The sequence below is a fragment of the Methylobacterium sp. WSM2598 genome, assembly GCF_000379105.1.
Taxonomy (GTDB): domain Bacteria; phylum Pseudomonadota; class Alphaproteobacteria; order Rhizobiales; family Beijerinckiaceae; genus Methylobacterium.
This window is the reverse complement of record NZ_KB900609.1, coordinates 6,789,605-6,841,787: the sequence shown is the minus strand read 5'-3', so window position 1 is coordinate 6,841,787 and position 52,183 is coordinate 6,789,605. Positions and strand designations below refer to the sequence as shown.

General features: G+C 71.9%; 52 protein-coding genes, 1 tRNA gene and 4 pseudogenes. 16 read left to right on the top strand and 41 right to left on the bottom strand.

What is annotated here, in order from left to right:
* Together MET2598_RS41760 and MET2598_RS37770 are read left to right on the top strand one after the other, a co-directional pair.
* Positions 1-215 (top strand): annotated as a pseudogene (locus MET2598_RS41760) (IS701 family transposase); the annotation flags it as partial.
* Between the two features lie 307 nt (positions 216-522).
* A pseudogene (locus MET2598_RS37770) lies at positions 523-1,358 on the top strand (IS5 family transposase).
* Positions 1,359-1,862: 504 nt separating this feature from the next.
* Here the strand turns inward: MET2598_RS37770 and oxlT are convergent.
* The 3 genes from oxlT to MET2598_RS0131835 all read right to left on the bottom strand — a co-directional run bounded on the left by oxlT (position 1,863) and on the right by MET2598_RS0131835 (position 5,661).
* The gene (oxlT, locus tag MET2598_RS0131845; protein ID WP_026191045.1) at positions 1,863-3,176 is read right to left on the bottom strand and encodes an oxalate/formate MFS antiporter; all 1,314 of its coding nucleotides are present in this window, start codon (positions 3,174-3,176) and stop codon (positions 1,863-1,865) included.
* Positions 3,177-4,177: 1,001 nt separating this feature from the next.
* Positions 4,178-4,912: a sulfite exporter TauE/SafE family protein gene (locus tag MET2598_RS0131840; protein ID WP_012335794.1), complete on the bottom strand. Its 735-nt coding sequence runs from the start codon at positions 4,910-4,912 to the stop codon at positions 4,178-4,180.
* 302 nt (positions 4,913-5,214) lie between these two features.
* Positions 5,215-5,661, bottom strand: coding sequence for a DMT family transporter (locus MET2598_RS0131835; protein WP_012335795.1), 447 nt, complete (start codon positions 5,659-5,661; stop codon positions 5,215-5,217).
* A gap of 114 nt (positions 5,662-5,775) precedes the next feature.
* Between MET2598_RS0131835 and MET2598_RS0131830 the strand changes: the two genes are divergently transcribed.
* Entirely contained in the window at positions 5,776-6,684 is a 909-nt protein-coding gene (locus tag MET2598_RS0131830) for a LysR family transcriptional regulator (RefSeq protein ID WP_018263590.1), read from the top strand.
* Between the two features lie 323 nt (positions 6,685-7,007).
* Here the strand turns inward: MET2598_RS0131830 and MET2598_RS0131825 are convergent, their stop codons facing one another.
* From MET2598_RS0131825 to MET2598_RS0131735, 19 genes and pseudogenes are all read right to left on the bottom strand, one after another.
* Complete coding sequence (locus tag MET2598_RS0131825) at positions 7,008-7,904, bottom strand: amino acid ABC transporter substrate-binding protein (protein WP_012335797.1); 897 nt, start codon at positions 7,902-7,904, stop codon at positions 7,008-7,010.
* A 70-nt stretch (positions 7,905-7,974) separates the two neighbouring features.
* Complete coding sequence (locus MET2598_RS0131820) at positions 7,975-9,159, bottom strand: aminotransferase class V-fold PLP-dependent enzyme (protein ID WP_198293040.1); 1,185 nt, start codon at positions 9,157-9,159, stop codon at positions 7,975-7,977.
* A gap of 213 nt (positions 9,160-9,372) precedes the next feature.
* Positions 9,373-10,158, bottom strand: a complete 786-nt coding sequence (locus MET2598_RS0131815; protein ID WP_012335799.1) for an IclR family transcriptional regulator — start codon at positions 10,156-10,158, stop codon at positions 9,373-9,375.
* Between the two features lie 218 nt (positions 10,159-10,376).
* A pseudogene (locus tag MET2598_RS40140) lies at positions 10,377-10,836 on the bottom strand (helix-turn-helix domain-containing protein); the annotation flags it as partial.
* Positions 10,837-11,210: 374 nt separating this feature from the next.
* Positions 11,211-12,026: an alpha/beta hydrolase family protein gene (locus tag MET2598_RS0131800; protein ID WP_012335801.1), complete on the bottom strand. Its 816-nt coding sequence runs from the start codon at positions 12,024-12,026 to the stop codon at positions 11,211-11,213.
* Complete coding sequence (locus MET2598_RS0131795) at positions 12,013-13,173, bottom strand: DUF3182 family protein (protein ID WP_018263585.1); 1,161 nt, start codon at positions 13,171-13,173, stop codon at positions 12,013-12,015. The genes MET2598_RS0131800 and MET2598_RS0131795 overlap by 14 nt, the downstream gene beginning before the upstream one ends.
* 29 nt (positions 13,174-13,202) lie before the next feature.
* Positions 13,203-13,508 (bottom strand): DMT family transporter, encoded by a 306-nt coding sequence (locus MET2598_RS37765; protein ID WP_236728935.1) that lies wholly within the window; start codon positions 13,506-13,508, stop codon positions 13,203-13,205.
* A 164-nt stretch (positions 13,509-13,672) separates the two neighbouring features.
* On the bottom strand, positions 13,673-13,969 hold the full coding sequence (locus MET2598_RS0131785) for a hypothetical protein (protein WP_018263583.1): 297 nt from the start codon (positions 13,967-13,969) through the stop codon (positions 13,673-13,675).
* A gap of 13 nt (positions 13,970-13,982) precedes the next feature.
* Positions 13,983-15,041 carry a Cj0069 family protein gene (locus MET2598_RS0131780; protein ID WP_018263582.1) on the bottom strand — a complete coding sequence of 353 codons (1,059 nt, stop codon included), beginning with the start codon at positions 15,039-15,041 and terminating at the stop codon, positions 13,983-13,985.
* Between the two features lie 72 nt (positions 15,042-15,113).
* A complete protein-coding gene (locus MET2598_RS0131775) occupies positions 15,114-16,121 on the bottom strand; it encodes a hypothetical protein (RefSeq protein ID WP_026191042.1) in 1,008 nt (335 codons plus the stop codon).
* A gap of 28 nt (positions 16,122-16,149) precedes the next feature.
* The gene (locus MET2598_RS0131770) at positions 16,150-16,764 is read right to left on the bottom strand and encodes a superoxide dismutase (RefSeq protein ID WP_026191041.1); all 615 of its coding nucleotides are present in this window, start codon (positions 16,762-16,764) and stop codon (positions 16,150-16,152) included.
* A 106-nt stretch (positions 16,765-16,870) separates the two neighbouring features.
* A complete protein-coding gene (locus tag MET2598_RS0131765; protein WP_018263579.1) occupies positions 16,871-17,800 on the bottom strand; it encodes a DUF1259 domain-containing protein in 930 nt (309 codons plus the stop codon).
* A gap of 51 nt (positions 17,801-17,851) precedes the next feature.
* The gene (locus MET2598_RS0131760; protein ID WP_018263578.1) at positions 17,852-18,220 is read right to left on the bottom strand and encodes a hypothetical protein; all 369 of its coding nucleotides are present in this window, start codon (positions 18,218-18,220) and stop codon (positions 17,852-17,854) included.
* Positions 18,220-19,620 (bottom strand): chromate efflux transporter, encoded by a 1,401-nt coding sequence (chrA, locus tag MET2598_RS0131755; RefSeq protein WP_026191039.1) that lies wholly within the window; start codon positions 19,618-19,620, stop codon positions 18,220-18,222. Before chrA ends, MET2598_RS0131760 begins: the two co-directional genes overlap by 1 nt.
* 2 nt (positions 19,621-19,622) lie before the next feature.
* Positions 19,623-20,453, bottom strand: a complete 831-nt coding sequence (locus MET2598_RS0131750) for a chromate resistance protein ChrB domain-containing protein (RefSeq protein WP_026191038.1) — start codon at positions 20,451-20,453, stop codon at positions 19,623-19,625.
* Between the two features lie 1,204 nt (positions 20,454-21,657).
* Positions 21,658-22,182: a MucR family transcriptional regulator gene (locus MET2598_RS40130; protein ID WP_012335812.1), complete on the bottom strand. Its 525-nt coding sequence runs from the start codon at positions 22,180-22,182 to the stop codon at positions 21,658-21,660.
* 294 nt (positions 22,183-22,476) lie between these two features.
* Positions 22,477-23,224 (bottom strand): annotated as a pseudogene (locus MET2598_RS40125) (IS5 family transposase); the annotation flags it as partial.
* 621 nt (positions 23,225-23,845) lie between these two features.
* A tRNA-Gly gene (locus MET2598_RS0131740) sits at positions 23,846-23,919 on the bottom strand.
* A 42-nt stretch (positions 23,920-23,961) separates the two neighbouring features.
* Entirely contained in the window at positions 23,962-25,278 is a 1,317-nt protein-coding gene (locus MET2598_RS0131735) for a chloride channel protein (protein ID WP_012335813.1), read from the bottom strand.
* Between the two features lie 232 nt (positions 25,279-25,510).
* Between MET2598_RS0131735 and panE the strand changes: the two genes are divergently transcribed.
* Together panE and MET2598_RS0131725 are read left to right on the top strand one after the other, a co-directional pair.
* The gene (gene panE / locus MET2598_RS0131730) at positions 25,511-26,455 is read left to right on the top strand and encodes a 2-dehydropantoate 2-reductase (RefSeq protein ID WP_012335814.1); all 945 of its coding nucleotides are present in this window, start codon (positions 25,511-25,513) and stop codon (positions 26,453-26,455) included.
* A 472-nt stretch (positions 26,456-26,927) separates the two neighbouring features.
* Positions 26,928-27,443, top strand: coding sequence for a hypothetical protein (locus MET2598_RS0131725; protein WP_012335815.1), 516 nt, complete (start codon positions 26,928-26,930; stop codon positions 27,441-27,443).
* 423 nt (positions 27,444-27,866) lie between these two features.
* Here the strand turns inward: MET2598_RS0131725 and MET2598_RS0131720 are convergent, their stop codons facing one another.
* Positions 27,867-28,568 (bottom strand): SDR family oxidoreductase, encoded by a 702-nt coding sequence (locus MET2598_RS0131720; RefSeq protein ID WP_026191037.1) that lies wholly within the window; start codon positions 28,566-28,568, stop codon positions 27,867-27,869.
* Positions 28,569-28,691: 123 nt separating this feature from the next.
* Between MET2598_RS0131720 and MET2598_RS0131715 the strand changes: the two genes are divergently transcribed.
* Complete coding sequence (locus tag MET2598_RS0131715; protein ID WP_018263573.1) at positions 28,692-29,033, top strand: hypothetical protein; 342 nt, start codon at positions 28,692-28,694, stop codon at positions 29,031-29,033.
* A gap of 36 nt (positions 29,034-29,069) precedes the next feature.
* Positions 29,070-29,954, top strand: coding sequence for a dihydrodipicolinate synthase family protein (locus MET2598_RS0131710; RefSeq protein ID WP_012335818.1), 885 nt, complete (start codon positions 29,070-29,072; stop codon positions 29,952-29,954).
* An 88-nt stretch (positions 29,955-30,042) separates the two neighbouring features.
* Here MET2598_RS0131710 and MET2598_RS0131705 read toward each other — a convergent pair whose 3' ends face one another.
* The 3 genes from MET2598_RS0131705 to MET2598_RS0131695 form a co-directional block, all read right to left on the bottom strand.
* Complete coding sequence (locus tag MET2598_RS0131705; RefSeq protein ID WP_012335819.1) at positions 30,043-30,540, bottom strand: peptide deformylase; 498 nt, start codon at positions 30,538-30,540, stop codon at positions 30,043-30,045.
* Positions 30,541-30,548: 8 nt separating this feature from the next.
* Positions 30,549-30,719: a hypothetical protein gene (locus MET2598_RS42450; RefSeq protein WP_012335820.1), complete on the bottom strand. Its 171-nt coding sequence runs from the start codon at positions 30,717-30,719 to the stop codon at positions 30,549-30,551.
* 520 nt (positions 30,720-31,239) lie between these two features.
* Positions 31,240-31,758 carry a hypothetical protein gene (locus tag MET2598_RS0131695; RefSeq protein ID WP_012335821.1) on the bottom strand — a complete coding sequence of 173 codons (519 nt, stop codon included), beginning with the start codon at positions 31,756-31,758 and terminating at the stop codon, positions 31,240-31,242.
* Between the two features lie 243 nt (positions 31,759-32,001).
* Between MET2598_RS0131695 and MET2598_RS0131690 the strand changes: the two genes are divergently transcribed.
* Positions 32,002-32,682 carry a cell wall hydrolase gene (locus MET2598_RS0131690; protein ID WP_018263572.1) on the top strand — a complete coding sequence of 227 codons (681 nt, stop codon included), beginning with the start codon at positions 32,002-32,004 and terminating at the stop codon, positions 32,680-32,682.
* A gap of 82 nt (positions 32,683-32,764) precedes the next feature.
* On the opposite strand, the gene pyk is transcribed toward MET2598_RS0131690, so the two are convergent.
* Complete coding sequence (gene pyk / locus MET2598_RS0131685; protein WP_018263571.1) at positions 32,765-34,192, bottom strand: pyruvate kinase; 1,428 nt, start codon at positions 34,190-34,192, stop codon at positions 32,765-32,767.
* A 748-nt stretch (positions 34,193-34,940) separates the two neighbouring features.
* Between pyk and MET2598_RS0131680 the strand changes: the two genes are divergently transcribed.
* Positions 34,941-35,246: a hypothetical protein gene (locus MET2598_RS0131680; protein ID WP_236728851.1), complete on the top strand. Its 306-nt coding sequence runs from the start codon at positions 34,941-34,943 to the stop codon at positions 35,244-35,246.
* Positions 35,247-35,337: 91 nt separating this feature from the next.
* On the opposite strand, the gene MET2598_RS0131675 is transcribed toward MET2598_RS0131680, so the two are convergent.
* The 4 genes from MET2598_RS0131675 to MET2598_RS43160 form a co-directional block, all read right to left on the bottom strand.
* Complete coding sequence (locus tag MET2598_RS0131675) at positions 35,338-35,952, bottom strand: LysE family translocator (RefSeq protein WP_018263569.1); 615 nt, start codon at positions 35,950-35,952, stop codon at positions 35,338-35,340.
* Between the two features lie 320 nt (positions 35,953-36,272).
* On the bottom strand, positions 36,273-36,473 hold the full coding sequence (locus MET2598_RS43170; protein ID WP_018263568.1) for a hypothetical protein: 201 nt from the start codon (positions 36,471-36,473) through the stop codon (positions 36,273-36,275).
* A 207-nt stretch (positions 36,474-36,680) separates the two neighbouring features.
* The gene (locus MET2598_RS0131665) at positions 36,681-36,884 is read right to left on the bottom strand and encodes a hypothetical protein (RefSeq protein ID WP_018263567.1); all 204 of its coding nucleotides are present in this window, start codon (positions 36,882-36,884) and stop codon (positions 36,681-36,683) included.
* 451 nt (positions 36,885-37,335) lie between these two features.
* Positions 37,336-37,596, bottom strand: coding sequence for a hypothetical protein (locus tag MET2598_RS43160; protein ID WP_236728850.1), 261 nt, complete (start codon positions 37,594-37,596; stop codon positions 37,336-37,338).
* Positions 37,597-37,708: 112 nt separating this feature from the next.
* Here MET2598_RS43160 and MET2598_RS43155 point away from each other — a divergent pair, with 112 nt between their 5' ends.
* Entirely contained in the window at positions 37,709-38,077 is a 369-nt protein-coding gene (locus MET2598_RS43155; RefSeq protein WP_236728849.1) for a hypothetical protein, read from the top strand.
* 380 nt (positions 38,078-38,457) lie between these two features.
* On the opposite strand, the gene mtnA is transcribed toward MET2598_RS43155, so the two are convergent.
* The 6 genes from mtnA to serB form a co-directional block, all read right to left on the bottom strand.
* Entirely contained in the window at positions 38,458-39,555 is a 1,098-nt protein-coding gene (gene mtnA / locus MET2598_RS0131645) for an S-methyl-5-thioribose-1-phosphate isomerase (protein ID WP_018263563.1), read from the bottom strand.
* A gap of 83 nt (positions 39,556-39,638) precedes the next feature.
* Complete coding sequence (locus tag MET2598_RS0131640; protein ID WP_012335830.1) at positions 39,639-39,851, bottom strand: hypothetical protein; 213 nt, start codon at positions 39,849-39,851, stop codon at positions 39,639-39,641.
* A gap of 206 nt (positions 39,852-40,057) precedes the next feature.
* Positions 40,058-40,570, bottom strand: coding sequence for a tyrosine phosphatase family protein (locus tag MET2598_RS0131635; RefSeq protein ID WP_012335831.1), 513 nt, complete (start codon positions 40,568-40,570; stop codon positions 40,058-40,060).
* 4 nt (positions 40,571-40,574) lie between these two features.
* Positions 40,575-41,222, bottom strand: coding sequence for an HD family hydrolase (locus tag MET2598_RS0131630; RefSeq protein WP_018263562.1), 648 nt, complete (start codon positions 41,220-41,222; stop codon positions 40,575-40,577).
* Positions 41,223-41,248: 26 nt separating this feature from the next.
* Positions 41,249-41,878: a DNA-3-methyladenine glycosylase I gene (locus MET2598_RS0131625; protein ID WP_012335833.1), complete on the bottom strand. Its 630-nt coding sequence runs from the start codon at positions 41,876-41,878 to the stop codon at positions 41,249-41,251.
* Between the two features lie 28 nt (positions 41,879-41,906).
* Positions 41,907-42,803 (bottom strand): phosphoserine phosphatase SerB, encoded by an 897-nt coding sequence (serB, locus tag MET2598_RS0131620; protein ID WP_018263561.1) that lies wholly within the window; start codon positions 42,801-42,803, stop codon positions 41,907-41,909.
* A 28-nt stretch (positions 42,804-42,831) separates the two neighbouring features.
* Between serB and miaA the strand changes: the two genes are divergently transcribed.
* Positions 42,832-43,752, top strand: a complete 921-nt coding sequence (gene miaA, locus MET2598_RS0131615) for a tRNA (adenosine(37)-N6)-dimethylallyltransferase MiaA (protein ID WP_012335835.1) — start codon at positions 42,832-42,834, stop codon at positions 43,750-43,752.
* Between the two features lie 125 nt (positions 43,753-43,877).
* Here the strand turns inward: miaA and MET2598_RS0131610 are convergent, their stop codons facing one another.
* Positions 43,878-44,744, bottom strand: coding sequence for an NAD(P)-dependent oxidoreductase (locus MET2598_RS0131610; RefSeq protein ID WP_012335836.1), 867 nt, complete (start codon positions 44,742-44,744; stop codon positions 43,878-43,880).
* 64 nt (positions 44,745-44,808) lie between these two features.
* Positions 44,809-45,597, bottom strand: coding sequence for a transporter substrate-binding domain-containing protein (locus MET2598_RS0131605; RefSeq protein WP_018263560.1), 789 nt, complete (start codon positions 45,595-45,597; stop codon positions 44,809-44,811).
* 157 nt (positions 45,598-45,754) lie between these two features.
* Here MET2598_RS0131605 and MET2598_RS0131600 point away from each other — a divergent pair, with 157 nt between their 5' ends.
* A complete protein-coding gene (locus MET2598_RS0131600; RefSeq protein WP_018263559.1) occupies positions 45,755-47,476 on the top strand; it encodes a methyl-accepting chemotaxis protein in 1,722 nt (573 codons plus the stop codon).
* Between the two features lie 46 nt (positions 47,477-47,522).
* On the opposite strand, the gene MET2598_RS0131595 is transcribed toward MET2598_RS0131600, so the two are convergent.
* The gene (locus tag MET2598_RS0131595; protein WP_012335839.1) at positions 47,523-48,389 is read right to left on the bottom strand and encodes a LysR family transcriptional regulator; all 867 of its coding nucleotides are present in this window, start codon (positions 48,387-48,389) and stop codon (positions 47,523-47,525) included.
* A gap of 123 nt (positions 48,390-48,512) precedes the next feature.
* On the opposite strand from MET2598_RS0131595, the gene MET2598_RS0131590 reads away from it, so the two are divergent.
* Complete coding sequence (locus tag MET2598_RS0131590; RefSeq protein WP_018263558.1) at positions 48,513-49,481, top strand: quinone oxidoreductase family protein; 969 nt, start codon at positions 48,513-48,515, stop codon at positions 49,479-49,481.
* Between the two features lie 4 nt (positions 49,482-49,485).
* Here the strand turns inward: MET2598_RS0131590 and moaA are convergent, their stop codons facing one another.
* Positions 49,486-50,526, bottom strand: a complete 1,041-nt coding sequence (gene moaA / locus MET2598_RS0131585) for a GTP 3',8-cyclase MoaA (RefSeq protein WP_018263557.1) — start codon at positions 50,524-50,526, stop codon at positions 49,486-49,488.
* A 151-nt stretch (positions 50,527-50,677) separates the two neighbouring features.
* Between moaA and MET2598_RS0131580 the strand changes: the two genes are divergently transcribed.
* The 3 genes from MET2598_RS0131580 (at position 50,678) to MET2598_RS0131570 (ending at position 51,850) form a co-directional block, all read left to right on the top strand.
* Positions 50,678-51,052, top strand: a complete 375-nt coding sequence (locus tag MET2598_RS0131580; protein ID WP_012335842.1) for a gamma-butyrobetaine hydroxylase-like domain-containing protein — start codon at positions 50,678-50,680, stop codon at positions 51,050-51,052.
* A gap of 162 nt (positions 51,053-51,214) precedes the next feature.
* Positions 51,215-51,487, top strand: a complete 273-nt coding sequence (locus MET2598_RS0131575) for a hypothetical protein (protein WP_012335843.1) — start codon at positions 51,215-51,217, stop codon at positions 51,485-51,487.
* Between the two features lie 168 nt (positions 51,488-51,655).
* Complete coding sequence (locus MET2598_RS0131570; protein WP_012335844.1) at positions 51,656-51,850, top strand: hypothetical protein; 195 nt, start codon at positions 51,656-51,658, stop codon at positions 51,848-51,850.
* The last annotated feature ends 333 nt before the right edge of the window (positions 51,851-52,183 follow it).

Genomic DNA, 52,183 nt, shown 5'->3' with positions numbered 1-52,183 from the left:
CCCGCCGCCCTCACACGAAATTCCTGACAGTCCCCGCGTTCGAGACGGCCAAGACCGACCTCGGGCTGACACACAATGAGACCCGCTCTTGGCACGGCTGGCATCGGCACGTCAGCCTGGTGATGATGGCCTTCGCCCTGCTGACGGTGATCCGCCATCACGCCAACGCGCCGCCCCCAAAAAGCCGAGCCCGGCCGAGACCGCGCGCCCGCTGATCCGCTGGTCGGTCCAGGAGATCCGCCGCATCGCGGTGCGGATGGCACAGCGGCGCATTCAACCCGCTCACGTCATCGCNTGGTCGCTCTGGCGACGGGCGCATCAGGCGGCCGCCCGCCAGGCACATCTCAAACAGCGCGCGTCAGACGCCAAACGGCGGCGGCAGCGCCGGACGCCAAGCCGGGCCAGCCGTCAGCCAGCACGCACAAAAACGCAACTGTAATGCTAGGATGTGAACCGAACCAAGGTGTTGCAGGGCCTATAGTTTTGTGATTCAGGGCCGCCGCTTGCCGCATGCAGGCGGCGATGGCGGACCTGTTCTGGCTCTCGGACGAGCAGTGGGCGGTGATCGCACCGTCCATGCCCACAAACCAGCCCGGCCCCGAGCGCGAGGACGATCGCCGGATCATCGCCGGCATCCTGCACGTGCTCACTTCCGGATGCGCTGGCGCGATGGCCCGGCCGCGTATGGACACCCCACCACGGTCTACAACCGCTTCACCAGGTTGTCGCGGCGCGGCTTCTGGACGGCGATGCTGGCGGCCCTGGCCAAAGCCGGGTGGTCGGGCGAGGCCGCCGCCCTCGATGCGACCTCCGTCAAAGCCCAGCGCTCGGCTCACGGGGGCAAAGGGGAGCGACAGCGCAGGCCATCGGCCCTTCGCGGGGTGGTCAGACGACCAAGATCCACGCGCTCGTCGACGTGCTCGGCCGCCCCGGTGTCCTCCTGCTGACGCCGGGCGACGCCAGCGACGGGCGGACCGCCCCGGCGGTGCTGGTCGAGGCCCCCGGCCGGATCCGCCGCCTGATCGCCGACAAGGGCTGCGACGCCGATCGGCTGCGGGCTGATCTGCGGGAGAAGAGCATCACCCCAGTCATCCCCGGCACCCGCCCGGCACCCGCCCGGCACCCGCGCCCGCACGCGCGCGCTTCGCCACGACAAGCGCCGCTCCCGTGACCGCTGGCGCATCGAGGCCGCCTTCTGCCGTCTCAAGGACTTCCGCCGGATCGCCACCCGCGACGACGAGCTCGCCCGCAACTTCGCTTCCGCGCTCGCCCTCGCGGCTGTCGTCGCGTTCTGGTGCCGATTGAGTCCTGACCCTGGCACAGCTTGCATGAGACGCGGGCCTGACCGGCAGCCCTGATCACGCTCGACCGGGCAGGGAGAAACCCGGGCCCGCGCCTCACCACTTGATCACGAGCCCGCCCATGCCGGCCGCGCTGCCGATCATCTACGCCTTCCTGCAGGACGGGCCGTCCCGCGCCTGGGCACTGCGCGACGTGGCGGGATAGACCGCGATCACGCCAAGCTGTCGAGATCGACCCGGGCTTGCTTTCGGGAAGCCAGGGCACCTCTAAACCATTCTGGCATCGGCAGAGTCTTGCGCTCGGCAGCCCATATTTCCTTAATGGCTTCCTGAACACGATTAAGGTCTTTTGAGAAAAACTCGAGAGACTGAGGCCCGGGAATTGCCTCTCGCGCAGTAAAAATCCCATTCTCTTGCCGAATGTAGTGTGCGCAGTAGATTGAATCTCGCTTCATTCCTTAATTCTCCCGCCACATTGGCACCGGCGCTCAACGAGAAAGGGTCTGGACGTGTCCAGGCCCTTCCCGTTGCTTGCTCGTGCCTACGATTGCCCGGAGGCTGTCAGGCGACCGCGACCTTGGTGCCGGCCGGCAACTCCGCATCGGTCTGCGCATTGGTGACGACGCGCTTGCGCCAAGGCTTCAGCACCGCGATGGCGAGGATCGAAGCCAGGATGTTGGCTCCGGCCGCCGCGAGAAATACGCCGTCCCAATTGCCCGTGCTCTGCTGCAGGTAGTTGGCGAACGGCACGAGCAGCGCCGCAGTCCCCTTTGCCGTGTAGAGCAGCCCGGCGTTCGTCGCCGCGAACTTGGAGCCGAACGTGTCGGTGCAGGTCGAGGGGAATAGCGAGTAGATTTCACCCCAGGCAAAGAACACGAAGCCCGACAGGAGGACGAACCACAGCGGATCATGTCCCCACAGGTACAGCATGTAGATGCCAAACCCCTCCATGGCGAAGGCGATGAACATCGTGTTCTCGCGACCGATCTTGTCCGAGACCCAGCCGAAGAAGGGACGGGTCAGACCGTTGAGCACGCGGTCGATCGTCGCCGCAAAGGTGATGGCCACCATCGTAACACCGAGGATCGTCACCGGCACCTTGTCGACGTGGATATCGGCCGCGATTGGCTTCAGGTTCGCGGTGATCATGAGGCCGCCTGCGCCGACGATGACGAACATGAAGTACATCAGCCAGAAAATCGGCTGACGAACCACTTCACTGGGCGTGTAGTTGCGCCGAGATTGGAGATTGGCGGTGCTCGTCACCTCCGGAACTTGGCCCTTGCGCGGAGCCGCCAGGAAGAAGGCGAGGGCGGCAACGATCACGCCCTGACCAATGCCGAAGTTGAGGAAGGCAGCTTGGAAGCCCTTGTCGGCAATCATCCACTGAATAGGCGCCACCGTGAGCGCCGAGCCGGCGCCGAAGCCTGCTGCGGTGATACCGGCGGCCAGACCACGCTTGTCCGGGAACCACTTCAGGGCATTGCCCACGCAGGTTCCGTAGACGGCGCCAGCTCCCAGACCCGCGATGACCTGACCAACGTAGAACATGTTGAGGCCTGTCGCGTAAGCGTTGATCACCCAGCCGACGCCGCAGAGCACGCCACCGAACAGGACCACGATCTTCGGGCCGTACTTGTCGACGAACCAGCCCTCGACGGGCACGAGCCAGGTCTCGAACAGGACAAAAAGGGTGAAAGCCCATTGGATCGCGGCGCGATCGAAGCCGAATGTTTTCTGGATTTCGGGTACGAAGAAAGTCCAGCCGTACTGCAGGTTGGCGATCATGACCATGCAGACGACGCCAAGCACCAGCTGCATCCAGCGATAGCTGTCAGATACTCTGTTGGTAGTTATGGGTGTAGAGGTCGGCATTGTTGTTTCCTCGATTGTTGCGATGTCTTTTATTGTTGTTGCTTGACAGATTCGGGGGAGACAAGCCCCACAGGTGGGCGGCAGACCTGGACAGTGTTCAGCCAGACCGGCTGTTGGTGGTGGCTGCCGAGACAAGGGCGAAGTTGCTTGCCGACTATCGCGTTCGATCGGGTCGGCTTGGTCAAGTGAGGTGTCGCAAGCGACGGTCAGGCCGAGCTGGCAACGGCCCGTAGCTTCAGCCTGCTTCTGATATATTGTATACCAGCATCGCTGCGAATCCGGCGCTCGTCAAGAGCATGCTGCATTTTTTTGCTCCTGCACCGGTAAGCCGCTCGCCGGAGAATGCACGATGGTGCAGCCACGCTGGTGCAGCAAAGCGGTATCCTCGGTCGCGCGCAGGGCGTGGGGCTGCCGCGAGAATGTCGACACGGGCGACGTCGCCCAGCCTTCTCGCGATCGACGTGGCCGTGCGATCCCGTCCGTGCCCGTCGCGCAAGTCCAGCACGGGCGTCCCGCAGGCGGGGCGACCTGCATGATACGGAAGGGCACAGTGGGGGGACGGGTCGGGCCGTCAGCCTCGTCATGTCCGCTGTCATCCGACATCCGGTTGATTGCTTCGCAATGCGGATGTCGGCGTCGCTCAGGCGCCGCGCGGGCTTGTGATCCGGTTGATGGCTTCGCCGTCTCCCATTTCGGCCATGCGGATGTCGGCTTCGCTCAGGCGCCGCGCTCAGGCGCCGCGCCTGAGCGAAGCCCCAATCCGCCATCCCGAAGGGATCGAGCGGATTTGGTATGACGCCTGCTTGAGACCCTCCTCGGCCATGGGGAGGTCCACGCGCAGGCAAACTCATCGACTTGAACGACCGGGTCCGGCTCATGTGGGACGACGACGTACAGGGGCGACGGCCGGAATGAGGACCGTTGCCTATCGCGTCCTCAATTGATCCCCTGCGCGGGCAGCGCTGGCACCGGTAACCCAGCGCGACGGTCTGGCTGCGGCGTCACAGTGACACGATTGTGCTGGCGGCCAGGTAGATGCCGAGCACGAGCAGCGCGATCAGGAACCACCGTCGGAACCCCTCCGGGTCCAGCCGCTGGCGGACCACTTGGCCCACGAACATGCCCGCGAAGGCAGTTCCCATGGCGACAAGCCCGGGCAGGGCGGTCGAGGCGTTGAGAAGGCCCACGCTCGTGAGATTGAACGCCTGCGCGAAGGTTGCCACCGTGAAGAATACGCCGAGCGCCTGCACCAGCTCGTCTTTCTCCAGGCCGATCGACTGCAAGTACGGCATCGACGGAATGACCTGAATGCCGGTGGCGGCTGAGATCACACCCGTGAGAAGGCCGACAATGCCGCCGACCCATTTCTCATTCCGGGGTGCTGTCCGGATCTGCAGTCGCGTCAGCCCGAGCCCAGCATAGATCACCAGCAGGAGCCCTAGCACGATCGTAGCGTAGCGCGCGTAGGGGCCCGCCATCAACGCGCCGGCTCCCCAGATCGCGACGCCGGTCCCGAGGAGCAGCGGCCACAGCCTGCGCAGAATGCTGCCCAGGTACGGCCCGGCGAAGGTCTGCCAGATGTTGGTGACGATGGCGGGCACGATAACGATGGTCAGGGCCTGCAGCGGCGTCATTGCGACAGCGAGTAGGCCCATCGACACTGTCGGCAGCCCGAGGCCGATTACGCCCTTCACGAAGCCGGCAATGCCGAATACGGCGGCGATGAGGAAGAGCATGGTGGAGAGCCCGGCTGAAGGTCCTGACGCGCGACCCAAATTCCACGTCATAGCGCGGGGCGCCGTAGATTGATGCAGCGAACGACCATGATCCTGGCAGGCTCATGGACGGTCGGCTGCAGCAGAGCATGGCCGATTGCGGCCCGTCCGCTTCGGGGTCCCTGGCCAGGGTAAGCGGACGTTCGAGGCGGCTCCGGCGAAGGCCTCGGAGTGACCCTTCGCGGACATTTGGCTTGCCGCCTCCGAAGGTCCGGATGGGGTGGGAAGCGGCTGCTCCCTGATAGTGCGCGGAGGGTCCGAGCTCACCGCCGGATCAGGATGACGCCGCCGATCAAGAGAGCGATCCCAATCAACCGCGGTGGGTCGATCGCACGCTGGGCGAGGCCCATCCATCCGAAGTGGTCCGCCGTCACCGAGGCGAGCATCTGGCCGGTGACGAGGAGCGCGATGAATGTCGCGGCCCCGAGTTGCGGCACAAGGAAGATCGCGAGGCCGATGAAGATCGCCCCGAACAGGCCACCGCTCCATGTCCACCACGGGATGCGGGTCGCGACGCCCGCCGCGGGGACCGGATCGCGCAGGGCAAGGGCGAGCAATGCCATGCAAGCCACTCCGACCGCGTAGCTCGCGAAACCGGACCACGCGGCCGAGTTGAGAGACGCGCGCAGGTTCGCGTTTAGCACCTGCTGGACGACGATGCTGACCCCCGCTGCGATGGCAAGGGCCGAGGGGAGTAGGACGTGGAGCATGATCTTCAGACAGTCTCAGGCGCGACTTCGGCGCACCGCGGGTGGGCACATTGACAACCACCATTCACCCATGCCGTCAAATGCCCTGATCTGACTTCTCGATGCACGCAGGGCATGATGAACCCAGCCCATCTCGACCTCTTCCGCGCCGTGCTGCGTCACGGCGGGATGACGAGGGCGGCTGCCGCCCTCGGCGTCGGCCAACCGCACGTGAGCCGCGCCATCGCGCAGCTTGAGGCCGACCTCGGCTTCGCTCTCTTCGTCCGCGGTCATGGCAGCGCGTCGCCGACCCCGGAGGGAGAAGCCTTCGCGCGTGAGGTCGAGCGCACCTGCGCCGGGCTCGAACACCTGCACCACGCCGCGCGCCAGATCCGGGACCTCGGCACCGGGCCGCTGCGCGTGGCCTGTCAGCCCTCCCTGGCGGCCCGCCTGCTGCCGCGTGCCATCCGGCGGTTGAGCGCCGAGCATCCAGGTGCGCGGGTCGCGCTCCACGTGCCGAGCCCCGACACGATCTGGTCCTGGGCCTCCTCGGGGCAGTGTGACATCGGCCTCGTTCGGCCCCGTCCAGGCTACGCGGGGGTGACGGGCGAGCCCTTCCTGACGGTCGAGGCAGTCTGCGCGCTGCGGCGGGACCACGCCCTGAGCCGCAAGCGGGTGATCACGGCGCACGACCTCGCGGGCGAACCCATGGTGGCGGGCGGTCCCGGTATGTTCCAGCAGGCCATCGAAGACACCTTCGCGCGGGCGGGCATCGAACTGCGTTCGGTCTTGATGGCTCAATACACCGCTGCGCGGTGCGGCCTCGTGGCGGAAGGTCTGGGCGTCGCCATCGTCGATCCGATCCCTGCACGTGATCTCGTCGGCCTACCGATCGTGTTGCGGCCGTTTCGGCCGCGCGTGCTCATTGAGACGCTACTGATCCGACCGGCCGGACGACCGCCGGGTCACCTCGTTGAACGTCTCATCGGCTTTCTGCACTCGGAGCGGGATGCGCTCGCTTTCCGAGCAGCAACATCCGAGTAGGACCTGATGCACAGCGGGGCAGGGTCCGCAAAGGGTCGAGGCTGTGTGGAAACGCAAAGGCGGCAGGAGGATCTTCCCTCGATAACCCTGGGCAGCGCCGGAATAGGCACCCAGTTGGCATCTCGGCCGCCATCCAGGATGCTCGGATAACGGCTGTGTAGAAGATTATTCTCCGATTTCGGAGCGCGCCTGAGTTTTCACACGGCCTCGACCCCAAGCGGACGTTGAAGCCGCTACCGACGAAGGTTTGCTTGGGGGTGGCCAGCGGAAGTTCGATGTCTGGAGGCAAGGTCAGCCGATACCGTGCCGAACCCGGACCCGAGTCAGAACTCGACTGAGTCACTCGGGTGCGCGACCCGCTGTTTCAGAGCATCGGACATTGGGAAGTTCAGGTTCTCGTTGCGGGGCGGGATCGGGCTCTCGAACCACTTGGCGTAGAGCCTGGTGAACGCTCCTGAGGCCATCATGTCCTTCAGGACGCCATCCGCAAGCGCCTTGAGTTCCACGTCGTCCCTGGGCAACATCAGACCGTACGGCACCAAGGTGTAGGTTTCGGGCAGGAAGGCGAAGGCGGCGGGATCGGGTGTGCGAGCCTTCAGGCTGGCGAGCAAGATGTCATCCTCCATGAAAGCCGCGGCACGCCCACTCTGAAGCGTCAGCATGGACTCGCCGTGATCCTTGGCCTGGATGACGTTGAAAGTGCCGCCCTTGGCCTTGATGCCAAACGCGAAGCCGACCGCGTTCGAGCCCTGCGTGGCGACGACGGTTTTGCCGTCGAGATCCTTCACATCGTGTATGCCGGATGAGACCTTGGTCAACCACCGGGCCGATGACACGAAGATCGCGACCGTGAAGGCGACCTGCTTGAGCCGGGCGACGCTGCTGGACGTGGCGCCGCACTCCATGTCGATGGTCCCGTTCTGGATGAGCGGGATGCGATTGGTGGAGTCGACCGGCTGGAGCTTGACCGCAAGGGTGTCGAGCTTGAGGTCACTTTTGATCTTGGCCACGACCTGAGCGCACAGGTCGAGGGAGAAGCCGACCGGCTTCTGGTCCGTACCGAGATACGAGAACGGGATCGAAGCCTCGCGATAGCCGAGTGTCACGCTGCCGTTGCTTTTGATCTTCGTCAGCGTCGGGCTCTCCGCGGAGGCCACGGTCGTGGCGAAGCTGAGGACGAGCGCGCAGGACACTCGTCTGAAAACGCGACCTGGGACCATGGCCATTCTCCTCTCGATGAGTGCAGCCCCCTTCCGGGCGCCGTGCTGGGGGTGGAGACGCTCTGGCGGGCTACCCGAGCTTCGACAGGACGGCCGTGCGGACCTGTGGCGTCGCCGGCGCGCTCCTGGCGCGGATGGCCTCGACCAGCCGGTCGATGTCCGCCGTGGTGTTGAACATGCCGAAGGACACTCGGATGCCGTCCCGCTCGGGCGAGACCCGGATGCCGGTGCGTGTGAAGTAGTCGAGCCAGTCCGCTGCCGGCAGCGCGATGACGTAGATGTGCGGTGCGCGATGCTGCCGCTCGCGCGGGCCGACCAAGCCGACGCCGAGCCCGTCGAGACGCTCGATCAGGTAGTCGCCGAGGTCGAAGCAATGGTTCTGGATGTTCTCGATCCCGACTTGGCCGATGAGATCGAGCGCCGCGCCGAGCCCCTGGATGGCTGGCAGGTTGAAGTTGCCGAGTTCGAACCGCCCGGCGGTCGCCGGCAGGGCCATGTTGTCGGCGCGTGCGATGAAATCCGCCGGCGGGCTGGCGAGGCTCGCTGCCGCCAGATAGGCCGGCTCCAGCTCGATCCGGGTCGCGTCCCAGTAGAGCAGGCCGAGCCCCTGCGGCACGAGAAGGCCCTTATGCGTGCCCGAGCCGACGAAGGTGGCCTTCATCGCCTTGGCGTCGATCGGTACGACGCCGATGCCCTGCATCACGTCCACGACGAAGTAGAGGTCGCGCTGCGCACAGAGTTCGCCGACGCTTTCCACGTCGAACCGGTGTCCGGCGTGGAAGGTGACATGCGACATGGAAATCGCCCGCGTCCGGTCGTCGAGATGCGGCCGAAAGCTCTCCGCGTTCACCACCTCGCTCATCGGAATGAAGACGACCTCCACGCCCTTCCGCTGCAGGTTGAGGAAGGCGTAGGCGTTGTTGGGATGATCCCCCTCGATCATCAGAACCTTGTCGCCGGCCCGCAGCGGAAGCGCGTTGGCGGCGATGTTCATGCTTTCCGAGGTGTTCTTGGTGAAGGCGATTTCGTCCGGCCTGGCGCCCAGGAGGGATGCGACCTTGGCACGGGTCTCCTCCAGCCGGTTGAGCCAGACCTGCTTCGGACCGGCCGTCTCGAAGCCCTCCTGCAGGAAGCGCTCGTAAGCCTCCTTCACCGGGCGAGAGAGAGGGGTCTGGAAGCCGCTGTCGAGGTAGACCACGTGCTCGGCGGCCGGGAATGCCTGACGGACGGCGGCAACGTCATAGTGCTGGCTCATGATCACCTCCGGCGACGCGGACATGGCGAAGCACCCGCGCCGGACAGAGCCGGCGGCCTTCTTCATCCAGTCTCGGTGCTTTCGTGACGCAGGACCGCGCATCCCGCTTAGGATTTGGTCACATCAGCTGCGTGCCCTGAGAATACACAACACGCGCACTGCGTCGAGGATCTGCATCGAAAAGTGAGAGCTTTAATTCCGAAAATTGAGAATTCAGATATCCTCGTTGTCCTGCAGGATTGTCTCTGAGAGGAGGGCCGCCGCCTCCTGCAGAGGACCGATGAAGGTATCGAGGCCTGCAAAGCCGACGCGCGCCACCGGCACCGACACGCCCAGGCAGGCGATGAGATCGCCCTCCGGTGAGACGATCGGCACGGCGCAGCCCACGACACCGCGAACGAACTCCTCGTTCGTCTTGGCCCAGCCCCTGCGCCGAGTTTCCTCAAGACTGGCCAGCAGCTCGTCGGGGTCGACGATCGTAGTAGGCGTGTAGCGGACAAGGTTCATCGAATGGGCCAGGCGGTGCCTCATTTTGGCAGGCAGCCGGCTCATGTAAATCTTGCCTGTCGAAGTGCAGTGCAGAGGTGCGGAGTCGCTGGGATTGAACTGCAAGCTCTGCTGTTCCTTTGACCGTACGCTGTCGACATAGACCACAGCATGGTCGCGCACGACACCGATCTCGCATTGTTCGCCGATCCGATCGGCCACGGCGCTCAAGACAGCCTGCCGGCGTACGGTGCGGAACGCTGCCCCGATTGTCTTGGCCGAGAGCGTGACGAGCCTGCTGCCGACGACGTAGCGCTTCGTGCCGAGGGCCTTCTGGATCAGGCCCCGATGTTCGAGGTTGCCGATGAGGCGGTGGGCCGTCGGCAGCGGCAGCGCGAGCCCAGCGGCAATCTCGGCAGCCGAGAGGGCCTTCTTCTGCTCGGCGATGAACGTCAGGATCGCGATGGCCCGGTCCAACGGCCCAGCCGGTGAGCTGTCGTGTTCGTCGGCCACGATACATCCCTTTGCGTGAGTGCGGCTTCGCTGCGTCCTACTATTATGGGACCGAACATCTAGGTGGGTGAGACAGCTTGACCGCCGAGGAGCCACTACGAGCTCGACAGCGGCTGCCCGCCCACACCACCTCAACGCTGGGACATTGTTGGCGACGTCGATGGCTACGCCAATCGCTGAGTTGGCGAGAAGTGCGACCGCCAGCTTCGGAAGGTCCGCAGGCGGGTCCAGGCCCGGCTGGGCCGAGAGGGTCGGTCGGCCAGGGCCTCGGGTCCCCCTCGCTGGTAGGCGTCGTACCAGCGGCAGAAGGTGGCGCGCGGGATGCCGAGTTTCTCCAGGCTGGCGCGCACCGGCAGGCGGGATTGCTCGACCAGCCGGATGATCTCCAGCTTCTCAGGAGCCGGGTACCTCATGCCTCGTCGCCCCCAGCCCCGCTCATGCTTTTTTGAGCGGGCGGTTCTCCAGGGTGAGATCGGCCACGACCTCCTTGAGCGCGCTGGCCTCGCGGCGCAGGTCCTTGACCTCGTCCGAGGTGGCGGCGCGGGCCGTGTCGCCGCGAAGGCCCTCGAGCACGATGCGGATCTTCTCCTCGGCCGTGAACTGCCGGCGGGTGGCGCGGCGGATGTTCTTGATCACCATCTCTGCCGGCTTCCGCAACGGCCCGGATGTCTGCTTCATTCTCGCTCCTGGGGCTACGATGAACCAGCCATCTTCCGTTCGTGAAGGGCCTTAATCTGTCTCACGGGCGCTGACGGCGGACAATGCGCGACCTGATGAGCGGTAGTCGATTGGCAGCTCGACTCCGAGTGCCGGACCCTGCTTGGCCCGCTCCAGCGCGCAAGCACCAAACAAGCCGAAAGGGACGAGCGCCTCCCCCGCGGAGACCCGGTCCAGCATAGTGTGGGTCGCGATGTAGAGCTTCCCACCAACCTGCCCTGAGGCATAGACGATGTCCCAGGTTCGGGCTGCCTCCTGGAGGCTCTGCGCGAGGGAGAGGAAACCTCGCTGGGCTCCAGAGGTCGTCCGGGGACGGACTCACCGGAGCGCGCCTTTCAGGCCGGGGCCGGTGGCCCGCGCTGTGGCGCCGGCGCGAGATGCGTTTGCGCCGCTGCCGCGGCGGTGCCGCCCTCGCGCGCGCCGAGCACCATCTCCCGCGCCCAGTTGAGGAGAAGCGAGGTGTAGGCCTGCTGCCAGGGCTCCTCGGACAGGCCGTGGTCGGCGCCCTCGATCACCCGGTAGGTCAGCGAGCGCGTCCGCTCGAAGGCCGCCATGTAGTTCGCGATCACCGGCGGCGGGACGGTGTCGTCGCGCTCGGACTGCACAATCAGCACGTCGCCCTGGAACGCCGCGCACGCGCCCAGCGCCCGGTTGTCATCAGGCGAAACTTGGCCTCGCCGGTAGGCCATCAGCGCTTCGCGGTCGAGCCGCGCCTTCGGCACATCCCAGTCCTCGTCCCTGTAGAGCGCGGGTACGCGCAGGGCGAGCCAGCGCACCGCGCGCAGCGAGCTGAGGATCGTGGCCAGGTAGGCCCCGTAGCTGCTGCCGACCACGGCGACGGCGGCGGGATCGACCCCGGGCCGGCCAGTGAGCGCGTCGTAGGCGGCGAGGACGTCGCGCAGGTTCTCCTCGCGGGTCACCGTCTCGTGCCGCGGGTCGCCCCTCGCCACCCCGCGCGGCTCGAAGGTCAGGCACACGCAGCCGAGCGCCGCGATCTCACCCGCCCGCGCGAGGTACTGCTCCCGGGTGCTGCCCCAGCCCTGCAGGAACAAGAAGCCAGGCACCAGGGGCCCCGGCGAGACCAGGGTGCCCGGGAGCCGCTCCTCGCTGCCGTCCACCGCGACGGTGATGGCCTCCTCACGGACTGCCATGCGGCCCCGCAAAGGCGTACTTCGTCATGGGACCGACCCGCTCGTCCTCGCCGCGGAAGTACACCACCGCGCCCGGCGGCGGCGCGTGGTGCTGGCCATAGATCTCGACGGTGGAGGCGCGCACGACCCGCAGCCCCGGGTCGGCCCGGAAGGCTTCGAGGGCCGCGACCTCGGCGCCGCTGGCGCCACCCGCGCGCCAGGACTGCTCCAGCACGCCCGAGCGCCTGCGCCCGGCCGCGTCCACACCCTGCGCGACGTCGTAGTTGCGTCGCGACGCGAACAGTCCCGGGAAGCACTCCATCGCGGCGGCATCGTAGGTGCGCGCCTGCGCCACCGCAAGGCGGGCCCCTTCGGGGAGATCGAGCGCGAGCAGCGCCTCGAAGTCACCCCGGGCGACGAGGAGATCCGACCCGCCGTACACTTGCGCGCCGCCGTTGTCCGGCGTCAGGCGCTGGGTGCCGCAGTAGCTCGCCACGAGGTCGGCCACGCGCACCTGGCCGACGCTGTAGGTCGTGACCTCGGCGAGGTCCTCCTCAAGCACGAGGCCGTGGCCGGACAGCTCGGCCGCGTCCGCCGCGGCGAGCGCCGCCTCCAGCTCGGCGGCGCCGCAGACCGCGATCTGGCCTCGCCCGGCGGTCGCCCGCACGGCCTTCAGGCGCACCGGCCCGTGCCCGAGCAGGCGCAAGCCGGCGCGGCGCGCATCCTCGGGCGCGAACGCGGAAAAGCCGCGCAGGACGACGTCGCGCACCCGGTGCCCGAACTCGCGGGACCAGCCGGTCGGGGCGAAGGCGTCCGGCTCGACCAGCGGGTGGGTGATCGCCTTCGTGGCCACGCACGCGTGCGGAGCGACGCCGCCGAACAGGTCGTGCTCGCCGCGCACGCCGAACGCCGCGGCCTCGGCCCCGACGAGCGTGTCGGCCGGCACGAGGTAGACCGGGCCGCGGTGAGGAAACGGTGGGTCGAGCTCGCCTGCGAAGTCGAAGGCTTTGAGGGCAGCCAGGCGCCTCGCGAGCTCGGCGCGGGTGGCCCGCTCGTGGCGGGACGCGAAACCGGTGCCGGGCATGGGTACCACCACGACGCCGCGGCACGCCCGGGTGGTCTGCTCCACGACGCTCGAAGGCGTCGCCGCCGTCTGGATCATGGCCATGTCTCCTCCTGGGTCCGTCCCTCCCGTGCTCAGAACCGGGCCACCAGCACCATCCCGATGATCATCAGCAGGGCTCCGAGCAGGCGCCAGACGTTGGCCGCGTGCACCTCGAAACCAAGCCAGCCGAAATGGTCGAGCAGCACGGAGGCAATCACCTGTCCGGTGACAACAGAGGCCATCAGGGTCGCGGCACCCAAGCGGTAGGCCAGCAGGATTGCGGCCAAGCCGTAGGCTGCACCCGCCACCCCCCCGATCCAGGCCCACCAGGGCACGCCCGAGAGCTTGTCGAAGTCCGGCCAGGACTGGCGGCTGACAAGGTTGGCGAGAACGACGATGCTGATCCCGAGCCCGTAGTTGATCAGCAGAGCTGGCAGGGGTTCGCCCAGGCTCTTTCAGCGCCGCATTGCTGCCCGCCTGGAGCGTCGTCAGAGCGCCCGCGAGCACCGCGAAGGGAACCATCATCCAAGACAGCATGCCGGTCGTATGTCCACCAAACCGCCTAGCTCTTGGGCACTTTCAGGTGCTCGATCGTGTAGTCGGCGTTGCAGAGGCCGCCCTTGTCGCCACCATCGCCGAAGGCCGTCAGCGTGTCGGCCACGCCGATCAGGTAGGCACCGCACCACCCGGACGCCGCGCCCTGCTCGGCGCGGCACACCGCTTCGAGACTGCGTGTCGTCCGGTCGCGCATGTCCACAATGTGCGCTCCCTGACCGGCGCCTGAGGGTTGCACGTCGGTGGCCACCGTGGTCAGCCCGCCAGCAAGGACGGCCATCGGAACAGCGACCCGGGCAAGCATGCGGGCCTCCAACTTACCGCCTCGCGGGGTGCCTGCACGCCGTCACGTGTGATCTCAGCCGCTTCAGCGCCGTCTTGGCCAGTCCTTCCGGGGCCTCCTCCGGGACCGGAAACACCGAGCTGACGTTGATCTCGCACAGCACGTAGGTGTCCTCCCCCGCGGGCGTCGGCGGACCCAGCAGGAAATCGGCGTCCCAGATCACCGGCAGGGCGTCCAGGTCGATCCCCAGCAGGTGAGCCATCTGCGGCACCCACTCGTGTTCCAGCAAGTCCCGCAGGTGCTGGAACCGGGGATCGTCCGGCCCGGAGTAGAGGCGCGGCCCGGCCGGCCCGATCTCAGGCGGCGCCAGGGCGCGGACCAGCTGATGGCCGAACCCCACCACCTGGTCACCGGAGAAGTAGCCGCGGACCATGCCCTCCAGGTGCCGTGCCTGGAACGGCTGATCCACCAGCGTGCCGGCATGGGTGAAGTCGACCAGCCGTTCCGCCATGAACGCGTCGAGGGGGACGGTGCGCACGCGGCGGTCGCCCCAGGCCTCCTGCACGATGACGTCCGCACCGGCGGCCCGTTCGACCTTCCAGACCCCTTGCCCGCCGTTGCCGCGGTTCCGCTTCAGCACCCGCGGACCCGCGGCCACCCGCGCGGGAAACGCCGCTCTGAACGAGGCGGGCTCCGGATAGACGTACGTGTCCGTGCCCCAACCCAGCTCTCGGGTTCGGAACAGCACCTCCTTGGTGCCCATCTTGGCGATGACGTCCGGATGGGCGCTGACGAAGATGCCGGCCGCGGCCACCTCCCGCAGCAGGTCGTCCAGCCGCCCCCGACCATCGCCGTCCGGGGTCGTGATCGGGTTTACCCAGACCAGCACGCCATCCACGCCCATCAGCTGAGCGCGAACCTCATCGCTGAGCGCGTCCGACCAGACGGCCGGTTCCGCGGCAATCCCCTGCTGCGCCAGTGCGGCGAAGATCGCACTGAGGCGGCCTGTGTCCGGCCGTGCCTCGGCACGCGCCTGCGCATCGCCGTGGGAAACAACGGCAACCTTGAAGCGGCGTTGAGGAGCACCGGTCATGACCACCTCAGACAATGCCCAGCAGCCCTGCCCCTGGCGCAGTCCGGCTGAGTTCGTGACATCTGCCCACCCCTAATCGACGGGTCGAAACACCAAGACGGCCGCGCCCGCTGTGCCAGTGTCGGGCGCCGCCACGAGCAGACGGTCGAGCGCGGGCAGGAACAGGGAGGTCCGCGCCCCTGGTCGGGTCGGGATGCGCGCGAGGGCGCGATAGGAGCGCCCGTCCTCCTGCAGGACGTCGACCACACCTTGTCCGCAGCTGACGTAGACCCGCCGGCGCTTGGGATCGAGGGAGATGTCGTCCGCGTCGCCACAGGTCGGCACCCGGGCAAGCACGCTCCCGTCCTGCACGGCGAAGGCGGCCAGGAGGGCAGGAGACCGATAGACGACGAGGAGCCGCGCGCCGGCTTCGTCCAACGCCATCGGGAAGTTGCCGCCCGCAGAGGGCAGGCTCCAGCGCGCGATCTGGCGGCCGTTGTCGCGATCGAGCACCGCGATCTCGTGCGCATCAGGCACATTGACGTAGATCTGGCGTCCCTGAGCGTCGAGCTGGAACGCCTCGGGATGTCCGGCGAGCGGGACCTCCGCCAGCTTGGTGCCGTCCGACCCAAGAACCGCGATCGCGCCTTGCCCGTAGCCGATGACGACCTGCTTCGCACCCGGATCGATCCGAAGGTTATCGGCGTCCTCACCCAGCCTCACGGCGCCGAGCGGCGCGTAATCCGAGCCGCTGTAGCGGCGCACGGTGCCGTCACCTGCGCTCGCCACGAACACGGTGTCGTTGTCGGCCAGGTAGGCGATGCCCTGCGGCGCACGGAGGCCCGCGATGCGATGCACGAGCCGACCGTCGCCGACGTCGATGACGCCGATGCTGCCATTGCCGAGCTCGGCGACGAGCAGCCGGTGCCGGGCAGCATCGAAGGCAAGGTGGTCGATGCGGCCGCGCACGTCGCCGAGCGGGATCGTTCGGTCAAGCAGCAACGGTGTGGTGCCGGCGGCCGCTCCTGGCGCGGGTTGGGCGGCAAGCAGCAGGCCGGCCGCCACCTGAGCAAGAACGGATCCGAAGAACTTCGACGACATGGGCCTGTCACTTTTGGAGAGAGTCGACTTACCCCGGGGTTTCTGTGTAGCCATCATGACCCAAGGCTAAGAATAGTCTCGTCGCGTTCTCCCAGCGGATCGCCTGCATGAAGGTGTCGACGTAGGTCGCGGCCTTGGCGCCGTAGTCGACGTGGTAGGAATGCTCGTACATGTCGAGCGCCAGGATCGGCACGCCTCCCGCCAGCGTATGCGCGTGGTCGGCAGCCCACTGGTTGACCAGCTTGCCGTCCCGCGGCGACCAGGACAGGAGCACCCACCCGGAACCGCCGGCCAGGGCCTTGCCCATGGCGACGAACTCCGAGCGCCAGCGCCGGACCGAACCAAAGCTGCGGGCGAGGGCGTGACGCGGTGCCGGCCCCGGTTCGCTCTCCCCGCCGAGCCCATCGAAGAAGAGTTCATGCAGGATCATGGAGTTCATCGCGATCAACTGCTCTCGCTTGAGCCCGTTGATCATGAAGCCGGAGGCGGTCTCGTAGTCCAACCCGGAGAGCTGTTCCTCGATGAGATTCAGGCGCTTCACGGCGCCCCCGTAGTTGTTCTCGCAATGGCTGACGATCAGCCGTTCCGGCATGCCTTTGATCCGGGCGGGGCCGCAACCGAGCGGTTTTATGGCGTAGGTCATCCCGACCTCCCCTGATCGCGTGCAGGCCTGATCACCCCGGGGCCAGCCGGTCCCCTCATTGCGTGCTGCTCGCGACGAGCGGCCTGGCTGGCCTGTGCGCGTGGCCTTAGCCGCCCGGCGCGACGTTGATGTGCTTGAGGGCCTCGTTCAGCCCATTCGCGAGCGTGCCGGCATTGTCATTGGCCCAGAAGTGCATGAAGAACAGCCGCGGCTCATCGTCGAGCATGTGGTTGTGCAGGGCAGTCACCTCGATGCCATTCTGGCGCAGGGCCGCGAGTACCGGATTGACCTCCTTGGCGGTCAACACGAAGTCACCCGTAATGGCCGCCTTGCCGCTCCCGGTCGGCTGGAAGTTGATGGCAATGGCCGAACCCATCGCCTCCGGCACCTCCATGCCGTGGTCCTTCGGCGTCTCCGCGCGCGGCACGCTGACGGCATAGACGCCGCCGTTGAGCTTGCCCTTGCGTCCGAGCGCTGCGTCGATGGCCGCAGTGTCGAGGTTTGGGGTCTGGTCCGCCGGCGTCGCCTGCGCAGGGGCCGGGCTTGGATTGCCGGCCGGAGGCGTGCCCGCGGCGGTCTCGGCGCCGAACGGCGTCCGGCTGGCGCCGAGCGCGCCCATCAGCGTGGTGGCGAGCTTCCCGGGCTCCCCGTGCCCGGAGACGTGCATGTAGAGGGTGCTGGGCGAGGAGCGCAGCAGGTGGTTGTGCAGGGCCGTGATCTCCACCCCGCCCTCGAGCAGGCGGGCCATCACCGGGTTCACCTCGTCCTCAGTGAGCACGAGATCGCCCATCACCATCGCTTGGTTCTCACCGACCTTCCTGAAGGCGAGCCAGGACCCCAGGGCGAAGGTCGGCTTGAGGGTCACGCCGTCGAGCGTGACCTTCAGATCGGTCCGCGGCAGCCCGACCCGGTAGACCCCACCCGGCATTTCCGTGCCGGCCTTGCCGAGGCCGCTGGCGATCGCCTGCTGCCAGGGCTCGGCAGCCTGCGCGGACGGCGCAAGCACCACCAGCCCGAGAGCGAGAACGGGAGTCATCCACGAACGCATGGTCATCTCCTTCGTCATCAGCGGTGGGTGAGGCCGGCGTCAGCGGCGCCGGACCGGAGCTTGCAGCACACCCTCCTCGGGCAGAGCGCGGTCACGGCGCAGTTCGACGCGGCTGCCGGCCATCCAGACCTGGACACACGGGTCGTCATCCAGGCACAGCGTGTCGCCCTTGAGCCGCCAGGTGCCGGTCCGCGGCCGCCCCATGGACACGGCCTGCAGCCGGCCACCCGGCGCGAACTGGTAGGCCCAGTGCACCTCGTCGGTGACCTCCTTGCCGACCAGGCGGGCGCGGATCTGCGGCCCGGTGAGCTGCTGAAAGACCCCCGCAGCCGGTGCCGGCTGCGCCGGCACCAAGCCGGTCAGCAGGGCGGCGGCACCCAGCCCGCGCGTGCGACAGGAAGCGCGCATCAGACGATCCCCACGAGATACAGGGCCAGCCCCACTGCTGAGCAGGCGGCCAGGGTCACGATCATGCCGACCTGGAAGCGGAACACTGCGACGATCGCGGCCAGCGCCAGCAGTAGCGCCGGGACGTTCACGCTGGAGAGGACCGGCACCTCCAGCCGGAGTGGCCCAAGCGCGACCGGCTGCACCTGGGTGAACACCGTGTGGAGGGCGAACCAGACCGCGAGGTTGAGGATCACCCCCACCACGGCCGCGGTGATGGCCGAGAGGGCGCCGGCCAGGGCCGGGTTGCCGCGTAAGCGCTCGATGTAAGGGGCGCCGACGAAGATCCACAGGAAGCAGGGCGCGAAGGTCACCCAGGTGGTCAGCAGCCCGCCCAGCGTGCCGGCGACGAGCGGCGGCAGCGCGCCGGGCGCCCGGAAGGCGGCCATGAAGCCCACGAACTGCGTGACCATGATGAGGGGGCCGGGCGTGGTCTCGGCCATGCCGAGACCGTCGAGCATCTCGCCGGGCTTGAGCCAGCCGTAATGCTCCACCGCCTGCTGGGCGACGTAGGCCAGCACCGCGTAGGCGCCCCCGAACGTCACCATCGCCATCTTGGAGAAGAACACCGCGACGTGGCTGAACACGTCGTTCGGCCCGAGGGCGAGCAGGATGGCGGCGACCGGCAGCAGCCAAATGGCCGCCCAGACGCCCAGCACGCGGACGGTGTCCCGGGGCGCGGCATGCTCCTGCGGGAGTTCGTCGTCGCCGAGCAGGAAGGGGCCTTCAGCGACCGTGCTGCCGCTGCCGTGGCCGCCCCCGGCCCGGAACTCCGGCCGGCCGGCGCGGCCGCCCAAATAGCCGATCACGCCGGCCGCCAGCACGATCAGCGGGAACGGCACATCAAAGAAGAAGATCGCCGCGAAGGCCGCGGCCGCCAGCGCGACCATCACCCGGCTCTTGAGCGCCCGCCGGCCGATGCGCTGGACGGCCTGCAGCACGATGGCGAGCACCGCCGCCTTGAGGCCGAAGAACAGGCCGGCCACCAAGCCGACCTGGCCATACAGCGCGTAGATCCAGCTGAGCGCCATGATCGCCAGGATGCCCGGGACGACGAACAGCCCGCCGGCCACCAGGCCGCCGCGGCTGCCGTGCATCAGCCAGCCGACGTAAGTGGCGAGTTGCTGCGCTTCCGGCCCGGGCAGCAGCGTGCAGAAGTTCAAGGCGTGCAGGAAGCGGTTCTCGGAGATCCAGCGCTTCTCCTCGACCAGGATGCGGTGCATCACCGCGATCTGGCCGGCCGGGCCGCCGAACGAGAGGCCGGCCACGCGCAGCCAGACCGGCAGGGCCTGCGCCAGGGTGACCGGAACGGGGTCGGCGGCCACCATGCCCGGCGTGGTGGAGCTCACCGTGCTGCTCATCGTCAGACCCCCGGCTTGGGCTTGTTGGTCGGCCAGTTGTGGGTCTCATTGGTGGCGTCGCGGCACCAGCGGTAGAAGGCGTCGTAGAGCAGCATGCCGGCATCGAGCTGCTCCAGGTCGTCGGCGTACATCCGCGACAGCCCGAGCGAGGCGGCGAGCAGGCCCGCGGCCTCGGGCGCGAGGTCGAGCCGGGCGGTGTCGGCGCCACGGACGATCGCAGCCAGTTGGCGCAGGGGCGCGGTGCCGAGGTTCAGCTCCTCGACCAAGACATCGAAGGTGCACAGCTCGCCGCGGTGGCTCCAGACCACCTCCGGGTCGTCGATGTCGAACGCGGCGCCGCCGAAGCGCGCGGCCACCGCCTCAACCTCAGGGGACGGCACGAACAGGAACACGGCAGAGGGATCGACGAAGCGGCGGATCAGCCACGGGCAGGCGATGCGGTCGATCTTCGGCCGCGCGCGGGTGACCCAGACCGTCCGGCCCCGGGCGTCGCGGGTTGGCAGCTTGGCGTCCGGCACCGTCGGCAGCTCGGCGGCGCGCCACGCCTCGGTGCCGCCCTCCAGGCTTTCGGCCGGCACGCCTTCCTGGCGCAGCCAGGCGGCCACGCCGTGACTGAGTTTCTGGCCGCGCTGGCAGATTACGATGGCGGAGCGGCCAGCGAGGGCGCCGGCCCACGAGGATACCTCGGCCCAGGGGCGGCGCACGGCGCTCGGGATTAAGCACGGGTCCGCGGCGAAATCTTCCTCCGTGCGCACATCGAGGAGCACAGGGCAGCCGGGGGTGCCGATCAGGCGAACGAGCTTATCGACAGGGATGGCGTTGGGCGTAGGCATGGCGCGTCCTTGCAAGAGATGCAGGCTGGACGCGATTCTTCAGCCGGAGCCTCGTCGGGAGATCGCTTCCCGAAGGCGGAACAGAAGACCTCCGCAGCGCGCGTGTCAAGCGCCCGACCAACGGTTCGGTTTGCGGTATCCCCTTAGAGTGAAGCGCGGGTCGGGTCGGCCGCCTCCGGCTCCCGCTTCACCTGCTCCAACCCGCGCGGCAGCTCACGCGGGAGCGTGGGGCGCCGGTAGGGCGCGAGCTTGCGCCACGCCCTGATCTCCGGACCGTTCGGCCGGCAGCCCAGGCACCAGCCGGTGCGACCGCCCCAGTCACACCCCGATGCAGCCACACTGCATCCGTGGTGCCACTCACCGCCCAGCACTCATGAAGCGTGAGGAGGCCGCCGCCGACTTCGAATGGCCGCTGTCGGGTGTCGAGCGGCCATTCCGGCGGCATCGGTCGAAGGTCTGGAACGGGCGCATTCCGGCCCCGATCTGTCCTGAGCCTGGACTGTCGCGGCGAACTTATTCAAGCCCGCTGTGATCGGGACATAAGCCGCAGACGCCGCGAGTCACTGCGTCGGCCGGTGATCCGATTGCCAAGTCGATCATGAACCTGATGCGCCACCACACGGCGGTCGTCGCGGCCTCCACCCCTCCCGGGTGGAGGCCGCGTGCAGGCTCCCGGGCGATGAGGAGGGCACCCGCGTGAACCTGCCGCCGATCGGACCAGCGAACCGAACTGGACGGTCTGGCAACGGCAGAGGGCGTGAGGTGCGATCTGGCCGCCCTCTGGGCTCAACTGCGAGCCTGCCCGGGCTGGTCGGGCGCAGAACCGGGCTGCTTCGAGAAGGTGCCCGCGCGCTCAATTTGGCCGTCCGGGCTATCCTCCAACGGTATCCCGCATCAAAGCGCATGCAGGGAGCCTTACGCTGCTGCAGTATTGTATTTCTCGATTCTGAGCTGCCGCCCAAGCAAGATGGCAACTCGCTCAAGGTTACGTTGCGCGAGACTACGATCCAACTCGCGCAGCACTCGACACTTGATCAGCGCTCTGGCAGACCGCTTCATGATAGCCCCTTGTGCGCCAGCCTGGCCGCGAAAGCATCGCTACTGGCATTCTTGAAAGCGATTTTACAGCAGGCTTACAGCCGCGGCCACATACCCGAATGGTGCAGAGTGACACAGGCTGGCCACTCTGACGTCGCTCATTGCCTCACTCGGTCGCCTTAGCTCTCCGTGGGCGGCCCGGCCCCCTCTTTGGCGTGGCCGGTGCCGTCACCTTGGGGTCAGGACTGGCGCGCTTCTCGGCTGGCGACCGATGGCGACGCTGGCCAAGCCCGCTGGTCTTGGCGAGTTCCGATCGGTGGGCCGCGTAGTTCGACGCTACCATTGGATAGTCGGACGGCAGACCGAACTTCTTCCGGTACTCGTCCGGGGTCAGGCCCTGCGTGGTGAGGTGCCGCTTGAGCGTCTTGTAGGGCTTTCCGTCGATGAGGCTGATCAGGGCATCCGGCGTGATCGACTTCCTGATCTGGGCGGCAGTCGCCTTGGGCGTCTCCTCTGCCGGTGGCGTGGCGGGCTTCCCAAGGCCCTGAAGGGCAGTGTGAAGCGAAGCGATGAGGCTTGGCAACTCACCTGCTGACACCCGGTTGCTCGAGACATAGGCCGAAACAATATCGGCCACTTGTTCGATCAGTGCACCCTCTTGCGTGGGAGCTTTGCTTTCAAACTCAGGCATTCGGCGGTCTCCTTACGCTGTTAACATATGTTTTAGAGTGACTGCATGCAGCTTATACCGGGAATGCCGCCGCCGAGCAGAAGATCCACCCCATCCACAGAATTTGCGCCCCCTGAGCGTAGAGGCCGAAGATGTCTGACGCGAACCCTCTCCTTGCAAAGTCTGCGATCGCTTTGGAAAAACGGTGGCCGAGCTGAAGAAGCAGCTCGATGCGATCCAGAAGAGCGATGCGAAGAAGATCGGAGACCGGTAGGCGGACACGGCCAAGTGTATCCTAGGGTCCAGACTCAATCGGCACCAGAACGCGACGACAGCCGCGAGGGCGAGCGCGGAAGCGAAGTTGCGGGCGAGCTCGTCGTCGCGGGTGGCGATGCGCCGGAAGTCCTTCAGGCGGCAGAAGACCGCCTCGATGCGCCAGCGGTCACGGGAGCGTTGCTTGTCCAGCCGGATCTTGCGTGTGCGGGCGCGGGTAGCGGGGTGACCGCGCTGATGCCCTGCTCCCGCAGGTTCCGCCGCAGCCAGTCGGCATCGTAGCCCTTGTCGGCGATCAACCGATGCACCCGGCCGGGCGCCTGGGCCAGCCCGGCGGGCGCGGTCTTCACGTCGCTGGCGTTGCCGGGCGTGAGGTGGATGACCCCCGGTCGGCCGATCACGTCGGTGAGGACGTGGATCTTGGTCGTCGCGCCAGCGCGCGAGGGACCGATCTCCTGTGCGCGGGCCCCCCTTTCCCCCGTGGGCCCTCCGCTGGGCTTTGACGCAGGTCGCCTCGAGGGCGGCGGCCTCGCCGGACCACCCGGCTTTGGCCAGGGCGGCCAGCATGGCGGTCCGGAAGCCGCGGCGCGACCACCTGGTGAAGCGGTTGTAGACGGTGGTCGCGGGCCCGTACTCAGGAGGACAGTCCTGCCAGCGGCCGCTCTTGAGGACGAAGGATGCCCGAGAGGACCGTGCGGTCATCCTCGCGGCGAGCGCCGGGCCGGTTGGTGGGCATGAACGGCGCGATCGTTTGCCACGGCTCGTCCGACAGCCAGAACAGCTCTGCCATAGCCTCCGCCATCTGGGAGGCGTCTGGAATCACGTTATGCTCATGATCGCAATACGTTGAGTGGGTTTAGACCCTGAACTCCAGGCGGTTGCATTCCAACCCCGCCACGCCCGTCCAGACGCTTGCGGCCGCCACAGTAGGCGGCAGATGATCACGAGCCCGCGCGGCGCCTGAGCGCGGCGCCTGCGCGAAGCCGACATCCGCATGGCCGAAAGGGGAGATGGCGAAGCCGTCAACCGGATGGCGGATGAGAGGCCGATATACAGCCCCCCGACTTGCGCCCTGGCCGGACCGGCTCAGAGGTCTTCTGGAGGCTGTCCGTGGGTTCCGTAATCCGCACCATGCTACGCCTTTGCGAATTCGTGGTCCTGACGCGCGCGAGGGCGGGCACAATCTTAACCCGTCGAGGAGCACCTCGTGGGGTATCCCCGTTGCTTGGCTGGATCTACAGAGCCGGCTCACACCACGGGAGGGATTGGGGCGGGCCGATCGGCTGATGGTGCTCAAGGCTCCACGTGAGCGGCACGATTCGGTGCCGCTCGCTGTTACCCGTCGTGTTGCCCGGAAAACGAAACCGCCCTCTCGGGCGGCTCGGACTGGCAGCTAAGTGCTTGAAGTCCTTGGAGCGGGTGAAGGGAATCGAACCCTCGTATTCAGCTTGGAAGGCTGCTGCTCTACCATTGAGCTACACCCGCGCGGGGACCCCGATAGCACGGGGCTCCGGCGATGAGAAGCGGTCAGGCGGGGCCGCGCGAGGGCGCGAGGCGCGCGATGATCGGCGCCGCGAGGGCGTGGTAGAGCCCCTCGGGGCAGATCAGCTTCGAGGTCGCGTCGGCGAGCAGGGCGGCGATCATCAGGGGGATCACCAGGGCGTGGGCCTCGGTCATCTCGGAGACGATCACGAAGGAGGTGATCGGCGCCTGCAGCACGCCGGCGAGGTAGGCCACCATGGCGATCAGCACCAGGGCGCCGGCCGGGGCCGCCGGGAGCAGCGGGGCGAGGTGCGCGCCCAGCCCCGCCCCCACCGCGAGCGAGGGCGCGAACAGCCCGCCCGGAATGCCGCTGATCGAGGAGAGCGTGGTGGCGGCGAATTTCGCCGGGCCGAACCAGGGCGCGGGCGCGGCCTCGCCGTGCAGCAGCGCCCTCGCCTCCGCGTAGCCGGTGCCGTGGACGTGGCCGCCGGTGGCGAGCCCGCACAGGGCGACGCCGAGGCCGCACAGCATCGCGAAGGCGATCGGATGCGCCCGCATCAGCGCCCCCGGCCGCCCCGGCAGCCCGCGGGCGGCCGCGATCACGATGCGGCTGAACAGCCCGCCGCAGACCCCGCCGAGGAGGCCGAACAGCGGCACCGCGAGCCAGGCCGGCCCGAAGGGCAGGCTCGCCGCCGTCGTGCCGAAATACGCGTAGTTGCCGACGAGGGCGAGGGAAGTCAGGCCCGCGGCGATCACGGTGCCGAGCACGAGGCCGCTCGTCCTGGCCTCGAACGAGCGGCTGAGCTCCTCGATCCCGAACACGATGCCGGCGAGCGGCGTGTTGAAGGCCGCCGCCACCCCGGCCGCCCCGCCCGCGAGCAGGAGGCCGCGCTGGTGCTCCGGCGCCCGGCGGCCGGCCGCCGCCATCAGGGCGGCGCCCACCTGCACGGTCGGCCCCTCGCGCCCCGTCGAGGCGCCGCAGAGGAGGCCGAGCGTCATCACCACGATCTTGCCGAAGGCGACCCGCAGCGAGACCAGGCCCGCGCGCCGGGCCGGATCGGCGATGTGGCGCGCGGCGATCACCTGCGGGATGCCGCTCCCCTCGGAATTCGGGAAGATGGTGCGGGCGAGGAGCGCCGCGAGGCCGAAGCCGAGGGGCGTCACCGCCAGCGCGAGGAGGGGCGAGACGCCGAGCATCGCCTGGAGCGCCGCCTGGGCGGCGTCGGCGAGCTGCGCCATCAGCACCGCCGCCGCTCCGACGCAGAGGCCCCCGACCAGGAAGAGGGCGCGGCGCGTCCCGGGATCGATGATCCGGCGGCGCAGGGGGCCCGAGACGCGCGGCCACGATCCGACCCTGCGCATGCCGCGCCATCCTCCATGAACCGCCCGCGCTCCCGACCCGGGCGCTCCCACCTTGGACGAAAGGGCAGGGGATGCGAAGCTGTTCCGGCCGCGGGCGTGCCATACCCTGTGGGCGGCCCCGAGCGGGATCCGGCCACGCGGCGATCGGATCCCGCTCGCGGTCATCGACGAGGCCGCCTCGTCCGACGAACCGGTCGCGGCCTCGTCGGGCAAGGCTCCAGGGAGAGGCGCGATGCGGGTTCTGGTGGTCGGGGCGGGCGCGACGGGCGGCTATTTCGGGGCGCGGCTCGCCGAGGCCGGGCGGGACGTGACCTTCCTGGTGCGGCCCGCGCGCGCCGCGCGCCTCGCCGCCCGGGGCCTCACCGTGAAGAGCCCGGTGCGCGACGCGCACCTGGCGGCCCCGGCGACCGTCACGGCCGGCGCGATTCCCGGCCCCTACGACCTCGTGCTCCTGAGCTGCAAGGCCTACGACCTCGCCGGCGCGATCGAGGACCTCGCCCCGGCGGTCGGGCCCGGGACCGCGATCCTGCCAATCCTCAACGGCATGGCCCATCTCGACGCCCTCGACGCCCGCTTCGGGCCCGCGCGCGTGCTCGGCGGCTCCTGCGCCATCGCGGCGACGCTCGGCCCGGAGGGCGAGATCGTGCAGATGAGCGACCTGCACAGCCTCACCTTCGGCGAGCGGGACGGGACGCGCTCGGCCCGGGTCGAGGCGGTCGCGGCGCTGATGCGGGACGCCACCTTCACGGCCCGGCTCACCGACAAGGTGCTGCTGGAGATGTGGGAGAAGTGGGTCTTCCTCGCGACGCTCGCGGGCGGGACCTGCCTGATGCGGGGCACGGTCGGGGACATCGTCGGGGCGCCGGGGGGGCGGGCGCTGATGCTCGGCCTCCTCGACGAGTGCCGCCGCATCGCCGCGCAGGCCGGCTACGCCCCGCGCGAGAAGTTCCTGGAGACCAGCCGCGGCACCCTCACGGCCGAGGGCTCCGCCTTCACCGCCTCGATGCTGCGCGACATCGAGAAGGGGGCCGCCATCGAGGCCGACCACATCGTCGGCGACCTGCTGCGGCGCGGCCGCGCCGGGGCGCCCGAGGCGCCCTTCCCGCATCTCGACACGGTGCTCACCCATCTCAAGACCTACGAGCGGCGGCGCGCCCGTCAGGAGGCCCGCGCCTGATACGCCATCCGGTTGATGGCTTCGCCATCTCCGATTTCGGCCATGCGGATGTCGGCGTCGCTCAGGCGCCGCGCTCAGGCGCCGCGCGGGCTGGTGATCCGGGATCCGCTTCGATCAAGCGGATCCCGTATGACACGAACGGTCATCTCTCATGACCATCGGTTCCGTTCTCCAAGCAAAGTTGCATGGGGCCATCCTGCTTGGTCTGTTGGTGTCGCATCATGTTTCGCTGACGCGGTGCTTCGGTTCGCCGCCGAACCGGTGGCCACGTCGGCACCGGCCGGTCCCGGCCGGCGGAATGATGCGCAGGGGTCGCCAAGCCTCCGGCTCGGGGTCGACCCGTCGAGAGGGCCGACGGCCGGATGCGTCGGCACCCTGGGCCGTCGACATGACTGCCGCGGTCGCTTGCCGCAGCGCGCATCCGAACTAAGCTCCGCGGCGTTTGGGCCGGTTGGGATCTGGGAGAGTCGCGATGGCCGAGAGCGAGCCCCGCGTCGAGGCCGCCACCCCGTCGCCCTGCTGCGCGCCGGCGGTGCTGTCGGATTTCGCGTCCTTCTTCGAGGAGCAGCGCCGCAAGCGCCACGCCGCCGAGGAGCCGGCCGCGGCGCCCGCCCCCGCCGCGCCGCTCTCGCCCGAGGACCTGCGGCGCGTCGCCCTGCTGAAGGGCATCGCCGCCGAGGTGCTCGAAGCCGCCGCCGCCCAGCTCGCCCCCTGCGGCGTCCTCGTCGAGCGCGGGCCCTCCCTGCGCGGCCGCCCGGATTTCGAGCAGGCCTACACGCAGTTCATGCTCATCAACCGCGGCAGCGGCCGCGCCTCGCCGGTCTACGTGATGAGCATCACGGATGCCGGCTACTTCCTCGCCAGCGCCTGCGACCCGGCCCTCGACCACGACCGCGACGACCGCCAGGTCACCCACGCGGCCGCGAGCGAGCTCACCTGCGAAATCGTCGCCCGCGTGGTGAAGGACGCCATCCTGCACGTGGTGTGATGCACGGCCCAGGATGCCGACGGACCGGGCCGTCGCGCCTCTCGAAGGGGCGACCCCGGGCCGGAGGCGTGGCGAGAAATGCGAGGGCGGAACCGGCGGTCATGAGCCATCAGCGCCGGTGTGAGCCGGCTCACTGGCCGCTTGACCCGCGCCCCCGAACGGGCGCAGCATGACCGGGTCGAAGTCGACGAGAGGAGGTCAGCGATGTGCGCTCACGGCCATCACCCTCAGGCGACCCGCACGGCCGAAAGCGGCGAGGACACGCCGCCGGACCAGATCCGACAGGGATAGTGGCTCCAGGGCGGTCAGATCCGGCGCGGGCCGAGACGGCATCCTAACCGCGCCGACCCCAAGATACCGGCAACCCTGGGGCGTGGCCCCTGCCCACAAGGCCCGTCGGTCGCCCCGGCGGGCCTCTTCGCGTCACACGGCGCGGGTCAGCCCGCCGTCGACCCGGATGTTCTGCCCGGTGATGTAGCCGCCCCGCGTGGTGGCGAGGAGCGCGACGACCTCGGCCACCTCCGCCACGGTGCCGTAGCGGCCGAGCGGGATGCTGGCGCGCCGCTCCGGCCTCTCCGGCAGGCTGTCGATGAAGCCCGGCAGGACGTTGTTCATGCGGATGTTCTCCGGGGCGTAGCGGTCCGCGAACAGCTTGGCGAAGGCGGCGAGCCCGGCCCGGAAGACGCCCGAGGTCGGGAAGGCCGGATCGGGCTCGAAGGCCGCGAAGGTCGAGATGTTGACGATCGCGCCGCCGCCCTGGCGCTGCATGATCGGCGTGACGAGGCGGGTCGGGCGCACCACGTTGAGGAAATACACCTCCATGCCGCGGTGCCACTCCTCGTCGGAGAGGTCGAGGATCGGGGCGCGCGGCCCGTGCCCGGCGCTGTTGACCAGGACGTCGATCCGCCCGAACCGCGCCATCGCGAGGTCGACGAGGCGCGCGAGGTCGTCGTTGGACTGGTTGGAGCCGGTCACGCCGACCCCTCCGAGTTCCGCCGCCAGCGCCTCGCCGCGGCCGGACGAGGACAGGATCGCGAGGCGGAACCCCTCCTCGGCGAGCCGCCGCGCGGCCCCCGCCCCCATCCCGCTGCCTCCGGCGGTCACCACGGCGACTCTCTCGGTCATCGACTCGCTCCCGTTCGGGCCGGCGCCCGGGCGCGGCCCCGCCCCACCCTGGAGCGGGGGCGGCGCTGGGTCAAAGCCGGCCGGCGCTCCCGCGGCGCCGCGCCCTGCCGTAGAATGGGCGCCATGACGCGCCGTCTCGCCCTCCCGCTCGCCGCCCTCCCGCTCGCCACCCTGGCGATCTCCGTCGCGCAGCCGGCCGCCGCCCAGGGCGCGCTGGTGACGAACCCCTTCGCCTCGAACCTGCCCTCGGTGCCGGTGCCGCCGCCCGCGGCACCCGCCGCCTTGCGCTTCCCCGCCGCCGTGGCGCCGGCCTACGCGGACCGCTCGCCCGGCATCGCCCGGCGCCTGACCTGCCTCGACCAGTACCGCGCCAACCGGGCGGCCGGGCGGGGCAATGGCGGCCTGCGCTGGACCGCCCGGGGCGGGGGCTACTATTCCGCCTGCAACCGGCAGCTCGGCGGCTGATCCCGATCCCGTCCCTCCCGCCCCGGACCCGAGCCGATGCGCGACCTCCACGGCGTCTTCCCCTACCTCGTCTCGCCCCTCGACGCGGAGGGCCGGGTGATGCGCCCGGTGCTGGCCGACCTCGTCGAGCACCTGATCGCGGCCGGCGTGCACGGCCTCACGCCCCTCGGCTCGACCGGCGAGTTCGCCTACCTCACCCCCGCGCAGAAGCTCGCCGTGGTCGAGACCGTGGTCGAGGCGGCGGCGGGGCGGGTGCCGGTGATCGCGGGCGTGGCCGCGACCGCGACGGCCGAGGCGGTCTCCCTCGCCCGCGCCGTGATGGAGCGCGGGGCGGACGGCGTCATGGCGACCCTGGAGGCCTATTTCCCGGTGCCCGACGACGGCATCGAGACCTATTTCACCGCCATCGCGGCGGCGGTGGACGGGCCGGTCGTGCTCTACACCAACCCGCATTTCCAGCGCGCCGACCTGTCGCTGCCGCTGATCCGGCGGCTCTCCCGGGTCGGCAACATCCGCTACATCAAGGACGCCTCGACCAATACCGGGCGGCTCCTGTCCATCCTGAGCGAGACCGAGGGGCGGATGCGGGTCTTCGCCGCCTCCTCGCACATCCCGGCCTGCGTGATGCTGATCGGGGGCGTCGGCTGGATGGCGGGGCCGGCCTGCCTGGTGCCGCGCCAGAGCGTCGCCCTCTACGAGCGGGCGCGGGCGGGCGACTGGGCCGGCGCCATGGCGCTCCAGCGCGACCTCTGGGCGGTGAACCAGGCCTTCGCGCGCTACAACCTCGCGGCCTGCGTCAAGGCCGGGCTCGCCCTGCAGGGCTTCGCGGTCGGCGACCCGGTCCCGCCCCAGGCGGCCCTGGACGAGGCGGCGCGCGCCGACCTCGCCCGCATCCTCGGGGCCGCGGGCGCCCTCGCCTGATCGCACTCGCCTGATCGCCTTGGCCTGATCGCCTTGGCCTGATCGCCTTGGCCTACCGCCCGGGCCGCCGGCCGGGGCCGACGGGTGGTCAGGAGCGCCCCGCGCGGGCGAAGCGCTTGAGCAGCCGCTCGCGCCTCAGGCGCGACAGGCGCTCGGTCCAGAACACGCCGTCGAGCTGGTCGATCTCGTGCTGCAGGCAGGCGGCGAGGAAGCCCTCGGCCTCGACCTCGCGGGCGGTGCCGTCGAGGTCCTGGTAGCGCACCCGCACCCGGGCCGGGCGCTCGACCTCCTCGTCGACGCCCGGCATCGCCACGCTGCCCTCGCGGTGGCGCGCCGTCTCGGGGGAGGCGTGGACGACCTGCGGGTTGACGCAGGTCATGAGCGGGGCTCCCGGCCCGAGCCGGATCACGGTGAGCCGGATCGAAGCCCCGACATGCGGCCCGGTGAGGCCGATCGCGCGATGCGCGTCGAGCGTCTCGGCGAGGTCCGCCGCGAAGGCGGCGACGCGCGGGTCGGGGAGGGCGGCCGGCGGCACCGCCCGCCGCAGGCAGGCATCCGGGTAGCGCAGCAGGGGCAGGATCGCCACGGGGCGGCTCAGCGGGTGTGCAGCTCGGCCGGCCACAGGCCGGACCGCTCGACCCCGACGATGAGCAGCACCACCGCCGCCGTCACCGCCAGGATGACGAGGAGCTGCCGCCCGGGCACCCCGCGGCTGATGAGGAAGAGGACGAGGAGCAGCGAGACGATGGAGACGGCGACGGTCATGGCGGCTCTCCAGGGCGGGCGGGGCGCCCGTTGCCAGGGCGGGGCGCCCGTAGACGGGGCGCAGCCCACCTCTAGAGGCTGCTATGGCCCGCACAACACCTGTCTGCGGGCCATCACAGCCTCTCGAGCAGCACCCGATCACGTTGCAATCGGGTGCTGCTCTCGATCTTTGATCTTGCCGCATTTTCTGCGACGAACCGGCATCCACTTCGTCGGAAAATGCTCTAGGGGATCGGCGATGCGCGGGCAGCCCCCTTCGCCGGTCCGGCCTGACCGATGCCGCTGCGGCGCCGTCCCGGGCCGGTCGTCATTCCCCAGCCGTGCATCCCGGCGAGCGGCCTCCAGGAGCCGAGTTCCGCCCTGATCCCGACGGCCCGGGATGCCGGCGCATCGGACCGTCGACCCTCTCGGATCGTCGACGCACGCCGATGGCGTGACGACGATGCGAGACCGGAACCGACGGTCGTGAGACAGGACCGTTGGTCTGGCGCGGCAGGCCTGCGGGCCGGCGCCCGCCGCCTCACGGGGCGCGGCCGCGGCGCAGGGCCGGGAGCGCCTGCCGCAGCTCCTGCGAGGCGCGCCGCAGGGCCGGCAGGGCCTGCTGCAGGGCCGGCAGGGTCCGCTGCAGGCGCTCGCGCAGGGAGGGGCGGGCGCTGCGCGCGAGGTCGCGCGCGCAGCCGCGCGCGGCGTCCGGGCTGAACGCGAAGGCGATCTCGGTCCCCTCCGCGACCGTGAGGGAGAGGGCGGGGTGCTCCGGCGCGAGCCGGCCCGCCGTCCAGCGCAGCACCGGGAAGAAGCAATTCTCTACCGCGGTGCCGGGCGGGACCGGGTGGTCGCGGTCGGCGGAGACCGAGGCGGTGGCGATGAGCGTGAGGCCGAGATCGGCGGCCTCGGCGGCGCTCAGCCGGACCGGGTAGGTGCGCGGGCCGAACGAGACCGCGAGCGTGACGCCGTCCGGCCCCGCCGTGGTCACCGCGAAGGCGATGCCGGTCGCCGCCGGACCTTGCGCCTTCGGGAGCGTCGCCTCGTCCTCGACCATGCGGGTCCCTCCGCCCGGCGGAGCTCCTCGGCGGCCGCCCTGCCGGTCCGTACCTCTGCGGCGAGGCTTGCCGCAGCGCAAGAGACGCCGCCTCCGGCCCCGCGCCGAATCATAGACGGGCCTGTCAAGGCAAAAGAGTGGCATCTTGGCCGGATCGTTGCCAATCCTCTGCCACATTTGCCGTCGAGCTTGTGCCAAAGCGTGACTGCAAGCTTCGGGGGGTGCATGCCGCGAGCGCGATCGATGTCTCTGGCCGCCGGTCTGGTGGTTCTCGCCTGCGCGCCTCATCTGGGCGGCTGCGGCGTCCTGGCTCCCGGCTTCGACCGGGTGGCGACCACCGGCTCGCTGCCGAACGGGAAGCGCGTCGCCGCGGTGACCGCCGCCGATCGCGAGTGCCTCGCCCGCGCGATGTATTTCGAGTCCAACCGGTCGAGCGACGAGGGGCTGCTCGCGGTCGGCACGGTGGTGATGAACCGCCTGCAGGCAGCCTCCTACCCGGAATCGATCTGCGGCGTCGTCGGCCAGCCGCGCCAGTTCGCGGCCGGCGTGCTGCGCAAGCCGATGCGCGACCAGGACCGCGAGAAGGTCGAGCAGGTCGCGGACGCGGTCCTCGCCGGCCAGCGCCACGACGGCGTCGGCGGCGCGATGTTCTTCCACACCGCGGGGCTGCGCTTCCCCTACCGGAACATGCACTACGTGGCCCTGGCGGGCGGCAACGCCTTCTACGAGAAGCGCTCGCGCGGCGAGCGGGAGGGCATGCCCTCCGCCGCCCCGTCCCCCTCCGTGCAGGTGGCGATGGCCCGCCTGCCGGCCCGCCCGACCCGCGTCGCCCGCGCGACCGGTCAGACGCCGCTCGCCGAACTGGGCCCGGCCCGCAACGTCTGCCGCGTCGCCGCCGCCGAGGCGCGGATCGACCGGGGCTGAGCCGGCGCGGCGGGCGCCCCGCCCGCTCGGGCCGCCGACCGCCCCCCTTGCGCACGGCGTCCTGCGGCCCGCAGGCCGGCCCTCACCCTCCGGCGCGGCCGAGTTCCACCACCCGCAGGTTGTTGGTGGTGCCCGGCGTGCCGAACGGGATGCCGGCCACCACCACGATCAGGTCGGGGCTCTGGGCGAAACCCTCCTGGCCCGCCATCTCGGCCGCCCGCGCCACCATCTGCTCGTAGGAGGAGACGTCGTCCGACAGGACGCTGTGCGCCCCCCAGTACAGGCTGAGGCGGCGCGACACGCCGGCATCGGGCGTCATCGCCAGGATCGGCACGTGCGGCCGCTTGCGGGCGATGCGCGCCGCCGTCGTGCCGCTCGACGTGAAGGCGACGATCGCCTTGGCGTCGATCGCGTCGGCGAGCCCCGCGGCCGCCGCCGCCACCGCGTGGGGCGGGCTGTCCTCCACCTCCGGCTCGCTCGCCGCCACGAGGGAGCGGTAGAGCCGGTGCTGCTCGGTGCGGCGGATGATCCGGTCCATCATCGCCACCGCCTCGACCGGGTACTGGCCGACCGCCGACTCGGCCGAGAGCATCACCGCGTCGGCGCCGTCATAGACCGCGGTCGCCACGTCCGACGCCTCCGCCCGGGTCGGGCTCGGGGCCGAGACCATCGAGTCGAGCATCTGGGTCGCCACGATCACCGGCTTCACCGCGTGGCGGCAGGCGCGCACCAGCTCCTTCTGGCGGCCCGGCACGTCCTCGGGCGGCAACTCCACCCCGAGATCGCCGCGCGCCACCATCACCGCATCCGAGAGCCGCACGATGTCCTCGATGTGCTCCAGCGCCGAGGGCTTCTCGATCTTGGTCATCAGCCCGGCCCGGCCGCCGATCAGCCCGCGCGCCTCGATCACGTCGGAGGGCGTCTGCACGAAGGAGAGGGCGACCCAGTCCACGCCGAGGTCGAGCCCGAAGGCGAGGTCGGCCCGGTCCTTCGCGGTCAGGGGGGAGAGCGCCAGCACGGTGCCCGGCAGGTTCACGCCCTTGCGGTCGGAGACGACGCCCCCCGTCACCACCTCGGCGTCGAGGCGCTCGTCCGTCACGCCCGTCACCCGCACGCGCACCCGCCCGTCGTCGATGAGCAGGTCCTGGCCGGGCGTCACCGCGGCGAAGATCTCGGGATGCGGCAGCGGGATCGCGTCCGCGCCGCCGGCCTCTCCCTCGCGCACGAAGCGCACGGCCTCGCCCGCCTCCAGGGCCAGGCGCCCGCCCGCGACGGTGCCGAGCCGGATCTTCGGCCCCTGCAGGTCCTGCAGGACGCCGATCGGTCGCCCGGTGTCCCTCTCGAGGGCGCGGATCGCCGCGTAGACCCGGGCGTGGTCGTCGTGGCTCCCGTGCGAGAAGTTCAGCCGGAACGTGTCGACCCCGGCGAGGAAGAGCGCCCGCAGGCGCTCCGGGGCGGCGCTCGCCGGCCCGACGGTGGCGACGATCTTGGCGTGGCGGTGGCGTCGCATGGCGAAGCTCCTGTGCGTGGCGATCGAGGCGCCGGCGCCTCGGGGCGCGGCGCGGGTCCGGCCGCGGGACGCGAGGGGGCGGGCGCGGCCGGGTCGAGGTCCGAATCACCGCCCGGCCGAACCGGGACGGTGGGTCGTTTCGGCCCGGCCGTCTCGCCAATTGGTACGAGATGACGCCGCCGGCCGCGACCGCTCACGCGCCTGTGATGGCGCGCTCGCGCCTCCCGCTCCCGCACCGCGCCGGGGAGCGGCGCGCCCCGCCGTCGCGCGCGGCGCCGGACCTCTCCGCGCGGGGGCGTGACCGGGCGGCAGGCGCCGCGCCGCGCCGCCGGCGGGAGGGCGCCGCTGCGCCGCAAGGCCTTGCGGCATCTGGCGGAGTTCGGGCCGCATCCGGGCCCTCGCGGCGCCCCCGGCGCCGCGAGGGCCCGGATGCGGCCTGCCCGCCGGCGCCGACTCCCCGACAGGTATGCCGCCCCGGACGGGGTGGGCGTGGCGAGCCGGAAGCGGCGCATGGGCGGACCTCCTCGTGCCGCCGACAGTGAGGGCAACGGCTGGCTTCGTCACCCCCGGCGCTCGATTCGGGGCGCTTGACGCTGCGGGTGCTGCGGCGCACCATTCCCATTATGCAGGCCGGTTCTGACGGCCCCGCGACACTGGGCCGAGGGAGGAGAGACCAGGCACCATGCTGTTCCAGCCCCCCGTCTTCGAGACCATCTTCCGAATCCCTGTCGCGCACAGGTTGATGATCATGGGCTCTCGCAGCCGCGGTGGCCCGGCGCACGGCGTGTGCTGGTTCCACACGGAGGTCGATCCGGCCGGCCAGGTCGTCGCCCGCTACGAGACCTACGACGAGACGGACGCGCAGGGCCGCGACCGCTGCGGCTGGCGCAAGTTCGACCTGTGCGGCCGGCTCGTCGCCCGGCACGAGGTCGCCCTGCGCTGGTCCGAACTCGTGCGGATGAGTTCCCGCCGCGAGGCCGAGACCGCCCTGCAGGGGCCGCTGCCGCGGCCCGCGCCGGCGCGCCGCGAGGCGCAGGATCTGGTCGCCGCCTGATCGCGGCGACGGGGCGCCGCCTGATCGCGGCGATCCGGCCGGCGCCCGATCGCGGCGATCCGGCCGGCGCCCGATCGCGGCGACGCTCGCCTCAGCGGGCCGTTGCCGCGGCGAGGCCAGCCCCGATCATCAGGCCGCCCGCCGCGCGGTTCGCCCGCCGGAGGGCCCTGGGCTCGCGCAGGAGCGCCCGGGCGCGCCGCGCCGACAGGATGTAGGCCCCGACCACCCCGATCTCGACCGCGACGATGATGGCGGCGAGCAGGCCGGTCTCGCGCAGGGTCAGCGACGTCCCGACCACGTTGGGCAGCAGCGCCAGAGAGAAGAGCGGCATCTTCGGGTTGCCGAGATTGAGGGCGAGCCCCGCCGCGAAGGCCGAGGCGACGCCGCGCCGGCCGGGCGCCGGCCCCGCCCCCGGGGCCGCGGCGGGCGCCGACCACAGCCGGATCCCGGCCAGGACGAGGGAGGCGGCGCCCGCGTAGCGCAGCACGGTCATCGCCGATTCCATCCGCGCCGCGAGGGCGGACAGGCCCAGGGCCGAGAGGAGCAGCACCGTCAGGATGCCGGCCACCATGCCGGCCCCGTAGGCGAGACCCGATCGGGCGCCGTGCGAGACGGTGCGGGCCACGATGGCGATGTTGTCGGGGCCGGGGCTCGCCGCGAAGGCCGTGAAGGCGACCGCGAAGGCCGCGAGCGTCGAGACATCCATGAGACCTCCGTCGGGTGTGCGGAGGCCGTGACGCAAGGGCAGTGCCGCGGCGCGCCCGCGGAGGCGGGTCGGGCCGGAGGCGCGCGCACCTCCGGCCCATCTCGCCGTTCCGAGGCTGGGGGAACTCGGAACGGCGAGAACCGGTCGTTCAGGCCGGCCCGGACCAGGCCGAATTCGGATCCCTCGCGCCCCATGCCGGAATGGGCACCCGTCGCGGCGCCGTGGATCGTCGTGGCGCGCCCGCGGTCGAGGTCGACGGAGAGGCCTTCGAGCTTGGCGCTGAACAGGTCGGTGATCGCCTCCGCGATGCCCCTCGGCCGTCAGTCGGTGCGCACGGTGCCGGGCAGGGCCCCCGTGTCGGCTGACGCAAAGGAGGGCAGGCTGCCGCCTCCGGCGGCGAAGCCGCCGCGGGTCGCGACCGCGCCGGAGGTCGGATCGGTGAAGCGGCCGCTCCCCGCGCCGAAGCCGTGGCCGGCATTCGCGCCCGCGGAGAAGCCCGTCCAGGTGACGACCGGCGCCACGGCAGGGGAGGCGGGGCCGCCTTGCGGGGCAGGTCCGCCGCGAGGGACGCCGTGCCGAGGCAGGCGCCGCCGAGCGCCCCGAGGAGGATCGTTCGGATCATGGATGTCAGCCATGGCTGGCAGAGGGGCGCGGCCCCGCCCGCTGCGGGGCCGCGGAGCGGCCGGAGGAGGCCTCCGGTGCCGGAGGCCTCCTCCGGCGAGGAGGCGTCAGAGCGTGCGCAGGATCAGCAGCGTCTGGAGCGCCACCAGCAGCACGGAGCCGCCGATCACGAGGAGGAGCCCGAGCAGCACGACTGTCGCGCCGCCATCCTCCGCCTTGCCGGCCGGGCGGGGCGCCGCCCAGCGGCCGCCGAGTTCCGGGGCCGGGAACCGGATCACCCTGCCGGTCGGGTCCTGCCGAGGGGGCGTCATCGCCGATCGCCTCACCGGGAGGACGCGGCCGGGCGGAGGTGACCCGCCGCGGGCGCCGCCGCGAGCGGGATCCCCAGCGCCAGGACGATTGCGAGGGCGCAACCCGCCATGGCGCGCGAGGGCAGCGGCAGGGCACTACGACGGCCTGTCGCCAGACCTCGCCCGGCGCCTGGAGGCGCGGGCGCGCGAGATCGCCATGGAGGCGCTCCAGCAGGCCAACCGCGAGGCCCACGCCGCCTGCGAGACCGATCCGGGGGCGCGGCGCGCTGGAATTTCGGCATCGACATGTACAGCGAGGAGGCGCCGGCCCCGCCGCCCGCGACCCCGGCCGCGTGAGGATCCCCGCCTTGGCCGACGCGCTCAGCGGCCGCGCCCTCCTGCGTCTCCTCTCCGGCGCCGCCGCGCTCGCCCTTCCGCGCCCGGCTGGGGTGGCGGGCGACGGGATCCGCGATCAGGGCATCGGCGGCACCGGCACCCGGCCGGGCGACGAGGAGGGGACCGCGGCATCGGCGGCACCGGCGTCATCGGCACGATCCGGGCCTTCGGCAGCATCGTGGTCAACGATCTGCGCATCGCCTACGCGCCGGACGTGCCGGTCGCCATCGACGGGCGGCCCGCGACCGCGTCCGACCTCCGGCTCGACCAGGTGGTACAGGTGGTGGCGCGCGCGGGCGAGGCGGGAGTCTCCGCGGCGCGGATCGACGTGGTCCACGAGGTGGTGGGCCCGGTGAGCGCGGTCGGGCGGGGCCGGCTCACCGTGCTCGGCCAGAGCGTGGTCACGGCCGGGGCGGCGGCGCTCCTGGCGCCTCGGCGAGCGCGTGGCGGTGAGCGGGCTGCGGCGGCCGGACGGGCGCATCGCGGCGAGCCGCGTCGATCCGGCCGGGGACCTGCCGAGCCGCGTCGCCGGGCCGGTGCGCCGGGGCCCCGGCGGCACGCCGCGGATCGGCGCCCTGCCGCTGCCGGGGCTGGCGCCCGGCCTCGTCGGGGGCCGCGCCGTGGTGGAGGGAACGGAGATGGGCCGCCGCTTCGCCATGGTGGAGGGCCGCTCGGCCGAGGCGCCGTTCGGGCCGGAGGTCGGGCGAGTCTCGATCGAGGCCTACGTGGCGCGGGAGGGCGGGCGCCTGCGCCTCGGCTCGGGGCTCGCGGTCGCCGGAACGCGCCGGCGCTGCCGCGCGGCGGCGGGCTCGCGGTGATCGAGGCGGTGGCGGGGCCTGCGGGGCGCCTGACCGTGCGGGATTTGCGCCTGCGCCCGGGATCGTCCGAGGGCGGGGCGCGGCCGGCCGCGCCGGGGCCTGGCGGGTTCGGCCTCGACCGCCGGATGCCGGGGGCACCCGCGGGAATCGGCCGCGGCGGGCTCCCGCTCGATCGGCGGCTGCCGGGAGATCCGGGCGGCTTGGGCGGGCCGGGCGGCTTGGGCGGGCCGGGCGGCTTGGGCGGGCCGGGCGGGTTCGGGGCGCCCGGCGGAGCCGGACCGGGCGGCGCGCCGGGCGGCTTCGGCGGCCGGCGCTGAGGCGGTCCCGTCACCGCTCGGCGCGGAGACGGGGAGGCTTCCGGGCCGGTTCGGCCGGGGAGATCACGCCGCTGCCCGGCGCTCCGGATAGAGCCGCAGCAGGCCCTCGGCGCTGGCCTCGGTGACGCCGCGCTCGGTGATCACGCCGGTGACGAGGCGCGCGGGCGTGACGTCGAAGGCCGGGTTCGCCACCGGGCTCCCGGGCGACACCACCTGCACCGTCGCGAAGCCCCCGTCCGCGGTGCGGCCGGTGAGGTGGGTCACCTCGCGGGCGTCCCGCTCCTCGATCGGGATCTCGGCCACGCCGTCCCGCAGCGTCCAGTCGATCGTCGAGACCGGCAGGGCGGCGTAGAAGGGCACCCGGTTGTCGTGGGCTGCCAGAGCCTTGAGGTAGGTGCCGATCTTGTTGCAGACGTCGCCCGTCGCGGTGGTGCGGTCGGAGCCGACGATGCAGAGATCGACCTGCCCGTGCTGCATCAGGTGCCCGCCGGCATTGTCGGCGATCACCGTGTGGGGCACCCCGTGCGCGTGCAGCTCGAAGGCGGTCAGCGCTGCCCCCTGATTGCGGGGCCGCGTCTCGTCCACCAGGACGTGGACCGGCACCCCGGCATCGTGGGCCGCGTAGATCGGCGCGAGCGCCGTGCCCCAATCGACGGTGGCGAGCCAGCCCGCGTTGCAATGGGTGAGCACGGTGACCCGCCCGCCCCTGGCGCGCGCCGCCTCGGCGATCAGCCGCGAGCCGTGCTGGCCGATCGCCCGGCAATTCGCCACGTCCTCCTCGGCGATCCGCCCGGCCTCCGCGAAGGCCTGGGCCGCGCGGATGTCCGGCGGCAGGGGACGCAGGGTCGCGCCGAGGCGGTCCAGCGCCCAGCGCAGGTTGACGGCGGTGGGCCGCGTCGCCGCGAGCATCGCGCCGAACCGCGCCAGCCCCGCATCGGAGGGGTCCTCGCGCAGCCCGAGGGCGAGCCCGTAGGCGGCGGTGACGCCGATCAGCGGCGCCCCGCGCACCACCATGGTGCGGATGGCCTCCGCCGCCTCCTCGGCCCGGGCGAGGCGGCGGATCTCGAAGGCGAAGGGGAGCCGGGTCTGGTCGATCACCAGGACGGCGTCGCCGCCCGGCTCGGGAAAGATGGTGCGATAGGGGCGGCCGTCGATCTTCATGCGCCCCCCTTAGCACGGACCGTCGCGTGAGGGCAGCGATCCGCGCCCCGGCGCCGCCCCCGCGCCCCCGCGGATCCCTGCCCTCAGCGGGCCTGCGCGACGCGCTGCCCGGGCTCGCGGGCCGGAGCCACCGGCTGCGGCGTGGTGGTGAGTTCGGCCGCCGGCCGCTCGATCCGGGCCTGCCGGACCATCATCCGCGAGAGCGGCGGAAACACCGTGACGGCGCCGTCCTGCGCGCAGGCCGGCACGGTGGAGACGGCGACGAGGCAGGCGCAGGCGAGGAGGGAGAACCGCATGGCTGGCTCCAAAAGTATTGTTGCTGTTACCCCAATAGAAACACGCCTTGTCGCAATGCACAAGTGATGAGTGCGCTGCACAATAAAACAGAGTGCGAAAACGCACACCTGCAATATGGTGCAAGGAATTATGTTTCCTGAATATGACCCTGGGTCAGAGGTGCCGCGCCCGGCAGCACCCGACCCGCCCGGCCCGCCGCGGGCGCTCAGTCGATCGCGAGGCTGAAGGGGGTGCCCTCGAAGGCGTCGGCCCCGCGCCCGATCGCCGCGATGGCGGCCACCATGCGGCCCTCCCGGCCGAGCAGGTCGTCCGCCACCGCGACGAGGCGGGGATTGGGCGTGGCGGACGGGGAGGCGGCGCGCAGCGCCCGGGCGATCTCGGCCTCGTCGTGCCGGGGCTTGAGGGCGCAGGCGGCGATGTAGGCCGCCGCCGTCGAGCGGCTGATGCCGGCGTAGCAGTGCAGCACCAGGGGCGCCTCGCGGCCCCAGGCCCGCACGAAGGCGATCAGGCGCTCCACGTGGGCCCGCTCGGGCAGGACATGGTCGTCCATCGGGGCGGTGATGTCGCTGACGCCGATGAAGAGGTGGTTGTCGGGAGCGATCGCGGCCGGTCGCACCACCGGCGTGCCGACATTGATGAGGGTGACGACGTGGCGCGCGCCGGATTCCGCCACGGTCTCGGCGAGGCGCGACAGCGAGCAGACGTGGAGCCGGGGCATCGGGTCAGGTCCCTGGGGGAGGCGGGTCGGCGGGGAGGGGCTTGTCGGGGAGGGGCTCGTCGGCGAGGGTCTCGGCGCGGCCGCGCCCCCGCGCCTCGGCGAGCGCCGCGAAGCGGGCGAGGAAGCGCGCCTGTGCGGCGGCGGTGGGCCAGGGGTCGAGCAGGGCCTCGACCGGCACCCGCACCGGCTCGGGCCGGCCGAAGACCTTGAGCGCCTCGGCCCGCGAGAAGCCGGCGAGCCGCGTCGCCTCGAGGAAGGCCGAGAGCCGGTCGGCGCGCTTGATCAGGCGCTGCATCGCGGGGGCGGGCTGCGGGGACAGGCCGAAGCGCAGGCGGATCGCCGCGAGCAGCCGCGCCTCGACCGCCTTGTAGGATTCGCCGATCGCCGCCTTGAAGGGCGAGATGATGTCGCCGATCACGTATTCGGGCGCGTCGTGCAGCAGGAGGTCGAGGCGCTCGGCCGCGCCCGCCTCCGGCCTGAGCCCGCCGCCCAGCGCCTCGACCAGGAGCGCGTGCTGGGCGACCGAGAAGACGTGGGGCCCGGCGGTCTGGCCGTTCCAGCGCGCCACCCGCGCGAGGCCGTGGGCGATGTCCTCGATCTCGATGTCGACCGGCGAGGGATCGAGGAGGTCGAGGCGGCGGCCCGACAGCATGCGCTGCCAGGCGCGGGGGGCCGGGCTCACCGGCGCGACCCGAGGCCGCCGGGACCCGGCAGGGCGGCGCAGGGCCCGTGCCGGCAGCAGCCGACGAGGTGGTCGTTCACCATCCCGACCGCCTGCATGAAGGCGTGCACGATGGTCGGGCCGCAGAAGCCGAACCCCTCCGCCCTGAGCGCCTTCGACATCCGGCGCGAGACGTCGGTCTCGGTGGCGATGCCGGCGCGGTCGCGGGCGGTGCCCTGGATCGGGCGCCCGTCCACGAAATCCCACAGGAAGGCGGAGAAGCCCGGGCCGCGCTCCTGGATCGCCAGGTAGGCCCGGGCGCTGCGGACGGTGCCGACGATCTTGGCGCGGTTGCGGACGATGCCGGTGTCCCGCATCAGGGCCTCGGTCTCGGCCTCGCCGAAGCGCGCGATCGCGGCGGGATCGAACCCCGCGAAGGCCCGCCGGAAGGCGTCGCGGCGGCGCAGGATGGTGATCCAGGACAGGCCGGCCTGGAACCCGTCGAGGATCAGCTTCTCGAACAGGGCCCGGTCGTCGTGTTCCGGCACGCCCCACTCGGTGTCGTGGTAGGCGACGTAGAGCGGGTCGGTGCCGGGCCACCAGCAGCGGTCCTGCCCGTCGGGATGGGTGATCAATCCGGTCGCCATGGGTCCGGTTTAGCCGCGGCGGGGCCGCTCAGTCCACGAACTCGGCCGCCGCGTAGCCCTGCAGGTACAGGAGGGCGGTGAGGTCCCCGTGCTCGACCCGCGCCCGGGCCGCCGCCGCCACGGCGGGCTTGGCCCGGTAGGCGACCCCGAGCCCGGCCTCCGCCAGCATGGCGAGGTCGTTGGCGCCGTCGCCCACCGCCAGGGTCTCGGCCGCGTCGAGGCCGAGGCGCTCGCGCAGGGCGACCAGGGTCTCGCGCTTGGCGTCGCGCCCGACGATCGGCTCCTCGACGGCGCCGGTGAGCCGGCCCTCCGCCACGATGAGGCGGTTCGCCCGGTGCTCGTGGAAGCCGATCCGCTCCGCGACCGGGCCGGTGAACAGGGTGAAGCCCCCCGAGACCAGCACCGTGTGGGCCCCGTGCGCCCGCATGGTCCGCACCAGGGTGCGCCCGCCGGGATTGAGCGTGATGCGCTCCTCGATCACCGCCGCCACCGTCTCCAGGGCGAGGCCCTTCAGCAGGGCCACCCGCTCGCGCAGGGCCGGCTCGAAGGCGACCTCGCCGCGCATCGCCCGCTCGGTGATCGCCGCGACGCGGTCCTTGAGGCCGATCGTGTCGGCGAGTTCGTCGATGCATTCCTGGCCGATCATGGTCGAGTCCATGTCGGCGAGGAACAGCCGCTTGCGCCGATGCGCGCCGGCGGGCAGGACCGCCACGTCGACCGGCTCGTCGCCGAGCGCCGCGCGCAGCCGCGCGGCGAGGGCCGGAGCGGATTCGGGCGCGCCGGGAACCAGCACCTCGGCGGCGACCTCCCCGTGCAGGATGCGCGGCTGATGCCCGGTCGCGAGCACGCGCCGGGTCTCGGCCAGCACCGCGTCCGTGATGGCGGGACGCGCCGGGTTTGCTATCAGGGTCGCCACAAGGGTCATGACGGAACTCGGAGAAGGGCGCGACGGCATGGGGACCGACGGCATGGCCGGGCGGGCGATCCTCATCGCAGGGCCGACCGCCTCGGGCAAGTCGGCGCTGGCCCTGGCGCTGGCCCGCGCGCGGGGCGGCGTGGTGATCAACGCCGACTCGATGCAGGTCTACGCGGATCTGCGCGTGCTGACCGCCCGCCCGAACCCCGCCGAGGAGGCGCAGGCGCCCCACCGCCTCTACGGCAGCGTCGACGGCGCGGTGAATTTCTCGGTCGGCCACTACCTCGCCGCGGTGGGGGAGGTGCTGCGGGAGGTCTGGGCGGCGGGAGGCCTGCCGATCGTGGTCGGCGGCACCGGGCTCTACTTCAAGGCGCTGCTGGAGGGCCTCTCCGAGATCCCGCCGGTGCCGGAGGCGGTGCGGACCGCCCTGCGGGCGGAGGCGGAGGGCCGCGAGACCGCCGCCCTCCACGCCGACCTCGCCCGGCGCGACCCGGAGGGCGCGGCGCGGCTCGGCGCCCACGACCGCCTGCGGGTGCTGCGGGCCCTGGAGGTGCTCGCCGCCACCGGGCGCCCGCTCTCGGCCTTCCAGGGCAGCCGCCGGCCGGGACCGCTCGCGGGAATGCCCTGCGACAAGCTCTTCCTGGTCCCGGATCGGGCGCTCCTGCGGGCCCGGATCGACGCGCGCTTCCTCGCCATGATGGAGGAGGGCGCCCTCGACGAGGTGGCGCGCCTGCGCGCCCGCCGCCTCGATCCGATGCTGCCGGTGATGCGGGCCCACGGGGTGCCGGGCCTGATCGCCTTCCTGGACGGGGCGCTCACCCGCGAGGAGGCGGTCGCCCGGGGGCAGGCGGACACGCGGGCCTACGCCAAGCGCCAGGTGACGTGGTTCCGCCACCAGGCCGGGGCAGGCTGGCGCTGGCTCGCGCCGGAGGCGGCGATGCGGGAGGCGGGAGGGTAGACCCGCCCGCGCCGAGGCTCCCGCGCGGGAGCCTCGGCGCCGGGTCGTCCGTTGCCGCGGTGCCGCGGGTCGCCGCGGGACCGGTCCCGCCGGGCCGGCGCGGGGAGGCCGGCCCGGCTACCGCCTCAGCGCTCCAGGCGGGCGATCAGGCTCGACGTGTCCCAGCGCCCGCCGCCGAGGCGCTGCACCTCGGCGTAGAACTGGTCGACCAGGGCCGTTACCGGCAGCAGGGCGCCGTTGCGGTGGGCCTCGGCGAGCACGATCGCGAGGTCCTTGCGCATCCAGTCGACCGCGAAGCCGAAATCGAACTTGTTCTGGTTCATGGTCCTGCCGCGGTTCTCCATCTGCCAGGAGCCGGCCGCCCCCTTGGAGATCACGTCGAGCACGGCCTCGATGTCGAGGCCGGCGCGCTTGCCGAAGTGGATCCCCTCGGCGAGCCCCTGGACCAGCCCGGCGATGCAGATCTGGTTGACCATCTTGGTGAGCTGGCCGGCGCCGGCCGGGCCCATCAGCCGGCAGGAGCGGGCATAGGCCAGGATCGCGGGCTCGACCCGCGCGTAGGTCCCGGGCTCCCCGCCGCACATCACCGTGAGCACGCCGTTCTCGGCCCCGGCCTGGCCGCCGGAGACCGGGGCGTCGACGAAGCCGAAGCCGGAGGCGGAGGCCGCCGCCGCGAGGTCGCGGGCCACGTCCGCCGAGGCGGTGGTGTGGTCGACGAAGACCGCGCCCGGCGCCATCGCCCCGAAGGCGCCCTCCGGCCCCGTTGTCACCGCCCGCAGGTCGTCGTCGTTGCCCACGCAGGCGAACACGATCTCCCGGCCGGCGGCCGCCTCGGCCGGGGTCGCGGCCGATTGGCCGCCATGGGCCGCCACCCAGGCCTGCGCCTTGGCGGCCGTGCGATTGTAGACGGTGACCTCGTGGCCCTTGGCGGCGAGGTGGCGGGCCATCGGGGCCCCCATCACGCCGAGACCCAGGAACGCGACCTTCGCCATGGATGAATCCTCCCTTGCTGGAATGCCGGCCGGGGCCGCGCGGCGCTGCCCGGCGAGTCCCGGCTCACTTGGTGTCGAACGGCAGGTACTTGGCCCGGATGCGGTCGTAGGTGCCGTCCCGGACGAGGGCGGCGAGCGCCTCGTCGAGGGCCTCCCGCAGGGCGTCGTCGCCCTTGCGCAGGCCGATCCCGACGCCCTCGCCGAGGAGCGGATCGCCCGGCGGCACGTCGCCGACCAGCCGGCAGCAGGCCGCGCCGTCGTGGAGCGCCAGGATCTCCGAGAGCTCGCGCTTGTCGCCGAGCACGAGATCGAGCCGGCCGAGGCGCAGGTCGTAGCCGGCATCCTTCACGGAATCGAAGACGCGCAGATCCGCGCCCGGCGCCCGCGCCTCCAGGTAGGCGAGTTCGCGCGAGCGCGCGGCGACGCCGATCGCCCGGCCCTTCAGGGAGGCCGGGTCGAGGGGGGGCGCCGGGGCGTCGCGGCGGGCCATGAAGGCGGAGGGGATGCGGTAGTAGGGGCGCGAGAAGGCGATGCGGCCCCGGCGCTTCTCGGTGATCGCGAGGGACGCCATGATGGCGTCGTACTCGCCCGCTTCGAGGCCCCGGATGATCCCGTCCCACTGGTGGGTGACGATCCGGCAGGTGAGGCGCGCCTGCCCGCACAGGGCCTCGGCGAGATCGACCTCGAACCCGGCCGGCCGGCCGTCCTCGACGTAGTTGAAGGGCGGGTTGCCGCCCTCGGTGGCGATCCGCACCGGCTCCGGCAGGCCGGCGGCCCGCGCCGGCAGCGCGGCCGGCACCGGCACGGCGGCGAGGCTGAGGAGGACGAGGAGGCGCGAGGAGAGGCGGCTCATCCGGGCAGGGGCTCGGCGGGACGCGGCCCGTCTGGCGGGACGCGCCGTTCTGGCGTGACGCGGACCCTTGCCACGGCCGGGGCGGCGCGCGCAACCGCGGCGGACGGGCGGCCCCAGGGTTAATCCGCCTTTAAGCGGCGACCCGCCTGATGGCGCCATGCGCCCGACCCGCACCCGCACGCCGCAGGATCCCCTCGAGGCCGTCGAGCTGCTCCCGCCCGAGGCGCCGCGGCCCCGCCCCGCCCCGGGCGGATGGGCCGCGCCCACGCGCCGGGCGGGGCTCGACCTCGTCGATGCCGTCGAGGCGGAGGTCGCCCGCGCGGCCCGCGACCTCACCGGCGCGACGACCTCCTTCGCCGCCGCCGCGTCCGCCGCGCAGGAGGGCTACGCGGCCGCGGCCGGGCGCCTCGCCGCCGGCATCCCGTGGGACCTCGCCGAGGACGGCCGCGGCATCGCGGCGGCGGCCGACATCCTGGCCGGGGAGGCGGCCGGCCTCGGCGCCGTGCTCGAACAGGCGGGCCGCCACCTCGACCAGGCCGGGGAGAGCCACGCCGAGGCCCGCCGCGCGGCGGGCCTGCTCGCGGACGCCGCCGAGGCCATCGCCCGCGCCGTCGACCGGGTGGCGGTCGTCGCCCGCGAGGCCAACCTCCTCGCCCACCAGGCCACGATCGAGGCGGCGCGCCTCGGCGAGGCCGGCGAGGGCTGCGCCCGGATGGCCCGCGACGCGGCGCGGCTCGCGGCCGAGGGCCTGCGGGCCGGGGAGGCGATCCGGCAGCTCGGCCGCCGCTGCGAGGACGGGGCCGCGGCCGCGACCGCCGCGGCCGGGATGGCGGCGGCCTCGGTGGCCGGCCTCGGCCCGGTGCTCGCCACCCTGCGGGCGGCGAGCGGCGCCCAGGCCGACCAAGCCGAGGCCATCGCCGGGACGGCCCGGGGGATCGCCGAGGAGGCCGACCGGCTCGGCGGCGACCTGGCCGAGGCGCTGGTCGCGGCGTCGGGCGCGGTGCTGCGCGCGGCGGCGGCCGAGGCGGCGGCGCGGGGCCTCGCCGGCTCCGGGCCCCGCCTCGTCGCGGCCCTGCGCCATGCCGAGATCGGCGACCGGCGCCTGCACGACCGCTACCCGCTCGATCTCCCGGCCCGGCTGGGGCGGCGGGGCCTCGGGCGCGTGGTCGATCTCGGCGCCGGCGGGCTCCTGCTCACGCCCCCCGCCGGGGTCGCGGCCGCGCCCGGCAGCCTCCTCGACCTCGACCTGCGCGGGATCGGCCGGGTCGCCGTGCGGGTGGTCGGGACCAGCCCCCGGGGCCTCCACTGCGCCTTCGCGCGGGAGGCCGATGCCGCGCGCTGCGCGCCGGCCCTGGCGCGGATCGAGGCGGCCCATCGCCCCCTGGTGGCGGCGGCCCAGGACCTCGCCGCCGAGGTCGGGCAGGCCTTGGAGGGCGCTCTCGGCCTCGGCCGGCTCCCCCGCGACGCCCTGTTCGACCCGGCCTACGCCCCGGTTCCCGGCAGCGCGCCGCCGCGCTTCCTCACCGCGGCCGGCCCCGTCCTGGAGGAGATCCTGCCGCCGCTCCTGGAGCCGCCCCTGCTCGCGGATGCGCGCCTCGCCCATTGCTTCGCGGTCGACCGCAACGGCTACGCCCCGGTGCACAACCGCCGCTTCGCGCAGGAGCCCCGTCCCGGCGACCCGGACTGGACGGCCCGCCACGCGCGCCACCAGCGCTTCCACGACGATCCCGCCGGGCTCGCGGCGGCCCGCTCGATGCGCCCCTTCCTAGTCCAGCTCCGCCCGGAGGAGGGGCGGGCGGCGCCCCTGCGCGAGGTCTCGGCGCCGGTGCGCGTGCACGGGCGGCACTGGGGCGGGGTGCGGATGGCCTATCGGCTGTGATCCGGGATCCGCGTGGCGAAGCCATCACCCGGATGTCGGATGAGCCTCACCCCTCGGGCGCTGGCGGCGGGCCCGCGAAGGCGTCGCGCAGGCAGGCGGTGACGGCGCGGACCGCCGGCGCCGCGCGCAGGTCGGCGTGGACCACGAGCCAGATCTCGCGGCGCAGCGGCGGATCCTGCGGGCGGAGCGGCGCCAGGAGCGGGTCGGCGGCGGCCAGGAAATCCGGCAGCATCGCGATCCCGGCGCCGGCGCGCGCCGCGGCGGCCTGGATCTCGACGCTCTCGGCCCGGACCGCGAAGGGCCGCCCGGCCGCCACCGCCTCCAGGGCGACCTGCTGGGGCGAGCCCTGCATCGCGCCGTCCGCCCCGACGAAGCGCCACGCCGCCTCCGGCCGGCCGCGGAGGGAATCCGGGTTGGCGTAGAGCCGGAAGGTCATCTCGCCGAGCCTGCTGACGGCGACCTCGCCGGTTTCCGGGCGGCTCAGCCGCACCGCCACCTCGGCCTCCCGCCGCGCCAGGGAGGCGTGCCGCGTCTCGGCGCGCAGGCGGATCGTCAGGCCGGGATGCCGCGCCTGCAGGGCCGCCAACGGGGCCATCAGGCGCGCGGCCGCGAGGGCGGGCGGCGCGCTCAGCGTCACCTCGCCGACGAGGCTCGACCGCGTGCCCGCCGCGGCGCGCCCGATCGCCTGGGCCTCCCGCTCCATGCGGGCGGCGAGGATGGCGATCCGCGCGCCCTCCGGCGTCAGGACCAGCCGGCGCCCGCGCCGGTCGACGAGCCTGAGGCCGAGCTGCGCCTCCAGGGCGGCGACCCGGCGCGCCACCGTCGCGTGCTCGACGCCCAGGCGCCGCGCCGCGGCCGAGAGGCTGCCCTCCTCCGCGAGCGCCGCGAAGTGCCGCAGGCCGTCCCAATCCACCTGAAGAATCCTCCTCGCGCCGGATGCCCCCTGTGAAGTTTCGCACAAAGGAGGGCCGAGAATAGGGAATTTCCGCCCGGCCCGCCACGCCGGACACTCGCCCGTCACCCGATGGAGGATGCCATGGACGTGAAGGTGCAGATGGCCGCGTGCGGAGAGGTCGAGCGGCTGGAGATCGTCCCCTGCGGCGCCGAGGAGCCCGGCCCGGGCGAGATCCGGCTCCGGCACCGGGCCATCGGCGTGAACTTCATCGACATCTATCACCGCACGGGCCTCTACGAACTGCCGCTCCCGGCGGTGCCCGGAGTCGAGGGGGCGGGCGTCGTCGAGGCGGTCGGGCCCGGCGTCGCGGGCCTCGCCCCGGGGGAGCGGGTGGCCTATGCGGGAGTGCCCGGCGCCTATGCGGCGACGCGCCTGCTCCCGGCCTGGCGGGCGATTCCCCTGCCGGAGGCGATCTCCGACGAGGCCGCCGCGGCCTCGCTGCTGCGCGGCCTGACCGCCCACATGCTGCTGACGCTCACCTGTCCGGTGACGGCCGGGAGCGTGCTGCTGGTCCATGCCGCGGCGGGCGGGCTCGGGGCGCTGGTCACGCGCTGGGCCTCGCGCCTCGGCGCGGTGGTGATCGGCACGGTCGGGTCCGAGGAGAAGGCGCAGGCGGCCCGCGCGAGCGGGGCCGCCGCCGTGATCGTCGGCCGCGACGCCGACCTTCCCGCGCGGGTCGCCGACCTCACGCGGGGGCGCGGCGTCGACTTCGCCATCGACGGGATCGGGGGCGGGATGCTGGCGCGCACGCTCGCCTGCCTGCGGCCCTTCGGCACCGTGGCGAGCGTCGGGCAGGCGGCGGGGCCGATCCCGCCGCTCGCCGTGGAGGAGGTCGGGCCGCGCCGCTCCCTGTCCCTCGCCCGGCCGAGCGTGATGGCCTACGCGGCGGACCGCGCGCGCTACCCGGAGGCGGCCCGCGCCGTGCTCGCCGCGATGCGGGAGGGGATCGCCGGCGAGATCGGCGGCACCTACCCGCTCGCCGAGGCCGGGCGGGCGCAGCGCGACCTCGAATCCGGGCGCAGCCGCGGCAGCCTGCTCCTGCTTCCCTGACGGCTCAGCCGCCGGTGGTGCTCATGTGCCGCGGCACGGCCGGGCGCGCCGCGCGCGCGATGACGAAGTCGTGGCCCTTGGGCTTGCGGGTGATCGCCTCGGTGATCGCTTCGGCCACCAGCGCGTCGTCCGGCGAGGCGCGCAGGGGCGCGCGCAGATCCGCCGCGTCCTCCTGGCCGAGGCACATGTAGAGCCTGCCCGTGCAGGTGAGGCGCACCCGGTTGCAGCTCTCGCAGAAATTATGGGTCAGCGGCGTGATGAAGCCGAGCCGCCCGCCGGTCTCCTCCACCCGCACGTAGCGGGCCGGGCCGCCGGTGCGGTCGGGCAGCGGCGTCAGGCGGAAACGGGCGTCGAGGCGCTCGCGCACCACCGAGAGGGGCAGGAACTGGTCGGCCCGGTCGGGCTCGATCTCGCCGAGCGGCATGACCTCGATGAGGGTCAGGTCCATGCCCTCGCCGTGGGCCCATTCGAGCATCGGGACGATCTCGTCCTCGTTCACGCCCCGCAGCGCCACGGCGTTGATCTTGACCCGGATCCCGGCGGCCCGCGCCGCCGCGATGCCGCCGAGGACGACCGGGAGGTCGCCCCGGCGGGTGATGGCGCGGAAGCGGGCCGGATCGAGGGTGTCGAGGGAGACGTTGATCCGCCGCACCCCGAGATCGGCGAGTTCGGCCGCGTACTGGGCGAGCCGGGTGCCGTTCGTGGTCAGCGTGAGCTCGTCGAGGGCGCCCGAGGCGAGGTGCCGCGACAGGCCGCGGAAGAGCCGCATGATGTCCCGCCGCACCAGGGGCTCGCCGCCGGTGATGCGCAGCTTGCGCACCCCGCGCGCGACGAAGACCGCGCAGACCCGGTCGAGCTCCTCCAGGGTGAGCAGGTCGCGCCGGGGGAGGAAGGTCATGTCCTCCGCCATGCAGTAGACGCAGCGCAGGTCGCAGCGATCGGTCACCGAGACGCGCAGGTAGGTGATCGCCCGCTGGAAGGGGTCGATCAGGGGCGCCGGCCGCGTGGGCGCCGGGCACGTCGTCTCGTCGGCGGGACCCCACATGGCGGGCTGGACGCTCCTCTCTGGCGGCCTGCCGGGACCGGGGTGCGGCCCCGTGGACCGCCCGATCTCTGGCGGCCGGGCCGCCCCCTGCATATGAGGGCAGATGCGGCGGCGAGCAAGCGGCCGGCGGGAGAGCCCCGGGAGAAGCCCCATGAGCGATGCAGACTGGCCGACCGAGATCCGCCTGGCGCGGGACAAGCGCGTCCTGCACGTGACCTTCGCGGACGGCGCCGCCTACGCCCTGCCGGCCGAGTACCTGCGGGTGGAGAGTCCCTCGGCCGAGGTCCAGGGCCATGCCCCCTCCGAGCGCCAGTGGATCGGCGGCAAGCGCGAGGTCCAGATCCTGTCGGTGACCCCGGTCGGCAATTACGCGGTCAAGCTCGGCTTCGACGACCTGCACGATACCGGGATCTTCTCCTGGACCTACCTGCGCGAGCTCGGCGCGACCCGGGAGGAGCGGTTCGCCCGCTACTGCGACGAACTCGCCCGGCGCGGCCTGAGCCGGGACCCGCCGCGCCGGTCCTGACGCTCCCCGGGGGCGCCGGGGAGGCGGAACGGCGGGAAAATCCCTCGCATTGGCGGCAATTTAGGCCGGATGGAGCGCCGGGGGTGGCTCTTTGTTCAGCATCTGTTAATCTTCCTCCGATCCGATGGCCCGCGTCCCAGGGGCCCTCGACAGGAGTCGCCGATGTTCAGCATTGGACCCTTCCACCGGTCGGCCGGCCAGCCCGCGGGGATCTACACCTCGCTGCTGCCGCTCGAGCCGGAGCCTCTGGAGACCGAAGCGGCCGGCGTTCCGGCCGTGCCGGCTCCCGTGTTCCGCCGGCACGCCCTCGTGACCGTGCTCCTCGTCGTGATGACGCTCGCGGTCCAGTCGGCCGTGGGCTGGTGGACGCTGCCGAGCGCCCCGCGCGACCTGTCCCCGTCGGCCCTTGCCCCAACGGAACGCGCACCCTCCTGAGGACGCATTGCGTCACCGAGAGTGCGTCGCGTCCCCTGGCATTCTGCCGCATTGCCGGCCCGAATCAGCTTGGAAAAAGGCGCGCCCCTTGCGCAGGGGCCACATTTCGTTAACGTCGCGTTCATCGCGGAACGTTCGCGAAATCCAGCGCACAAGGGGAGGCCTCGCATGGCTTCAGACGCTGTTACCACCCAGGACGCGATCCGGGTGAAACCGACCCAGGACGGGACATACACGGTGTATCGCGGCACCAGCGTGCTGGTGAGTGGCCTGACCCGCGCCCAGGCGGAGCTCTACGAGGCGTCGATCATCCAGCAGGCCCGCCTGGCCCGGGAGGCGCCGGCCGTCCGCTCCGTCCACTGAACTCCGCCGGGCGGCCCGCTCCCGCGCGGCCCTGCCCGCGAGCGCCGCGGCCGCCGATGGCGGCGGCGCGCGGCGATGAGAGAGCGCCGACCCGCCTGCCAGACCCGCCGCGACGCGCGAGACCGGCGGCCCGCCGGCAGATCCCCAGACCATCCTCAGTCAGCAGCGGTCCGATCCCGTGCCGGCGCGCCGGCGGGGCCGTCCGCCGCGCCCGCACGGGCATCCGGCAGGATCGTCCGTCGGGTTCCCGCGCGTCGACTTCCCCGGTTCGGGCCCGCGATCCATCGCGCGGGCGATGCGGCCGGTCACGATCGCCGCGCCGCTCTGGACGGG

What these genes read in the sequence shown, in the direction of transcription:
- MET2598_RS0131820 (WP_198293040.1), bottom strand. Translation starts at nt 9,159, where the DNA reads ATGAGCCAGCACTATGACGTTGCCGCCGTCCGTCAGGCATTCCCGGCC.
- MET2598_RS0131835 (WP_012335795.1), bottom strand. Translation starts at nt 5,661, where the DNA reads ATGCTCCACGTCCTACTCCCCTCGGCCCTTGCCATCGCAGCGGGGGTC.
- MET2598_RS0131795 (WP_018263585.1), bottom strand. Translation starts at nt 13,173, where the DNA reads ATGGCCATGATCCAGACGGCGGCGACGCCTTCGAGCGTCGTGGAGCAG.
- MET2598_RS0131635 (WP_012335831.1), bottom strand. Translation starts at nt 40,570, where the DNA reads ATGCCCCGGCTCCACGTCTGCTCGCTGTCGCGCCTCGCCGAGACCGTG.
- serB (WP_018263561.1), bottom strand. Translation starts at nt 42,803, where the DNA reads ATGACCCTTGTGGCGACCCTGATAGCAAACCCGGCGCGTCCCGCCATC.
- MET2598_RS0131590 (WP_018263558.1), top strand. Translation starts at nt 48,513, where the DNA reads ATGGACGTGAAGGTGCAGATGGCCGCGTGCGGAGAGGTCGAGCGGCTG.
- MET2598_RS0131765 (WP_018263579.1), bottom strand. Translation starts at nt 17,800, where the DNA reads ATGACTCCCGTTCTCGCTCTCGGGCTGGTGGTGCTTGCGCCGTCCGCG.
- miaA (WP_012335835.1), top strand. Translation starts at nt 42,832, where the DNA reads ATGGGGACCGACGGCATGGCCGGGCGGGCGATCCTCATCGCAGGGCCG.
- MET2598_RS0131610 (WP_012335836.1), bottom strand. Translation starts at nt 44,744, where the DNA reads ATGGCGAAGGTCGCGTTCCTGGGTCTCGGCGTGATGGGGGCCCCGATG.
- MET2598_RS0131600 (WP_018263559.1), top strand. Translation starts at nt 45,755, where the DNA reads ATGCGCCCGACCCGCACCCGCACGCCGCAGGATCCCCTCGAGGCCGTC.
- MET2598_RS0131640 (WP_012335830.1), bottom strand. Translation starts at nt 39,851, where the DNA reads ATGCGGTTCTCCCTCCTCGCCTGCGCCTGCCTCGTCGCCGTCTCCACC.
- panE (WP_012335814.1), top strand. Translation starts at nt 25,511, where the DNA reads ATGCGGGTTCTGGTGGTCGGGGCGGGCGCGACGGGCGGCTATTTCGGG.
- MET2598_RS0131735 (WP_012335813.1), bottom strand. Translation starts at nt 25,278, where the DNA reads ATGCGCAGGGTCGGATCGTGGCCGCGCGTCTCGGGCCCCCTGCGCCGC.
- chrA (WP_026191039.1), bottom strand. Translation starts at nt 19,620, where the DNA reads ATGAGCAGCACGGTGAGCTCCACCACGCCGGGCATGGTGGCCGCCGAC.
- MET2598_RS0131695 (WP_012335821.1), bottom strand. Translation starts at nt 31,758, where the DNA reads ATGGTCGAGGACGAGGCGACGCTCCCGAAGGCGCAAGGTCCGGCGGCG.
- MET2598_RS0131675 (WP_018263569.1), bottom strand. Translation starts at nt 35,952, where the DNA reads ATGGATGTCTCGACGCTCGCGGCCTTCGCGGTCGCCTTCACGGCCTTC.
- MET2598_RS0131825 (WP_012335797.1), bottom strand. Translation starts at nt 7,904, where the DNA reads ATGGTCCCAGGTCGCGTTTTCAGACGAGTGTCCTGCGCGCTCGTCCTC.
- pyk (WP_018263571.1), bottom strand. Translation starts at nt 34,192, where the DNA reads ATGCGACGCCACCGCCACGCCAAGATCGTCGCCACCGTCGGGCCGGCG.
- MET2598_RS0131725 (WP_012335815.1), top strand. Translation starts at nt 26,928, where the DNA reads ATGGCCGAGAGCGAGCCCCGCGTCGAGGCCGCCACCCCGTCGCCCTGC.
- moaA (WP_018263557.1), bottom strand. Translation starts at nt 50,526, where the DNA reads ATGTGGGGTCCCGCCGACGAGACGACGTGCCCGGCGCCCACGCGGCCG.
- MET2598_RS0131690 (WP_018263572.1), top strand. Translation starts at nt 32,002, where the DNA reads ATGTCTCTGGCCGCCGGTCTGGTGGTTCTCGCCTGCGCGCCTCATCTG.
- MET2598_RS0131580 (WP_012335842.1), top strand. Translation starts at nt 50,678, where the DNA reads ATGAGCGATGCAGACTGGCCGACCGAGATCCGCCTGGCGCGGGACAAG.
- MET2598_RS0131680 (WP_236728851.1), top strand. Translation starts at nt 34,941, where the DNA reads ATGGGCTCTCGCAGCCGCGGTGGCCCGGCGCACGGCGTGTGCTGGTTC.
- MET2598_RS0131770 (WP_026191041.1), bottom strand. Translation starts at nt 16,764, where the DNA reads ATGACCTACGCCATAAAACCGCTCGGTTGCGGCCCCGCCCGGATCAAA.
- MET2598_RS0131840 (WP_012335794.1), bottom strand. Translation starts at nt 4,912, where the DNA reads ATGCTCTTCCTCATCGCCGCCGTATTCGGCATTGCCGGCTTCGTGAAG.
- MET2598_RS40130 (WP_012335812.1), bottom strand. Translation starts at nt 22,182, where the DNA reads ATGCCTGAGTTTGAAAGCAAAGCTCCCACGCAAGAGGGTGCACTGATC.
- MET2598_RS0131800 (WP_012335801.1), bottom strand. Translation starts at nt 12,026, where the DNA reads ATGGCAGTCCGTGAGGAGGCCATCACCGTCGCGGTGGACGGCAGCGAG.
- MET2598_RS0131625 (WP_012335833.1), bottom strand. Translation starts at nt 41,878, where the DNA reads ATGGCGACCGGATTGATCACCCATCCCGACGGGCAGGACCGCTGCTGG.
- MET2598_RS0131720 (WP_026191037.1), bottom strand. Translation starts at nt 28,568, where the DNA reads ATGACCGAGAGAGTCGCCGTGGTGACCGCCGGAGGCAGCGGGATGGGG.
- MET2598_RS0131665 (WP_018263567.1), bottom strand. Translation starts at nt 36,884, where the DNA reads ATGACGCCCCCTCGGCAGGACCCGACCGGCAGGGTGATCCGGTTCCCG.
- MET2598_RS0131830 (WP_018263590.1), top strand. Translation starts at nt 5,776, where the DNA reads ATGATGAACCCAGCCCATCTCGACCTCTTCCGCGCCGTGCTGCGTCAC.
- oxlT (WP_026191045.1), bottom strand. Translation starts at nt 3,176, where the DNA reads ATGCCGACCTCTACACCCATAACTACCAACAGAGTATCTGACAGCTAT.
- MET2598_RS42450 (WP_012335820.1), bottom strand. Translation starts at nt 30,719, where the DNA reads ATGACCGTCGCCGTCTCCATCGTCTCGCTGCTCCTCGTCCTCTTCCTC.
- MET2598_RS0131710 (WP_012335818.1), top strand. Translation starts at nt 29,070, where the DNA reads ATGCGCGACCTCCACGGCGTCTTCCCCTACCTCGTCTCGCCCCTCGAC.
- MET2598_RS0131785 (WP_018263583.1), bottom strand. Translation starts at nt 13,969, where the DNA reads ATGCTTGCCCGGGTCGCTGTTCCGATGGCCGTCCTTGCTGGCGGGCTG.
- MET2598_RS0131780 (WP_018263582.1), bottom strand. Translation starts at nt 15,041, where the DNA reads ATGACCGGTGCTCCTCAACGCCGCTTCAAGGTTGCCGTTGTTTCCCAC.
- MET2598_RS0131570 (WP_012335844.1), top strand. Translation starts at nt 51,656, where the DNA reads ATGGCTTCAGACGCTGTTACCACCCAGGACGCGATCCGGGTGAAACCG.
- MET2598_RS0131775 (WP_026191042.1), bottom strand. Translation starts at nt 16,121, where the DNA reads ATGTCGTCGAAGTTCTTCGGATCCGTTCTTGCTCAGGTGGCGGCCGGC.
- MET2598_RS0131715 (WP_018263573.1), top strand. Translation starts at nt 28,692, where the DNA reads ATGACGCGCCGTCTCGCCCTCCCGCTCGCCGCCCTCCCGCTCGCCACC.
- MET2598_RS0131575 (WP_012335843.1), top strand. Translation starts at nt 51,215, where the DNA reads ATGTTCAGCATTGGACCCTTCCACCGGTCGGCCGGCCAGCCCGCGGGG.
- mtnA (WP_018263563.1), bottom strand. Translation starts at nt 39,555, where the DNA reads ATGAAGATCGACGGCCGCCCCTATCGCACCATCTTTCCCGAGCCGGGC.
- MET2598_RS0131605 (WP_018263560.1), bottom strand. Translation starts at nt 45,597, where the DNA reads ATGAGCCGCCTCTCCTCGCGCCTCCTCGTCCTCCTCAGCCTCGCCGCC.
- MET2598_RS0131630 (WP_018263562.1), bottom strand. Translation starts at nt 41,222, where the DNA reads ATGCTGTCGGGCCGCCGCCTCGACCTCCTCGATCCCTCGCCGGTCGAC.
- MET2598_RS0131760 (WP_018263578.1), bottom strand. Translation starts at nt 18,220, where the DNA reads ATGCGCGCTTCCTGTCGCACGCGCGGGCTGGGTGCCGCCGCCCTGCTG.
- MET2598_RS0131750 (WP_026191038.1), bottom strand. Translation starts at nt 20,453, where the DNA reads ATGCCTACGCCCAACGCCATCCCTGTCGATAAGCTCGTTCGCCTGATC.